The sequence below is a fragment of the Pseudoalteromonas sp. T1lg48 genome (assembly GCF_002964785.1).
Lineage (GTDB): Bacteria > Pseudomonadota > Gammaproteobacteria > Enterobacterales > Alteromonadaceae > Pseudoalteromonas.
In genome coordinates this window covers 114,673-172,343 of sequence record NZ_PQCC01000023.1, presented here as the reverse complement: position 1 = coordinate 172,343, position 57,671 = coordinate 114,673, and the positions used below count along the sequence as shown (strand labels likewise).

Below are 57,671 nucleotides of genomic sequence, written 5' to 3'. Positions count from 1 at the left end.
TTTTTATCGCCAAGCAGACCATCCGGATCCTGCAGTTTAAAGGCCAGACCCAATACGGTGGCAACCGGTGCCAAGGTGATATAACGCTTATTCCAGGTCAGGCGAATTCCTGTTACTTCTTCGCCATTAAATTCACCTTTACACACAACTCCGAAATCCGGAATGGCACTGGCATCTGAGCCGGCTTCCGGTGATGTGAGTGCAAAACAAGGGATCTCTTCACCGCGAGCCAAACGTGGCAGGTAATGATCTTTTTGTTCTTTGGTACCATAGTGCTGCAGCAATTCGCCCGGGCCTAATGAGTTAGGCACACCAACGATAGATGATAGTAAGGTCGATTTACTGGTGAGCTTTTGCAGGACACAAGACTGGGCATATGCCGAAAACTCTAGGCCACCGTATTCTTTTTTGATGATCATGGCGAAGAATTTATTGTCTTTAAGGTACTGCCACACCTCAGGGGGGAGGTCTGTCAACTCGTGGGTGGCTTCCCAGTCGTTGAACATGCCACATACTTCTTCTACCGGCCCGTCGAGGAAGGCCTGCTCTTCGGTGCTTAGCTTTGGTGCCGGATAGTGATGTAGTTTCTTCCAGTTTGGATTACCGCAGAACAGGTCCGCTTCCCACCAGGTAGTGCCAGCATCGATGGCCGACTTTTCGGTGTCGGACATGGTCGGGGTGACTTTTTTAAAGGTCTTAAATAGTGGCTTTGTTAGGTATTGCTGACGAATTGTGGTAACCGACAGGGGCACCGCAATAAGCAAGAATACTAACCAGCTTATAAAGCCAAAGGCTCCGGCAAAAGTGCCGACAAGCATGGTCGCAATGGCCAAGCCCAGGCAGGTATTGTAACTGGCTCTGTGGTAGCTGGCATAGGACAGTACCGCAATGAGCCCAAGTAAAAAAACGAGTGTCATAATCTTATTCCTTGTTAGAGGTCTGACCACTACCGGTTAGATTAGCGTTACTCTAGGGGGGTTGCAAGCCCTGTGTTTAATTATAGGGTGGTAAATCAGTTTGTTGCTTAGTATTTCACGGTTTGTTAGGAGTTTATGTGTGCGAATTGCTTGGCATGTCAGCCAACGTCCCCACGGATATTTGTTTTAGTTTCACTGGCCTGTTAGAGCGCGGCGGGAATACCGGCCCGCACACCGATGGCTGGGGTATTACCTTTTATGAGGGCAAGGGATGTCGATCTTTTAAAGACCCTTTACCGAGCGCTGAGTCGGAAATCGCCAAGCTAGTGCGCGCTTACCCCATTAAAAGTAAGTCGGTGATCAGCCATATTCGTCAAGCCAACCGTGGCCGAACCTGCTTGGAGAACACTCACCCCTTTACCCGAGAGTTATGGGGCAAGGAGATCACCTATGCGCATAATGGTCAGTTATCAAATTACAATGACTTAAGGCCAATCTTTTATCAGCCGGTGGGGAATACCGACAGCGAGCTGGCGTTCTGTTGGTTGCTGGATAAAATTCGTGAAAAGTATCCGAAACGGCCATCTAACATGGCGACCGTATTTCGTTATGCGGCTAAATTAGCGCATCAGCTGCGAGACAAGGGCGTATTTAATATGTTGCTCACCGATGGCGTCTATGTGTTGGCGTATTGCACTAATAATTTGCATTGGATCACCCGCCGCGCGCCCTTTGGCAAGGCCACGCTTATCGATACCGACCTGGTTGTGAACTTTCAAGAAGAAACGACGCCCAACGACATAGTAACCGTGATAGCGACGCGACCACTTACCAATGACGAGCGCTGGCATAAGATGGAGCCCGGGGAATTCGCTCTATTTAAGTTAGGGGAAAAGGTTTAGGGCAGACGTGGCGCTCAACAGTTGGGCGCCAACGAGTAGTGCGTTTACTCCTGCTCTGCACAGCGCTGCTGAAGGTCGCGTTTGACGATTTCCAATGCGCTTAAAGCTAAATGCGGATCTATATCATGTTGCTCCAGCAGCATGATCAGATCGACCGCCAGTTTGACCTCATCGGGGGCTTCATCTAGGGGCTTGCCTGAATTCTCCATGTGTACCTCGTTTTGCTATTAACCCGCGGGCTACTTGGATCGCAGCCTGCACCTGCAGCCGCATGTGGGCAGCTTCCTCCGAGGAAAGATAAAACAACATGTCGACATCGGAGCGGATATAGCGCGATGGCAGTTGATTTAGTACGGTGCAGCTGAGGTCGGCCAGGGTATCTTCATCATAGTGGTGTTGCAACTGCTGTTGTGCAATTTCTTCGACTACGAGCTTTTCATAATAATTATGAACATCGTCATGTAACTTCATGAATTTTATGCCCTAACCTAATTGATACCCAGTTATCATAGCGCAGCCAGAATGGCTGTCCAGCAAATACTGGTAGTATCACAGTGTCTTATTTGTAGCTATGATAGGCGCTCAGCAACAGTTGCCAATGCACGTCCACCACCTGTTCCAGATTGCGTTGGTAACCGCCGCCGAGTGCACAGCATAATGGGATGTTTTTCTGCTTCGCTATGGACATCACCAGGGTATCGCGTTGGCGAACCGCTTCAAGGGATAAGGAAAGGGTGCCCAGCTCGTCCTCGGCCACCACATCGGCACCGGCGTTATACAAGATGATATCCGGTTGGTGTAAACGCAATACCAGATTCAGCGCCGTTTCCAGGGTGTCTAGGTAAAGGGTATCGTCGCAACCCGTCGGCAGCGGAAAATCATAATCCGAGCGCTGCTTCAGGCGCGGGAAGTTTTGTTCGCCATGCAAAGAGAGGGTGATGATATCCGTATCCTCGCCAAGAATACTGGCACTGCCATCGCCTTGGTGAACATCCAAATCGAGTAACAGCACGGCCTCTACCTGCTCTTGGTGTATCAGTTCTCGTGCGGCGATGGCCAAGTCGTTAAAGATACAGTAACCGCTGCCATGGGTGGCAAAGGCATGATGGTAGCCGCCGGCCAGGTTTATCGCTAGGCCGTGTTCCAGCGCGCAATAGGCCGCACCGATGGAATTGCCAACGGACTGTAGGGTGCGTGCTACCAAAGTATCGCTATGGGGAAAGCCGATGCGTTTTTGAGCGCTGGCTGGCAGAGTGCCACCAATAAAGCCATTGATATAATCAGGGGTGTGAACCAGGGTCAGCTGTTCTTTGGAAGCGGGCTCTGCGCAGCGTAACAGTAACGTTTCGCTAAGCTGTGAGTCTGAGAGTAAGCGCTGGTGCAACAACCGATACTTATCAATGGGGAAGCGGTGGTGAGCGGGGAGGGGCAGTGCCGAATAAAGGGGATGATAAAAGACATTCATCGCTGTTGCTGTTTTTCCGCGTATTGAATGCGCTCTTCGCAGGCACCAATAGCCTTGCGACAGCGTCCCAAGCGCGCATGCAACGCCAAAATCTCTTTATTTAACAGCGTTGCCTGTTCGCCTTCTGCCCGCTGCAATTGCATCTTACGCTCGTTGATCATCTGCTCTAGGCGGCGTTCAAATTCGTGGTTTTTGGCCAGCTCCTGGTAGAGTTCATTGGTGGGTTGAATGATCTGTTGCACAGCCTTTTGATACTTTCTCGCTCGAGCGCTGGGAGTGTTTTCCTTTTCCCACACCGGTGTCGCCTTTAGCACCTTGACTATGGCTTCGATCTGCTCGCTTAACTGCGTCAGGGCAAAGGCGTATTGATGGCGCGCGCCTTGAAACTGGCTGTGGCTCAGCCGCTCTAGCTGTTGTTCAACTTCATCTACATAGTCGACTAACTGCATGCTTCTGGTGTTGAATACAGAGCGTTCAAACAAGGTATGTTGGGCCTGCATATAACGATTTTTGGCAAACCATTTAGCCTTATCGAATTGCTCGGCATCGGCACGTAGGCGCTGAACCGTGTTTTTTAATCGAGTCAGAGCATCGCCGCGAGTCATTACAGATAGGCCTCATACACAAGCTTTAGCGCAAGTATAATCACCACGGTGTTAAATACCGGGCGGATCACCTTAGAGCCAAAGCGAATGGCCGAGTGGGCACCCAGCCAGGCGCCGAACATTAAAAACATCCCCATGGTAATGCCGAGAATAAAGTTCACATGGCCCAGGGCGACAAAGGTGATAAGAGAAATAAAATTGCTGACAAAATTCATGGACCGTGCCAGTCCGCAGTTCAACAATAAATTCATCTTGTACAAAACACTGTTGCTGGCGGTCCAAAAGGTGCCGGTGCCCGGGCCGGCGATACCGTCGAAAAAGCCCAACGCGAGGCCTTGTAGCCATTGCTTAACACGCAGCAAAGGGGTGAGCACGGGTAATTGATCGCTTTGTTCGGGGCTGAGCTTGCCGAATAAGGAATAAATGGCCACCAGGATGATCACCACGGGGATGAGTTTATTTAAAAACTCAATGCTGAGACTATCGACGATCAAGGTGCCTATGGCTGCACCGATGGCGGTGGCGACAATTGAACCGGCCCAAAATGCAGGGTCGAACAGGCGCTTACGATAATAGGTGATACTGGCGGTCAGTGAGCCAAAGCTGGCGGCTAACTTATTAGTCCCCAGAGTCAGATGGGGCGGCAGTCCTGCGGTTAACAGCGCTGGAACAGTGAGCATGCCGCCACCGCCGGCAATGGCATCAATAAAACCGGCAGCCAGTGCCACGGCACACAGTATGGCCCAGGTTGAGGGGTCGATCGCTAATTCAAACATGATCAGTCAATTTGTCTTTTAAATGGCGGTAACGTATCAAGCATCGCCTTACCATAACGTTTACTGACTAAGCGTCTGTCGTAGATAGTAATGCGACCGCTATCGCGTTCTTTACGCAGCAGTCTACCACAGCTTTGCACTAATTTCTTTGCCGCATCGGGTACCGTGATGGATAAAAACGGGTTGCCGCCTTTACTCTGTACAAACTCCGCCTGAGCTTCTTCAATGGGCGAGGTAGGCACCGCAAAAGGGATCTTAGTGATCACCAAATTGGTGAGATAATCACCTGGTAAGTCAAGCCCTTCAGAGAGGCTTTGCGTGCCGAACAAAATACTGCCTTGACCATCATCGATGCGCTTTTTATGGCGGCGAACCAGGGCATCTCGGGATATTTCTCCTTGCACCAGTATGTCCCAGCCCTGTTTGCGCAGACGCTCGGCGACATGTTGCATTTGCCAGTAGGAGGCAAACAGCACCAGGTTAGCCTGCTTCTTTTCTAAACTTTGGGGTAGCGCTTTCACCAGGTAGTCACTAAAGGCTTTGTCTGTGGGCTCACACTCGGTTTTCGGGATATGCAACAGGGCTTGTTGCGGGTAGTCAAACGGTGAGGGCACCTTAATAAATTTAACGCCGGGCTCGCCACGCAGGCCGCTTTCATGGGCAAAATGTTCAAAGGAGCCCAGGGCCGTGAGTGTGGCTGAACAGAGCACCGCCCCGGCGCATTCTCGCCACAGTTTGTCTTTGAGGTAAAAACCGACCTCTATAGGGCAGTCGCTGAGCAGGTAATCATGGTGATTCTTGTATTCCATGCGCTTTATCCAGCGGGCATGGGGCACACTTTCGCTGTGCTTGCTGTAGCTCGACCACAGCTTGTACAGGGTTTCCAAACGGGCAATATATTGGCCGCTTTCTGCAAGCATGGGTTCGGCGATAAAACCCTTAACATCGCCGTCGTTGACATCGCTGCTGAGCGCTTCGTGCATTTTATTCAGGGTTCGTAGTGCGGTTTTGGCTGCCTCGCTTATGTCTTGAGCCTGCTGCGTGAGCTGCTCGGGTAAGCGGCCATGAGCAAAGCGATAGGTATGATCTTCGTTGTACTCATAGGAGGCGCTATCAAGCATGGTCAGCACCGCTTTATGGCCACGACTGATATCGTCGACGGCATCGTTAAGCTTAAATTGGCTGCCTGCCGCGCTGGCGCTGAAGATGGTTTGCGCCATTTTGCCACTGAACTTAAGTAACTTCTCAAGCCAGTCTTGTGTGCCCTTGATGGTGGCCGCGGCGGAGGAAAAGTCCCGAGTGATATGGGCGAGGTGGTGGGCCTCATCGATAACGTACATACAGTTTTCGGGCTCGGGTAAAATCACTCCGCCACCAAGCTCCAGGTCGGCCAGTAATAGACTGTGGTTGGCAACCAGCACATCCATTTGCGCAATTTTATTGCGCGCCAGATGGAAGGGGCAGGTTTGGTGTGCCTTCATCTGCCGTTGGCAGGAGTGCTTATCACCGCTGATCAACCCCCAGACTCTATCCGGTATTACATCGGCCCAGGAGTCTCTGTCGCCCTGCCACTTTTTATTTCTGTAGGCTTGATGTAATTGCTTCAGGCATTTTTGTTCCATCTCACTGAGCGGCGAGCTGAGTGTGGGCATCAATGCCATTTGCTGTTCATCGCCGTTGACGGCATTTTCCAGCTTGTGGGCACAAATATAGCGACCGCGGCCTTTTACCAGATCATAGCTAAATGTCAGGCCGCTGTGCTCGGCAAAAAATGGCAGCTCCTTAAACAGCAATTGCTCCTGCAATGCAACCGTCGCCGTGGAAATGACCAGTTTTTTATTGGCTTTTAGGGCAATGGGTAAGGCGCCAAGGCAATAGGCCAGGGATTTACCCGTACCCGTGCCCGCCTCGATGACGCAGATGCGTTGTTTTTTGTCATACTCCCCAGCCAGGGTTTTGGCTATTTCGGCGACCAGGTAATTCTGACTCGGTCTTGGCCGATAATCCTCCAGGCTGGCAGCGATCCGCTGATGAGCGGTACGTATGGTCTTTTTGAGCGGATCGGAGAGCATGATTTGACTTATGTATATATTTACAGTGCTGATATTCTAGGGGCAGTAGGGTAAAGACTCAAGAGTTAGTCACCGACTCGGCCATGGTAAAGTGGATTTTGGGTGGCTTCAATCGTCAGCGTTCTCGCTCCAAACATCACTTACCAGACTTAGTGGCTAGTTTGGCCGAGGCATGTCAACGGGCTAAAAACGAGGATGACCATCATTTGCAGCAGGCGAGCAAAATCATTATGAATACGCTCTGTGGGTGCTCGGGTCAAAGGGACGTCGCTTTTATGATCCCAGGTTTTCAAGCTCCATTACTTTGCGCGGTCACGAAATTATGCAAACCACAAAAACCTGGCTGCAAGAGTTGGGCGTGACTGTTATTTATGGTGACACGGACTCGAACCTCGTGGCACTACGGAGCGAATTGGATGAAATGCAAAGTCATCGCGTTGCATCGGACTTAGCGGAAAAAATTAACCAAAAATGGCGTAACAGGTTAAAAAACAACCTAAACTTAACCAGTTATCTTGAGTTAGAGTATGAAAGCTTGTATAGACCGTTTTTTATGCCAAAAACTCGAAATAGAAATGTTGGCGGTAAAAAGCGTTATGCAGGTTTGTGGGCACAAGATGATTACCGCCTTGTGTTTAAGGGAATGGAGCCGATACGTAGCGATTGGACGCAATCTGCCCAGGATTTCCAACAAGATTTATTTAGCGCCTTATTTCCAGGTGCAGACGTTCAGCAGGTGGTCGATGACTATATCGAAAATTGCATAATTGCTCAGATGCGGCACTGCTTACCTACAGCAAGCGCTCAGGCAAAGACACTGATCATTATACAAAAGCTATCTCTCCTCATGTGCCCCCGGCGCGGGAATACGATAAGGGCTTGAGTCAGGGCGACTAGGTTCATTATGTGTCAACCTAGGTGGGACCCAAGGTGCTACCTACTACTCACGCGTTGGATTTGGGGCACTATCAGGAAAAGCAGTTGAAGCCTATTATCGATGTTCTGCAGAGCATAGGTATGACCATTGATTATGGCCAACTAGGTAAGCAATTCCTGCTTTTGTAACAAATTATTTTATAGCCATTCTAATTACTGTGTTGCCTTTTTAGCATGTTGTTTATTAAGGGAAAAATAATAATAAAAAACACCATTTTGTTTCTTTGGTGTTTTTTTTTGCGGTTATGTTGTTAATTTGCTGTTGACCAGTATTTCTTAAATTGTTTAGTATCTCTCTAGTGAGTGTAAATTGTTACATTTCATAATAAGTTGTTCACAACGAAAAATAATTAGTCACATCGCAATGTGACCCAGGGAGAATCCAATGTTAAACGGCAAAATTGCAAAATCAGTGCGCTTAGCACTAGTTTTTGGCGCTGCTTCAACAGCTGTGCTTTCAGCTAACGCTATGGCTGCAGAAGAAGGCGCTGAAGAAGTAGAACGTATCGAAGTAACTGGTTCACGCATCAAGCGTACTGACCTAGAAGGCGCAGCACCGGTTATGTCTATCACCGCAGCTGACATCAAAATGGAAGGTGACTTCACTGTCGCTGATGCTCTTCGTTCAAGCTCTTTGAACTCATTCGGTTCATTCTCTGAGCGTTCAGGTAGTTCAGCACAATCTCAAGCAACTATTAACCTTCGTGGTGCAGGTTCTCGTCGTACTCTAGTATTGTTAAATGGTCGTCGTTTCCCAGGCTCACCAACACTAGGTGGTGCAGCAGCTAACTTGAATGCTATCCCTATGGCAGCGGTTGAGCGTATCGACATCATGACTGAAGGTGCATCTTCAATCTATGGTTCAGATGCGATGGCGGTGTTGTTAACGTTATTCTAAAAGAAAACTACGAAGGCCTTACATTCAATATCGGCGCAGGCCAGCGTGATCAAGATGAAGGCACAACATCAGCAGAATTCTCTGTTGTTGGTGGTGTTTCAAGCGATAAAGGTAACATCACTTTCGCTTATGATTACCAACGTCGTGAAGGCATCAGTGATGCAGCACGTGATTACACCAAAGCTCAAATCGGCGATTTAGATGGCGATGGTGATATCGAAGCATACACAGCTGACACTGTTGGTTGGTCTTTCTACGGTGCTACCGTTTTATCTCCTGATTTCTCACAAGCACAAGCATCACTTCTATGTGATGACTTAATTGCAGAATACGGCGAAGACACATTCCGTCGTGTTGACGCTAATGAGGACTGGGGTCCTGGTTCATCATACTGTATGTATGCCTACGGTAACGTATCTTACAACACAGCGTCAATCGATCGTAACACTGTATACACAAGCGCTAACTTTGAACTTGCTGAAGACCTAGAGTGGTTTGCGCAAACTATGTTTGTTCAAAACTCATCATTCGGTCGTTATGCTCCACCTGCAGCGCCTTGGACAAATATGTCTGCAGACAATCCGCACAACCCATATGGTGAAGACGGTGCATACGGTTTATTCCGTTGGGTAGGCATCGGTACGCGTGACGGTAACGTTGACGATTACAACATCGATTTAACTACTGGTCTTCGTGGTGCTCTTGACTGGAATAACGCGACTTGGGAAGTTTACTTCCACCGCAACAAAGCGGATAACAAATCAGTAGGTCAATACTACCTATCATACTCAGGTCTAGCTTATAACGAGCAAAACGACATTGATCTAGGTTCTGATGCTGGTATCGCGAATATGAAAGCGACCACACTTCAAGAGTCTTCATCAACGTTTGACCAATACTTCGGTGGTATCGGTTTCGACCTATTCGAACTACCAGGTGGTGCGGCATCTCACTACTTCGGTATGGAATACTTCGAGCAAACTTATGCAGATATCTACGATGGTCAATCTGAAGCTGGTCTAATCGGTGGTTCAGCAGGTAACTCTTCAGAGGGTGAACGTGATGTAACTGCATTCTTCTTTGAATCAGTACTTCCTGTAACTGAAACTTTAGAGTTGAACCTTAAAGCTCGTTACGATGATTACTCTGACTTCGGTGATAACGTTGCTCCTGCAGTATCTGCGCGCTGGCAAGTAGCTGAAAACGTAGTAGTTCGTGGTTCATACTCAGAGTCGTTCCGTGCGCCAGGTCTTGACCTGCTAAATGCTGCTCGTACCTTCTCTGCTGAAAGAGCAATTGACTTCGCTGGTGGTTCAACTACTTCACGTCAATATGACACTTACTACACGCAAAACTCAGAGCTAGAAGCAGAAGAGTCAGATTACACTAACCTAGGTGTTGTTTGGGATGTTAACGATAACCTAACGTTCAAAGTTGACTACTTCCAGTTATCTATCGACAACGTAATTCAGGCTAAGTCACTGCAATCGTTACTTTCAGATGAGGCGGCTGGTCTAATCTCTGCGGTATCTATTGATACAGATACATCAAACGAAACCTTCTACTTGAAGCGTTCTGCCTCTGGTACACTGGTTGAAGCAGGTACTTCTTACTACAATGGTGCAGGTTTCGAAATTGAAGGTATTGACTTCACAATCGCTGCTAACATGGAAACTGCTTTTGGTGATTTCCGCTTCAACAACGTAAACAGCTTCGTTCTTGCATATGACACAGAAGTAGGTGGCATTGTTCAGGATACTGCTGGTTGGTCAGGTCAACCTGAACTTAAGTCTGTTGCAACGCTTTCGTGGTCATATGAAGATCATTCACTAGCGTGGAACTCAACATACACAGACAGCACAAGCGAGTTCCAATCAGCACCACGTAATGCAGATGGTGATGTTATCGAAGGTCCATATGTAATCGACGGTAAGCTAGACAGCTGGTTGGTTCATAACTTAACCTACACTTACAATGCTGGTACTTATGGTGCAGTTACATTCACCATCAACAACCTTACAGATGAAGACCCAGTGTTGTCATCTGCAGGCACATGGACTAACCAAGACCTATATAACAACTTTGGTCGTGATTATCGTGTGAACTACTCAATTAGTTTCTAATTAATTGATATTAAATATAAAAAGGCTGAATTTATTTCAGCCTTTTTTGTTTTAAAGGGGTAAAAATGAGCGATCATTGGACAAATTATTGGGAGCAGGGCCATCTAACTTCATTTGGAGGCGGATTTAAAAATAATTATGAAGGTGAATTGAAAGAGTTTTGGAGCACTTTTGCGAGTCAACTAGTGCCAAATTCAAAGGTGCTTGATATTGGCACGGGTAACGGAGCACTCATTGAGCTAATACAAAAAAATAATAATTTCAAATGCGTAGGAATTGATCAGGCAACTATAAACAATGAGATCTCCCGTACGATTAATGGTGAGTTCTATTCAAAAGTCTCTGCTGAAAAGCTTATTTTCAGTGATAACGAATTTGATTCTGTGATAGCTCAATTCGCTTTGGAATACACAAATATAGACCAAAGCCTAGATGAAGTACTCAGGGTGTTAACGGCCAAGGGTCGGTTTGCATTTGTATGTCACCATCCTGAGTCGATCGTTGTAAAACCAAATGAATTAATTTTAGAGGCGGCAAAATTAGTAAAAAGTCATTTCTCAATTCCCTTGTCTAACTTGATTGAGGCCATCCTTGATAAGGATACTGTAGCTACTCGTCAATTCATTAAAGAAATAGAAGTACAAATAACCACTCAGTTTGGCAGCAACTCTGAGCCATTATTAGGTACTAATTTACCTGCGTTTATAGGGTTTTTGAGTCAAAATTCGCAAAAGAACTTAGACTTTAGAAAAGCGCTATCACTATTTATGAGTGAATTAGAACTTTTAATTTTAAGGTTAACGGAGTTAGTAGAAGCGGCAAAAAACTCTAAGATACTTATTGATAGAGTGAAATCCCTGGCTGAGAGTTATGAAGAGGCAAACCTTTATGAAAATACAACGGAGAATCTAATTGCTACATGTATAGTAGGTCAGCTAAGTTGCCAATAAAATATTTTTAACGTCTGCAGCCTAACGGCGGCAGTTAAAGAAACTATACTCTCCAAATTGATAATTCGAACTGGTCCTCAGATTTAAAGCTATCACGAATATGAGATATCCGATTATACAAGTAATTAAGGAGATCTAATCATGATGAAAAATGCTTACTCAGGAGCAATTTTCTGTGCGTAAATCAAGTTGTGGACCGAAGACATGCTGGATAACGCCTTGCAAACAGATGTCATTTCAAAAAGGAAGTGGCATCAGTGAAAAGAAAGGCTGTCGTTAGTCTCAATACAAACTTGAATGATCGAGCAATAGGCCTTTCTGCTATTTTGTATAAGTAGCACAGCAGTTAGCTAAAACATTCCTCTAAAGAATGAAGCGGTCAAAGCTTGTTTACGGGAATACGTAACCTTTTAACCTTGCTGAGGCTGCTTGCTCTATGTCTTTCTCAAAGCAAAAGGTCTGGTAAAAAAGCGTACCTACTGGCGGTATACTGACCTGTATATTTAAGTTCGAACTGAACGGTGTAATAGGCTGATATTGCCTCAAGTCTCTTTCTTGCTTCCTGGTTATACGCATAAGGACTAACCAAAGAGCTAAAGCTTAAAGCTGAATTTTCCCCGTCTAGAAGCCCACACAAAACATCTTTGAGGCGAGATTTGACGAACAGTTTCGAGATGCCTTTATTAATCCAAATTGATTTCTTAATTCAGCCAACGCAGGTTATGAGCGATAGGCTGTGATCCCGTTATAACGATGTGCGCCCAAACAACTCAGTGAGTCAGCTGCCACAAAGTGAATACGCAAGCACTTAGTGTAGTGATGAAAATCTCACTGAAAGTGAATATTATTGATGGGGGTTATTTCACTACACTATATATGTCAGCAAGTTGCGCTTAGTAATTCCACTATCTATAAAGATTACCCCTATGTTATGCGAGCTTAACTCTCTTCATTTTCCGCCACTGCTAAGACGTCAAGTCACATATATCTGAGGCTATAAACTTGTACATTAATACCGAGGAATAATTAACACTTATCTATCGGCACTCTTTTTATACATGAACTACAATCTTATTGCTGTGAGGTGGATTTTTATTCGTTTCTAAATCACACCTAGAAGTGGAGGGCAGATGAAAATTGTGGAGAGATAGGGTTGGTGCAGTGCTGGGCATTGGTAAACTTAAGTAGTTATTTTGCCTTATTATGGCCAATTCAAATTTGAAATTTCATTCAATTTTAATGCTATAAAAATTAACTTTTTATTTCCAAAATCCAGAGGGGGCTAGGCATTTTGGGGCATATAGATGGGTTGTGTGTTAATTTTATGTTTCATATAGGAAAATAAGACGAACGCAAGGAAAATTGCGATAAACATCAAGTTGACAGCACCGGAACCTTTTAGCATTATTGGCAAGTTGGTATCACTAGAAAGATACCTAGGTTGGCTCATTTAGAGTGGGCCGATAAAAATTCAAAAAGTAACATTACTTAATTGGTTGGGAACTATGTCTGTTAAAATCAGAAAGAGTCTTGTAGCTTCTGCGTTGGTTGGCGCAGCTGCACTTGCAAGCAACAATGTGATGGCAGATCCGTTGAATGACTTGCACAAAGCTGGTGCAACAATTCAAACGGCTGCTAAAAAGTCTCAAACTAAAATCGACAACATCTACGGTCAAACTCAAGAGCTAATCGCCGATTACCGCTCTACTGTAGATGAAACAGAAATCATGAAGGTCTATAACGACCACGTTCAGCGCCTTGTTGATGACCAAAACTCTCAAATCGAGTCTTTGGAGCGTCAGATCGCTGGTATCGACAAAACGAAACAAAACGTTGTGCCTTTGATGTATCGCATGATCGATACGCTTGAGCAATTCATCAAAGCGGACGTTCCGTTTGATACTGAAGAGCGTATGGAGCGTATTGAAAAACTACGCGACATCATGACTAGCGCTTCTGTAACAACTTCTGAGAAGTTCCGTCAGGTTCTTGAAGCTTACATGGTAGAGAAAGACTACAGCACGACTATGGTTGCTAACCAAGGCAGTCTGAACATCGACGGTCGTGATATCTCTGTAGACTTCGCGCGTCTTGGTCGTATTGCTTATGTAGCGCAATCTTTCGACCAGAAGAGTGCTTGGGTGTGGAACAACACTACTAAGCAGTGGGAAGCGTTAGGCGATGAATTCCTGAAGCCTATCAAAGAGACAATCCGTATGGCCCGTAAGCAAGCGGCTCCGGATCTTGTTAAACTACCAATCTTCGGCGCGGAGTAATCGATAATGAAGAAACTATTCAAAGGTTTTGCTGTTGCAGCAGTACTATCTGTTTCTGCCGGTGCTGCGCTTAACGCCCATGCAAACACGCAAGTACTTGACCAAATCCTTGAGCAAGTAAAGAAAGAGCGTATCTCTGAAGGCAAGCTAAACAAGCAACGTGAGCAAGAGTTCCTAGCTGCTCGTGCTGACCAGCAAGCGCTTCTTAACACTGCAAAGCGTGAACTAGCTGCTGAAAAAGCACGCGGTGAGCGTCTGCAAAAAGAATACGCACAAAACGAAATCACCCTAGCGGAAAAAGAAACTGCACTTGAAAATGCAAAAGGTACCCTAGGTGAGATGTTCGGTGTTGTACGTCGTGCGGCACAAGAAACAATTGGTTCAATCGAAGCATCACTAGTAAGCGCTGAAAAGCCTGGACGTGCTGAAATTCTTCGTTCACTAGCGGCAGCAAAAGAGCTTCCTACTACTCGTGAACTAGAAGAGCTTTGGATTGCCCTACAAACTGAAATGACCGAGTCTGCGAAAGTATCTTCTTTCGAAGCTGAAGTTTCTGAGCTTGACGGTTCAACGTCTACTAAGCAAGTAACTCGTATCGGTAACTTCAACCTTATCACAGACGATGGTTACCTGATTTACTCTGGTGACACTCAATCGATTCAACCACTAGGTCGTCAACCAGACGGTTACGTGCTAGACACTGCTAAGTCACTTATCAATACTTCAGCAGACGCGTACACTGGCTTCTACGTTGACCCAACTCGTGGTTCAATCTTGCGTCTAAACACGCAGAAAGCGACTCCTGAAGAGCGTTTCCACCAAGGTGGTGAAGTAGGTTACATCATCGCTGTTTTACTAGTGATTGGTTTCCTAATCGCGATTGTACGTCTAGTAGACCTAACAATCACTTCAGGTAAGATCAAGAGTCAACTTAAGAACACCAGCGCACCTTCAGAAGGTAACCCGCTTGGTCGTATCCTTAAAGTTTACCAAGACAACAAAAACCAAGACGTTGAAAACCTTGAGCTTAAGCTTGATGAAGCGATTCTACGTGAAACGCCTCGCATCGAAATGGGTATCAACATCATCAAGATCTTGGCTGCTATCGCACCGCTACTAGGTCTACTTGGTACCGTTGTTGGTATGATCAACACCTTCCAGCAGATCACATTATTCGGTACCGGTGATCCGAAGATCATGGCTGGTTCAATCTCAATGGCTCTAGTAACTACAGCCCTAGGTCTAATCGCGGCACTTCCGCTAATCCTAGTACACGCTGTTGTTGCCGGTCGTAGTAAATCAATCATCCACATTCTTGATGAGCAAAGCGCTGGTATTATCGCTGCTCACGCGGAGAAGGAGAAAGCCTAATGCTAGTCCTGATGGAGATTTGGGAATCTATCAGGGATTTTGTTGGCACAGGCGGCCAGGTTTTATACGTGGTCGCGATAGCACTCTTCCTCATGTGGGTTTTAATGATTGAGCGCTATTGGTTCCTACTTGCTGAGTTTCCGAAAATGAAAAAAGGAATCGTAGCTAAGTGGGACGCCCGCCAAGACACTACGTCTTGGTACGCACACAGAATCCGCGATGCATGGATTTCTGAAGCGTCTGAAAAATTAGATGAGCGCATGTTGTTGATTAAGACATTGGTAGCCGTATGTCCGTTAATCGGTCTATTGGGTACAGTAACGGGTATGATCGCGGTTTTCGAAACCATGGCAACTCAAGGTACTGGTAACCCTCGACTAATGGCATCGGGTATTTCAATGGCAACAATCCCAACAATGGCTGGAATGGTTGCGGCACTATCAGGTGTATTCTTTAGTACACGTCTAGAAGCACGTGCAAAAATGGCTAAAGAAAAGCTGATTGATAGCTTGCCTCATCACTAGAGAGAGATTTGAATATGGCACGTAAACAACGTTTTCGTGAAGAAGAAGAAGCAGCCGTCGATATGACGCCGATGCTAGACATCGTATTCATCATGCTGATCTTCTTTATCGTAACTACATCGTTCGTTAAAGAAGCTGGTATTGATGTAAATAAACCTGAAGCAGCGCAAGCGACTAAGAAGAAAAATGCAAATATCTTCATCGCTATTCGCTCTAACGGTGAAATTTGGATGGATAAGCGTCAGGTAGATGTTGAGCGTGTAGCTGCGAATATCGAGCGTCTATTAGCAGAGCAACCAACCGAAATCGTAATTATCCAGGCGGATAAAGAAGCGAAACACGGTGTTGTTGTGAAGGTAATGGACCAAATTAAAGCCGCAGGTATCGATAAGATATCCATCGCTGGAGAAAAGTAATGATTCGTTTTCTGTTTTCACTGATTGCAGGTGGGGCAGTTACTTTCGGCTTATTCTTTTTCATGGCGTATCTAATCTCCGGAGGAGATGGACGCGCCGCTAACGAGAAAGAGAAGATCGTTGTCGAAATTATGACGAATCCGCCTGAATCCAAGGTGCAGGAGCGTAAGCGTGTACCGCCGCCGCCGCCTCCACCGCCAAAGCAGCCGCCTAAGCCGCAGCCGCCACAGCCAGACAACAGCAACCCTGATGCTGGCGCACTAGGCTTCAATATGCCAAGTGTTAACGTGGGTGGTTCTGCCGGTGGATTAAGTGGCCCAGGTGCATTTGGTCGAGATGGTGATGCTACACCTCTTGTGCGAATTGAACCTAAATACCCAGTGCAAGCCGCACGTGATGGTAAAGAAGGTTGGGTACAACTTTCATTCACCATCAACGAAGTGGGCGGGGTAGAAGACGTTGAGGTTATCGACGCCGAGCCTAAGCGTATCTTCGACCGTGAAGCCAAGCGTGCACTGCGTAAATGGAAGTACAAGCCTAAAGTTGTTGATGGCAAGCCGGTAAAACAGCCTGGCATCACAGTACAGCTTGACTTTAAACTGAACCAAGACCAGTAAGGAGAGTGTAGAGATGAAAAATCTATCGAAAGTTACTGCACTCGCTCTGCTAATCTCCGTATCGGGCGGCGTAGTCAGCACCTCAGCGGTGGCTGCGCCAAACTACGCGGAGATCGAAAAGCGCAAAAATGCCAAGACTAAGGTCATGGGCGAGCGCGTCGGTAAAAAAGTGGTTAAGGCTTTCGAGCTTTATGAAGCTGAAGATATCGACGGTGCCATTGCTATTTTGAAAGAGTTGGATCCTTCTGATAAGTTTGATAAGGCTACGGTAGATCGTTATTTAGGTCAGCTGTATGCACAGAAAGATAACTATCAGTTAGCGATCAAGCATATTCGCGATGCGGTTAAGCCTGATGTGCTTAACTTCAACGATCAAGAACAAGCAATGAAGCTGATTGGTGACTTGTTGGCTAACACCAAGAAGTACAAAGAAGCGAAACAAGCCTACATCGACTGGATGGACTTCACCGGTGAAGAAGACGCCACGGTGTACACGCGTATTGCGCAGGCTAACTATGAGCTTGGTCAGTTTAAAGACGTTATTCAACCAGCCGAGCGCGCCATTGAGCTAAATGCGAAGTCGGAGCCTAAAAAGGCCCCATTCTCGCTGCTTATGGGTGCTTACTACGAGACGAAAGATTTTCCTAACGTAGTAAAAGTAGGCGAACGTATGGTGAAAAGTTGGCCCGAAGACAAAAAGTCTTGGACTAACCTAGGTCGTTTCTATATGCAGGTAGAGGACTATTCAAAAGGTCTGAATATCATGGATATCGCTTACGACAACGGCTACCTTGAGTCTGAAACAGACTATAAGGTACTTGCCCAGCTATATTCGTTCGTTGGCGTGCCTTATAAAGCCGGTTTCCATATGGAAAAAGCGGTTAATGAAGGTAAGGTTGAGCGCACTAAGCAAAATGTAACGGCAATTGCCAGCTACTATCATAATGCGAAAAACATTAAGACGGCGGCTAAGTATTACGAAGAAGCAGCAAAGTTTGATAACGATGCAGAACTTTTCCGTAAAGCAGGTTCATTGCGTTTACAAGAGCAACAGTTTGATAAGGCCGTGTCCTTATTAAACAAAGCGCTTGATTTAGGTTCGGATAAAGAAGGTCAAATTTATTCAGACCTGGCCGAAGCCTACTTACAGCAAGAGAAATACAAGCAAGCGTATGCTGCGATCTCCAAAGCAGCGGAAGATCCAAGCACACGTAAGTTTGCTCGCAGCTGGAAGACTTTCATTAAAGATAAGGCGCAGCGTAACGGCGTAAGTCTTTAATCACAGCATGTGACCATAAAAAGCCCCATTAGGGGCTTTTTTTATATTTATAAGAATAAGTAATAGCGTTGAGCAGATTATGATCAAGCGAATGTTATCGATAGGTTTATTGTTATTGGTAGGGTGTTCGGATGCGCCCAGTTTAGACTCTGCGCAGGCCATTGAGGCCTTGCGGCAGCTAAATGCTAGGCTAAGTGGCGAAAGAGTCGATGCCGGGCAGCCTTGGCCCTTCACTCAGGAGTACCTTAAGCAACGCCACGATATTTATAATGCCATAGCGCGCTCGCAACTTACTCCTAATCAGGCGCAAACTCTGGATTATTTGGTTACCGAAGAGCGCTTTGTACGGCGCTATCAACCTTGGCCCTTAGCGGCGAAAATCACTGACCATTCGGCCTTTTTCCAAGACTCTCAGGCACAACAGGGGCTTGCAAAATGGCTGTCATTTGTAGAGCAGACCTTAGAGCAAGCACAGGACAGTAAGATTTATCTTAATGTCGTTGAAGTAGCGCATATACAGGCTCAGCTGGGGCAATTTAAAAAGCAAAGCAGCGAGCCACAACTTAACACTGCTATCGCTCGTTTGGAGGCTTATTTAAGTCGTTATATTCCCCGTAATCAACTGGGGTTGGCGCAGTTGCCCAATGGTGCACAGTGGTATCAGGCGAAAATTAATTATTATAGCGGTCAGGTACGCTCTCCCATCCAGTGGTATACCGATATACAAGGTAAACAAAGGGACGTTCAGGGTTTCGGTGTACAGCCATTACCAGAAATGGATCGCTCTGAGCTAATGCCAGACCTTGATTGGCGGCAAAATTATGGTGACTTAAGGGGGTGGGCTAAAGGGTTGCAATTGAACCCGTCACAGCGCTATATGGCGTTAATATGGATGGAGGTTGACCTTGGCGTACATGCGCAAATGTGGAGTGAGCAGTTTGTGTATACGGCTTTGGCCAATAAGGGAATCGACGCCGGGGTGGCAACACGCATCTTGATGCGGGTATTAACCCACCCGGGGCAGAGCTTTATCTATGCGGACCTAGTTAGCGAGCCTTAAGGTGCGCCTCGCACTGCCGGCAGCGTTGGGCGGTTACGTCTTCGGCGAGACGAGCCGCCTCAATGGGCTCTTCGCAATCGCTGCAAAAGCCGAATAACCCCAAATCAAATTGGCACTGGGTTGCCTCAAGGCGCTCCAGTTTATCCACCAAATCTTTATAAGTTGGTCCGGATTTATCGCGAAGATGTGCCACCCAATCCCATTCTGGATGAGCTGCCAAAGTCTGATAAAGCTCGTTCTCATGGCTGAGGGTGGAATAGCGCAGGCGGTTTAAAAGCTCTTCACGCACTTGCGAAAGTAACACCTCTACTTTCGCTTCAAAGTCGAGCGTCTCGATAGTCATGACACAATCCACTGTTAACTTAGGTAGCTTTTATTGTGGCCAGTAAATGCCTCAATCGATATGACCGTGATCAACTAAAGGTGAAAAAGTATCGGCTAATGTTCTGCTTGTTCGCTATGGCGCTTCAGCACTGCTAGAACTTCATCCTTATTATGCAGGCGACGGATATCCTCGAATAAGGCATCGGCCTGGCCATAGGTGCGCTTTAAATAACCCAGCCACTGCTTGGTGCGATTGGCGAAGTAGCGCTTCGACATCTGCTCGTCATCATGCATTGACGAATGCACGATATGATAGAGTACGTCATGCCAGCTAAGGCGACGGTGTGATTGCCCCGCATCCTCTGCTTTAATCCAAGCCGCCAGGTCGGGCATGGCCAGGGCGCCGCGGCCAAGCATCAGGTGTTGGCATTGGCTTTGGGCTCGAGCATTACGGGCGTCGTTGAGATCCCAAATCTCGCCGTTGGCCACCACTTCCATATTGGTATTTCTCGCTAGCAGAGGGGCAATTTTGTCCCAGTACGCAGGCGGGCGGTAGCCGTCGCGTTTGGTGCGCGCATGAATGGCGATGCCATCGGCCTTTGCCTGGGCTACGGCATCAAAAATCTCCCTGCTCAGGGAGTCGTCGTCAAATCCAAGTCTGACCTTGGCAGTCACAATATGCTTATTATCAACCGCATCACGTACCGCTTTGACTATCTGATAGACCTGCTCAGGCTCCTTCAGCAGTACGGCGCCGCCTTTACTTTTATTAACTGTTTTTGCCGGACAGCCAAAGTTCAAATCAATGCCATGTGAACCAAGCGCGACCGCTTTAACCGCATTTTCTGCTAGGTATTGTGGGTGTTGTCCAAGTAGTTGAATGCGTACCGGTGTTCCTGCGCGAGTATAGCCATCGTTATGTAATTCTGGGCAATAGCGCATAAACACGCGCCGTGGCAAACGTTGATTAACGACACGAACAAACTCGGTCACACATAGATCGAAGCCACCAATGTCGGTCAGTAGCTGGCGCATTTTAAAATCTACAACGCCTTCCATGGGAGCGAGGATTAGTTTCATGTTCGGCCTTATGGGAAATTTGGCCGCGTATTCTAACCTGAACTAGGCTATTGATAAAATAGCATTATCAGTTCATATTTAAGTCTGTGATCTGATTACAAAAATAATCTAACCTTAGTGAAAGCATCTGTCACAAGGTCGGGTCTACTTATTTTGACAGCTACTAACACAGAGAGAGCAAGAGCATGAACACATTAAAGAAAAATTCAATTGCATTAACTTTAGGCGCAGTTGTTGCCGGTGGCGCAGCTATGACAGCCACCGATGCCCAGGCAAATCCATTTGAAATGCAAGAAATGGTAGCCGGTTACCAGCTAGACGCTGGTGAAGGCAAGTGCGGTGAAGGTAAGACCGAAAAAGAAGGTCGTTGCGGTGAAGCTAAGAAAGCCGAAAAAGAAGGCAAGTGTGGCGAAGGCAAATGCGGCGAAGGTAAAAAAGCCGAAAAAGAAGGTAAGTGCGGCGAAGGCAAATGCGGTGAAGGCAAGGCCAAAAAAGAAGGCAAGTGCGGCGAAGGCAAATGCGGTGAAGGCAAAGCCAAAAAAGAAGGTAAGTGTGGCGAAGGCAAATGCGGTGAGGGTAAAGCCAAAAAAGAAGGTAAGTGTGGCGAAGGAAAATGCGGTGAAGGCAAAGCCAAGAAGGGCGAAAAAGAAGGTAAATGCGGTGAAGGCAAAGCCGAAAAAGAAGGCAAATGCGGTGGCCACAGCGCGTAAGCACTGAGGTTAAGGCAAAACTTATACAAGCCGCCGTTACACGCGGCTTGTGTGTTTATAAGTACCCTAGGAGTATGAGATGAAGACCTGTGCCACAGACATCGGTAATGTTGGCCTTGGGCTGCGCCGTGAGATGGTCGACGATATGCTTACCCATATTCCCGAGCAAATTGGTTTTATGGAAGTAGCGCCTGAAAATTGGTTACCCTTTGGCGGCAAGCTGGGTAAGCAGTTTAAAGCCTTGACCGAGCGTCATCCCTTTATCTGTCATGGGCTCTCTTTATCTATAGGGTCGCCCGATCCCTTGGATATTGATTTCCTTAAGGCCCTTAAGGGCTTCTTTGACGAGCATAATATTCGTATGTACAGCGAGCACTTGAGTTATTGCTCCGCCGGTGGTCATATGTATGACCTGATGCCCATTCCCTTTACCTCTGAGTCGATCGATTATGTTGCGGCGCGTATTCGCCAGGTACAAGATATTTTAGAGCGCCCCCTTATTATGGAAAATGTCTCCTATTATGGCGCCCCGGGGCAAGAAATGACGGAGTTGGAGTTTACCAATGAGGTGCTGGCGGCCGCTGACTGCCAGCTTTTACTCGACGTTAATAATATCTACGTCAATTCGGTTAACCATGGATATGATGCCAGTGCGTTTCTTCAAGGTTTGCCCAGTGAGCGCATAGCTTATATTCATGTTGCTGGTCACTATAATGAGGCAGAGGATCTGATCGTCGATACGCATGGTGCGGATGTGATTGACCCGGTATGGCAGCTTTTACAGCAAGCCTATGAATGCCATGGGGTGTATCCGACCTTGCTTGAGCGTGACTTTAATATCCCGCCGTTACCGCAATTGATGCGCGAGCTCGAGATGATAGCCGAGTTGCAAAAGCCCTTTTTAGTTAATCAGCAGCGAGCCTAAGTATGCAGTTTCAACAGGTGCAAAAGCAATTTAGTGACTATATTCGCGATCCAGAGACCCATGCCAAACCTGGGGATATCGAAGAGCGGCGCATGAAGATTTATCGTGAGCTGTTTTTTAATAATGTTAATGGCTTTTTGGAGAGTGCATTTCCGGTATTGCATAGCCTCTATGAGTCGCAGAAATGGCAGCAGCTGGTGCGTACTTTTTTTGCTTGTCATCAGGCACACTCACCATACTTTATTGATATTTCAAAAGAGTTTTTACACTTTTTAGCCGAAGAATATACACCCCTGGACAGCGACCCTAAGTTTTTGCTTGAGCTAGCGCATTATGAGTGGATCGAGTTGGCGGTAGCCACGGCCAAGGTACAGGGTGATTATCGCGCTATCACAGCCGTTAGCGATGAGCCCATGTATTTTAGTGAATCTGCTCAGGTGGTGTGTTACCACTATCCGGTGCAAACCATTTCTATTACAAATCAACCGCACGAGCCGGATGAAGTGCCCAGTTATATTTGCGTCTATCGCGATGGGGATGATGAGGTGCAATTTTTGGCGCTCAATGCCATGACCGCGCTGCTACTCGATATATTGAATAAACATCCGGGTATCACCTTGAAGACCCTGTGTGCCTTGCTTCAGCAGCAGGCTCCCAGCTTCAGTGAAGCGCAACTGCACGCCGGGGCGCAGCAAATCCTGGCCGACTTAGCACAAAGAAGCATAGTGTTAACGCTGGATTGCTAGCCAATATTAGATTACTATATGCGCCGTTTTTTGTCGTGTTTAAGAGGTAATTACAATGGCGCATAAAGGTGATTTTAAAGACCCTTTCAACTTCAAATATTTCGTTGCATTTATCGCGGTATTCGCTGGCATCGGTTGCCTTAATGCAATTCTAGGTTGGGCCACCGCCATTTCAGCCTAATCGAATATTTTCACAAGGCCCCGTTAGGGGCTTTTTTGTGTCTAAGCAAAGACCGACTCGTTAAGGGTAATGGAGCCAGCATCGGCATCGAGCGTGACTTGTGCGCCAACGGGTAAAATAAACTGCTGCTTTACATGGCCTATCATGGCGCCGCGATATGCAGGAATGCCCAGGGGTTTAATATAATCAGCCAAGATCTCATCCAGGCTCAGTGAGCCGTAGCCGCTGTTTGGCGTGCATTGGCTGCAATCGCCAAACACAAAGCCGGCTACTTTATCCAGTGCTCCCATCAACTTTAAGGTGCTCATCATCCTGTCGATACGATAGGGGGCTTCTTCGGTGTCTTCTAAAAATAAAATCGCGCCGTCAAAGTCTGGTAAATAGGGAGAGCCTGCCAAGGCCGTTAAAACGGTTAAATTACCTCCTATCAACCGCCCGCTAATGCGTCCCGATGTAATGGTTTGGGTCAGGTAGTGAGTATTTATCAGCTCGTCTTCGGCCTTGGGCAGATTCATATAATGCATGCGTTGTCGCTGCTCAAACAAGCGCTGAAACTGCTGCACGTTAAACGGATTCCAGTCGCTTGTGGCATTGGGACCATGGAAGCTGATCAGGCCTACTTGTGAAAGCAGCGCGTTATGCAGGGCGGTAATGTCGGAATACCCTAATAGCGGCTTGGGATTAGCGGCGATACTGGGGTAATCGAGCAGGGGCAGGAGACGAGCCGCGCCAGATCCGCCGCGCAGGCAAAATAGCCCATCGACCTCGGGATCAGCGAATTGGGCATTGATATCGGCGGCCCGTTGCGCATCGGTTCCGGCCAAGTGGCCGCGGCGAGCGAGCACATGCTCGGCCAGTTTTACCTTATAACCCAAAGCCTTTACTAGTTGCTGCGCCAGGGCCAGATCTTTGTGCTCGGCGGTGGCCGCAGCGGGGCTGACAATGGCAAGGGTGCCGCCTTTTTTAAGCGCCTTGGGTTTGATAACGCTCTGAGCGCCAAGTTTAGGAATTCCGATTGCCTGCGCCTGGGTGCTGGTCAACAGGCCGATACCGAGGAGGGAGCAGGTTTTTAAAAAGGCGCGTTTGTTCATTTATCTACCTCAGAAGCGGTTTACTTTAGCAAAGATCCTTAAATCCTATGACTACCGCAATGAAGTAAATATTTCAAACTTAATAGGTGGGTGGAATAAAAAATTAAAGAAGAGCCCTGGCACAAAGCCAAGGCTCACAGCAGAGGTTTATTCAACGCCACGTAGTAGGGCATTAACGCCTACTTTTTCGCGGGTCTGTTGGTCGACCTTCTTCACGATAATGGCTGCATACAGGCTGTGGCTGCCGTCTTTGCTAGGAATTGAACCAGGTACCACGACGGCACCGGCAGGCACGCGGCCATAGTGGATCTGACCAGTTTCCCTGTCATAAATTCGGGTGCTCTGTGAGATATATACGCCCATGGAGATCACCGCGCCTTCCTCGACTATTACGCCTTCAACGATTTCTGAGCGCGCGCCGATAAAGCAGTTGTCTTCGATAATGGTCGGATTAGCCTGCAGCGGCTCAAGCACGCCGCCGATACCAACGCCGCCAGAAAGGTGAACGTTTTTACCTATCTGAGCACAAGAACCCACTGTCGCCCAGGTGTCGACCATGGTGCCGTCATCGACATAGGCGCCAATATTGGTATACGAGGGCATTAAGACCACGTTTTTGCCTATGTAGCTGCCTTTACGAGCCACCGCATTAGGCACCACACGCATGCCTTCTTGTTGGAATTGCTCTGGTGTGTAATCGGCAAATTTCAATGGTACCTTGTCGTAATACTGGTTGGCACCGTCGGCGATAACCTGGTTGTCGCGAATACGAAACGATAGCAGCACTGCTTTTTTCAGCCACTGATGTACGACCCATTCACCGGAAATTTTCTCGGCAACACGGGCTTCGCCCTTATCCAGGCGTTCAAGCACGGCGATAATGGCGTTTTTGACTTCACTTGATACGGTATTTGGGCTAATGGCATCGCGGTTGTCCCACGCCTGCTCAATGATGGTTTTTAAATCTGCCATGTTATCCTCTTTGTTTCGTTAACTAAGCCGTTGTGGCTTCGTTATCGGCGTTTAGTTTCTTCCTCAGCGCTTGATGAATTTTAACCTGTTCTTCATCCGTCAAGGCCTTGTAGTCGTTGTTAGACACGACGAAAAAGTCTTCTGCGCGCTCGCCCACCGTGGTGATGCGCGCGGCATGAATATGCAGTTGGTGACGTTGGAATACCTGGGCTATTTTGGTCAATAAGCCGGGAATATCCACCGCCTGAATTTCAATTAAGCTGCGATCCGCATGGGCATGCGGGCGTAATATCACCTTGGGCTTAATATTAAAGTCTTTAAAGCGTTGTGAGCGATTCTTTTTAATGCGGATCTTCTTCTTGGGATCGAGCATAAACAGCTCCAGAGCGCGTTTAATGCCGTTGCCTCGGCCTTTGGTTAATGGTTCGCCATTGACCTCTAAAATCACAAAACTAAAAATCACATAACCGTCTTTGGTGGTCATCACCTGGGCATGTTGGATTTGCGCTTTTTTAGAGCCGATGACACTGACCAGACGCGCAAAGAGACTGGCGCTATAGGGGCTATAAGCAAAGACCTGAGTACCGCCGTGCATGGGCTCTGGCGACACGGTAACGCTTGGTTGAGACAAGTCCTCGGCGCTTAGCAAGTGCTCACAATGCCAGGAAATTTGTTGTTCGCTAAAGGCGGTAAAATAATTCGCTTTAAAGCGACTCCACAGCAGGTCGATCTGTCCCTCATCATAACCAAGATTGATTAACCTTTGCTTAGCCTGATGTTTTTTATCGCGAATTTGGTCGCGCATATCCATTGGGTTTTCCAGTCCTAAACGCAGAGCTCGCTGGGTATGCAGATAGAGCTCGCGCAGCAGGGTGTTTTTCCAGTCGTTCCACAGGTTGTCGTTGGTGGCGCGAATATCCGCCACGGTTAAACAATAGAGGTAGTCGAGCTGGCGCTCATTTTTAACCTTGCCGGCAAATTCGTTAATCACATCCGGATCATTAATGTCTTTACGCTGCGCCGTGACCGACATCAACAGGTGGTTTTCGACCAGCCAGGCGATCAGCTTGCCATCGGAAGTGGGCAACTGATGCAAGCGCGCAAAGGCGAGGGCGTCCACGGCACCAAGCTCTGAGTGGTCGCCACCGCGGCCCTTGGCGATATCATGGAAAATGGCCGCTAAATATAAGAGCTCGGGCTTGTCCATGCGGGTAACGATTTCACTGCAGATGGGGAAGTCGCTGACCCGGGTTTTATCACCATACTGGTAGATGTTGTTGATTAATCTATGAGTGTGCTCATCCACGGTATAGGCGTGGAATAGATCAAACTGCATCTGCCCGAAAATATTGCGCCACTGCGGCAAGTAGGCCGCCAAAATGCCGTGCTTATGCATCAGGGTAAAGGCGCGGCCCATGCCGTTAGGGTGCTTCACCAAGCGCATAAAGGCGTCGCGACAACCGGCGTAGTCTTGCAAATCGCCCAGCAAACGACGGCGCACCTGGCGCATGGTGCGTATGGTGCTGGGATAGATATGGGTGATCTCCGGGTGATCGGCAATATGCTCGAACAAGGCCAGCAATTGGTCTCGACGGAAAAACACCGAGGGGTTCTTTACCCGAATTTGATGACCGATGCGCTCAAAGTTGCGATCGATTTCGACGACAGGCAGTTGGCGCTGGTCCGGCAAAATACTTTGCTCAAAATAGGCCAGCAGCATTTGGTTGAGTTCGCGTACTCGGCTCATAATGCGAAACAAGCGCTTCATCATGCGCTCGACCGAAGCCTTACCATCACTACCAAAACCTAAAATTGCTGCGGCATGGGGCTGATGGTCGAACAGCAGGCGGTTTTCGTTACGCCCGGCAGCTAAATGCAGGGCAAAGCGAATATTCCAGAGGTTCTCCAAACACTCCAACAGCTCCTGATATTCTTCGTGGGTGAGGTAACCGTGGTTGATCAGTTCCTCAAGGGCTTCGGCCTGGAAGTGTTTTTTCGCTACCCAGATAATGGTTTGCAGGTCTCGCAGACCGCCTGGGTTTTCCTTGATATTGGGTTCCAGGTTGTAGGCCGTGCCATGACACTTGCGGTGACGCAGGTCTTGCTCTTGGCGTTTGGCGATAAAAAAGTCGTCGGAGCCCCACACCGGCGTTTGCAAAATATGCTCTTTGAGTTTTTCAAACTCGATGTGGTTACCAAAGATTAAGCGGCTTTCCAGCAAACTGGTGGCGAAGCTGACGTCCTCGCGCTTTTGCTCTATGACCTGCTCACGGGTACGCACGCTGTGACCAATTTCGAGATTGAGATCCCATAACAGGGTGACGAATTGGCCAATTTTTTCACACAGCTCTGGGGCCGGCTCGCTGCTGACTAACAGTAAAAAGTCGATATCGGAATAGGGGTGTAACTCGCCGCGTCCGTAACCGCCTACGGCGACCAAGGCCAGCTCGGTTTCATGCGCCAGATTGCAGCTGTGAAATAGCTTGATCAGCAGGCGGTCTATGTATTCGGCGCGGGCGCGGATAAGCGAGCCTACCGGTTGTTTATCAAATTGGTTGCCCAGCCATTTGTAAAAGTATTGGCTACAGGCCTTGTATTCATCCAATTTGCTCGCCTGCTCTAGCAGGTCTTTTAGTTTATTCGGTAGGGCCACTTAGTTATCCTTGCTAATTAACTATGCTCAATCACTCGCGGCAGGTCTTCGTCGCTACGCAGCGTCAAGACTTCAACACCGTTGTCGGTCACTAGCAGGGTGTGTTCCCACTGCGCCGACAGGCTACGGTCTTTGGTGATCACTGTCCATTCGTCTTTCAGCAATTTACATTGACGCTTACCGGCGTTCACCATGGGCTCAATCGTTAAGCACATGCCCGCCTTTAATGTTTCGCCTGTACCCGGGCGGCCATAGTGCATGACTTGTGGCTCTTCGTGGAATTCCTTGCCGATGCCGTGGCCACAGTACTCGCGTACAATCGAATAACTAAAGCCTTCGGCAAACTTTTGGATAGCGGCGCCGATATCCCCCAAACGCACGCCCGGTTTGACCATTTTAATGGCCAGGTAAAGGCTTTCTTGAGTCACTTCACACAGACGCTTGCCTTGAATTGTCGGTTGACCAACATGGAACATCTTTGAGGTGTCGCCGTGGTAACCGTCTTTGATCACGGTGACATCGATATTGATGATATCACCTTCTTTTAACGGTTTGTCGTTTGGAATACCGTGACAAATAACATGGTTAACCGAGGTACAAATGGACTTAGGGAAGCCGTGGTAGTTCAGCGGCGCCGGGATCGCATCCTGTTCATTAACTATGTAGTCGTGACAAATGGTGTTGAGTTCATCAGTGGTCACCCCAGGTTTTACATAAGGGCCGATCATTTCCAGCACCTCGGCGGCCAAACGGCCTGCAACGCGCATTTTTTCGATTTCTTCCGGGGTTTTGATCACTGCAGTCATTGATGCTCCAATTCGGTTTTTTAAGATGTTTGCTGCGCACAAATAGTGCACAAAAATTTGAGTCTTGGTCGCTAATATGGTATAAAGCGCGCCGTCTTTTTACAAATAAAATCACCGCCGGTAAAAATCATCTTACTGCGAGTGGCTTGTCTGTAACGAAGACATAACCATTTAATATTAACACACACACATATCGACACATACACTTGGGTGCACTTAGGAATAATTCCACGGTGTTGGTGCTATGGGATATGTGGAGGCTTAACCCTAAATTATATAGAGGAAAATACAATGGCAAACGTTTCAATGCGCGACATGCTTAAGGCGGGTGTACACTTCGGTCACCAAGCTCGTTACTGGAACCCTAAGATGAAGCCGTTCATCTTCGGTGCGCGTAACAAGGTTCATATCATCAACCTTGAGCAAACTGTACCTATGTTCAACGATGCACTTAACTTCTTACAGAATGCTGCATCTAACAAAGGTAAAGTACTTTTCGTTGGTACTAAGCGCGCTGCAAGCGAAGCAGTAAAAGAAGCGGCAGTTAAATGTGACCAGTTCTACGTAAATCACCGCTGGTTAGGTGGTATGCTTACTAACTGGAAAACTGTTCGCCAGTCAATCAAGCGTCTTAAAGATCTTGAAACTCAAAGCCAAGACGGTACGTTTGAGAAGCTAACTAAGAAAGAAGCGCTAATGCTTACTCGTGAAATGGCTAAGCTTGAAAAGAGCCTTGGCGGTATCAAAGATATGGGCGGTCTTCCTGACGCACTTTTCGTTATCGATGCCGATCACGAGCACATTGCTATCAAAGAAGCGAACAACCTGGGCATTCCAGTAGTATCTATCGTTGATACTAACTCTAACCCAGACGGCGTTGACTACATCGTTCCTGGTAACGACGACGCGATCCGTGCTATCCAGCTTTACACTGACGCAGTTGCTACTGCTGTTATTGAAGGCCGTGAAAGCAACATCGCCGTTCAAGCTGAAAAAGACGATTTCGTCGCAGCTGAGTAATCGCGACTCGCTTGTCATCAAGTCTTCATCCTAAAGTGGTGAAGACTTGATATTCTTAATTCAAAGTGACGTTTGGTCACTTGCTCTAAACATTGATTTGAGGAAACTCCCATGGCTGTAACTGCTGCCCTAGTTAAAGAATTACGCGAGCGCACTGGCGCTGGCATGATGGATTGTAAAAAAGCACTAACTGAAACTAACGGTGACATCGATCTAGCGATCGAGAACATGCGTAAGAGTGGTGCTGCAAAGGCTGCTAAAAAAGCTGGTAACATCGCTGCCGAAGGTACAATCCTTATCAAAGAAGGTAACGGTTTCGCTGCGCTTCTTGAAGTTAACTGTCAGACTGACTTCGTTGCTAAAGATGCAAACTTCCTAGGTTTTGCTAACCAAGTACTTGACGCTGCTGTTGAGTCAAAAGCAGACATCGAAGCGCTTCAAGCACAGTTCGAAGAAACGCGTGTTGCCCTAGTTGCTAAAATCGGTGAAAACATCAACGTACGTCGCGTTGAGTACATCGAAGGTGACAAGCTAGCTTCATACCGTCACGGCGACCGTATCGGTGTTGTAGTAGTTGGCGAAGCTGACGAAGAAACACTTAAGCACGTTGCCATGCACGTTGCTGCGTCTAAGCCTGAGTTCGTAAACCCAGAAGACGTACCTGCTGATGTTGTTGAAAAAGAAAAAGCAGTTCAAGTAGAAATCGCTATGAACGAAGGCAAGCCAGCTGAAATCGCAGAAAAGATGGTTGTTGGCCGCATGAAGAAGTTCACTGGTGAAATCTCACTTACTGGTCAAGCTTTCATCATGGAACCTAAGCAAACTGTTGGCGAAATGCTTAAAGAGCGTGGCGCGTCAGTGTCAGCTTTCGTTCGCCTAGAAGTAGGTGAAGGTATCGAGAAGAAAGAAGAAGACTTCGCTGCTGAAGTAGCTGCTCAGGTAGCCGCTGCTAAAGGCGAATAAGCCTTTAAGCTTTTATTAAAGCATGCTGTGGCAATCCTCTTATCAGCCTCGTGTGTCTTTGCATTTAGCAAGGAAAACAGTGCTCATAAGTGAGCAAAAGCGATGATTTGCTTTTGCGTCGTCCAGCAAAATTAATTAGAATAACCGCGCTCTTATGTACCCACATAGGCGCGGTTATTTTTTATCTACAATTCGTTATTGGCCGGGAAAATATGAATATTAGTCGCAAACCTATTTTTAGACGTGTTCTACTTAAATTAAGTGGTGAAGCTTTAATGGGAGACGAGGGCTTCGGCATCGATCCTAAAGTACTCGATCGCATGGCTCAGGAAATTAAAGAGCTCGTAGAACTCGACGTAGAAGTGGGTTTAGTTATCGGTGGCGGTAACTTCTTACGTGGTGGTTCACTTGCAGAAGCAGGGATGAACCGCGTAGTAGGCGACCACATGGGCATGCTGGCAACGGTAATGAATGGCCTGGCTATGCGTGATGCTTTGCACCGTGCATTTGTTAATGCTCGTTTGATGTCGGCCATTCCACTAAATGGTGTATGTGATGCGTACAACTGGGCAGAGGCTATCAGCTTGTTGAAGTCGGGCCGTGTGGTGATCTTCTCAGCTGGTACGGGTAACCCTTTCTTTACGACCGACTCGGCGGCATGTCTACGTGGTATCGAGATCGAAGCCGATACGGTTATTAAAGCTACAAAAGTAGACGGTGTATTCAGTGACGATCCAGTGAAGAACCCTGAAGCAACCCTTTATCGTCATCTTGCCTATAATGAAGTAATTGAAAAAGAACTGAAAGTAATGGATTTGGCCGCCTTTACCTTGGCGCGCGACCATAAAATGCCAATCAGTGTCTTTAACATGAATAAACCTGGTGCGCTTAAGCGCGTCATCATGGGTGAAGAAGAGGGAACTCTCATTTCTTCAGAACCCTCGAGTGAGACAAAATAAGTAGGATACTAGCGTGATAAACGACATTCAAAAAAGTGCGCAAGAGCGCATGCAAAAAAGTGTAGCCGCACTTGGCAGCCAACTATCTAAAATCCGTACTGGCCGTGCTCACCCAGCACTGCTAGACGGCATCACCGTTTCTTATTACGGTGCCGATACACCGCTGAACCAAGTTGCTAACGTCACCATCGAAGACTCGCGTACGCTGGCGATCAGCGTATTCGATAAGTCTTTAGCGCAAGCGGTTGAAAAGGCTATTATGACTTCGGATCTGGGTCTAAATCCAGCGTCAGCGGGCACCGTTATCCGTGTTCCTCTTCCTCCACTTACCGAAGAGCGTCGTAAGGACCTTATCAAGATCGTACGTGGTGAAGTGGAAAGCGGCCGTGTAGCGGTACGTAATATTCGTCGTGATGCTAACAGCGATATCAAAGCACTATTAAAAGATAAAGATATCTCTGAAGATGAAGCGCGCCAAGGCGAAGACGAAATCCAAAAGCTAACAGACAAGTACATCAAAGAAATGGACGCGCAACTAAGCGCTAAAGAAGAAGAGTTGATGGAAATCTAAATGCTTATTTTATGAGCGTATTGCTCATAAATTGCCATTAGGTTTGTAACGCCGTCTAGGGTATACTAGGCGGCGTTTTTTTGTGGATAATTTGAGTTACATGGCTTTAGACGCAGAACAAATTTCGCAGCAATTATTGCCCAAACATGTGGCAATTATCATGGACGGTAATGGTCGTTGGGCGCAGGCTCAGGGACACCCGCGGGTGTACGGCCATAAAAAAGGGGTTGATGCGGTTCGAGAAGCAGTGAAGTTTTGCTCGAAGCTGGGCATCGAGTCGTTAACCTTATTTGCCTTTAGCAGTGAGAACTGGCGACGCCCGGAAGATGAGGTCACCACGCTGATGGAACTGTTTTTAATGGTTCTTGGTCGTGAGGTGAAAAAGCTGCATAAAAATAACGTTAAATTATCCATCATTGGCGACCTAGGTCGCTTTTCCGAAAAGCTACAAGAGAAGATAGCTGCAGCACAAGCGCTTACAGCCCAAAATACCGGGCTGCGGCTGAATATCGCCGCAAACTATGGTGGTCGTTGGGATATCGCCCAAGCCGCAAAACAGTTGGCGCTTAAGGTATCGGCAGGTGAATTAACAGCGGATGACATTGACGAGCACTCGCTGGCAAAGCATATTAGTCTAAATGAACAAAGTGAACTGGATTTATTGATCCGCACCGGTGGTGACCTGCGCATCAGTAATTTCCTGCTTTGGCAGGCGGCATATGCTGAGCTTTATTTCACGCCTACGTTATGGCCCGACTTTAATGAGTCGGTCTTTGCAGAGGCCATTGCCTGCTATGTATCGAGAGAACGTCGGTTCGGATGTACCGGTGAACAAATAAAACAATTACTCTCACACGCTCAGCCCTAAGTTGAAGGTATAAGACTTGCTTAAACAACGAATTATCACGTCACTGGTGCTGGCGCCACTGGCCCTTGCATTAGTATTTTTAGCCCCCCTGGATTGGTTTAGTTACTGTGCCGGCGGCATAGTGTTATTGGGCGCCTACGAATGGTCGGCGTTAATGGGCATTTGTAATCGCGCTAAGCGACTCGTTTATGTGGCTTTGGTCGCGGTTTTGGTGGCGGTAATGCAATGGCACTGGCCGATCACCGCGCTTTGGCAGCAGGGACAAATGCTACCGGATATCAACTATGTGTTCACCCTGGCGCTGGCCTGGTGGATAGTGGCCACGATTCTCGTGGTGCGGTACCCCAAATTCAGCGATGCCTGGTCGCAGGGATATTTAATGCGCGCGATTTCCGGGGTATTGACCCTGGCGCCACTGTGGCTGGCCTTGTGTGTATTGCGCAGCGCCAACTATGGCGAGTCTAGCCAGTTTGGCTCCTATTTGATTTTGGCGGTGTTAGGCATCGTCTGGTGTGCCGATATCGGCGCTTATTTCTGTGGTAAAAACTTTGGTAAGCATAAACTCATGCCCAAGGTAAGCCCGAATAAGACCATCGAAGGCTTTGTTGGTGGCTTGCTAAGCGCCGCCATATTTGTCTTGGCGTTTTGTTATTTTAAAGGGATAGAGCCGGGCATGTGGGCGCCTTATGCTCTGATGGCGGTCATTGTTGCGGCGTTTTCTGCGGTCGGCGATCTGTTAGAGAGCATGTTTAAACGTCAGGCGGGCATGAAGGACAGTGGCAAGTGTTTACCGGGCCACGGTGGTATTCTTGACCGAATCGACAGCCTTACCGCAGCCGCGCCTATTTTTGTGGTCTTCTACGCCTGGACTATGACCCTATGAGTAACAAAAGAGTCACCATTTTAGGCTCTACCGGTTCTATCGGCCAAAGTACCCTGGATGTGATTGCTCGCAACCAAGAGCACTATTCGGTCTTTGCCTTGGTTGCTGGACGTAACCTTGAGCAGATGGTTGGTGATTGTGTTAAGCACAAGCCGCAATTTGCGACCTTGTCCTGCGCTGATGCAAATAGGCAACTGGCCGAGCGTCTTAGCGCGTTGGGCCTATCTACCCAGGTAGTGGACTATGAGCAGGATATGGCCATGCTCTGTCAGCATATCGATGTCGATATGGTGATGTCTGCCATCGTTGGTGCCGCCGGACTTATTCCTACCTTCTACGCCATTGAAGCGGCTAAGGTGGTGATGCTGGCAAACAAAGAATCCTTGGTGATGTCCGGACAATTGTTTATGGACAAGGTACGTCAACACGGCGCTACTTTGTTGCCCATCGACAGCGAACATAATGCCATTTTCCAATGTATGCCCGAAGCCATCCAGGGTCATCATGATGCCACCTTGGCCACACATGGAGTCAGTAAAATTTTATTGACCGGCTCAGGCGGTCCGTTTCGCGAGCGCGCTCTTGAAACCTTTGCCGATATTACCGTCGCCGAAGCGGTGGCACATCCCAATTGGTCCATGGGTCAAAAAATCTCTGTTGACTCGGCGACCATGATGAATAAGGGCCTTGAATTTATCGAAGCCAAATGGCTGTTTAATGCCAGCGCCGATGATATTGAGGTGGTGATCCACCCGCAGAGTATGATTCACTCCATGGTGCAATACTGTGATGGTTCAGTGCTGGCACAAATGGGGCAGCCGGATATGCGCACCCCCATCGCCCATGCCTTGGCCTATCCACAGCGCATTGATGCTGGTGTAGCGCCGTTGGACTTCAGCGCCATGAAGGATTTTAGCTTCCATGCCCCCGACTTTAATCGCTACCCGAACCTACGTCTTGCTATGGAAGCGTGCAAAGCGGGGCAGAGTGCGACCACCATTATTAACGCCGCAAACGAAGAAGCGGTGGCGGCATTTTTAGCCGGGCAGATTCGCTTTACCGACATTTATGCGGTAAATGCCGACACCTTGGCGACTATGTCGACCCAATACGATGAATGTTTACAGGGAATTTTACAGTGCGACAGCGATGCAAGGCGCGTGGCACAGCGGCAAATTAAGAGTAGGGTAAAATAATGTTCGAATTTCTGTGGCACCTAGGCTCCTTTATTGTTGCTTTGGGCATCTTAGTTACCGTGCACGAATACGGCCACTTTTGGGTGGCCCGCAAGGCTGGCGTAAAGGTGCTGCGTTTTTCGATCGGCTTTGGCAAACCATTAATTCGTTGGCATGATAAGCTCGGCACCGAGTATGTGGTGGCGATGATCCCCCTGGGCGGCTACGTAAAAATGCTCGACGAGCGGGTCGATAAGGTCGCCGAGCATGAGCGTCACCTGTCTTTTAATGCCAAGTCCGTGTATGCCCGCATTGCCATTGTCAGTGCCGGCCCCATCGCTAACTTTTTATTCGCTATTGTTGCCTTAAGTTTGATGTATGTCATCGGCGTGCAATCCGTGAAGCCTATTATTGGTGATGTCGGTGCACAAAGCCGTGCTCAGGTCGCGGGCTTAAAAGAGGGCGATCAGCTTCTCGAGGTGGGTAGCCAGCGCACGCAGGACTGGCAGGAAGTGACCCTGGCACTGATGCAGCATCTGGGTGATGACAGCGTCAATGTTAAAATACAAGCGCCATCGGGGACGCAGAGTGTCAAGGTGTTGGATCTTGAAGGCTGGAGCTTACAACAGCGCGACCAATCGCCATTGGCGTCTATTGGTATTGTGCCGTTTCGTCCCGATGCCACCCTTACTTTGGCCATGGTTGCACCGGACTCGCCGGCGGAACGAGCCGGGTTACAAGAGGGTGATGTGCTGATCAGTGTCGAGGGTAAGCTGATTAAATCCTGGCCTGCCCTGGTCCAGAAAATAGAAGGCTCTGCGGAGCAGCCGCTGCAATTTCATGTTATGCGTGGCAAAAGCGGTATGGACGTAATCGTAACCCCGGCCGATAAACCCAACGAGGATGGCTTTAGCCGGGGCTACCTTGGCGTGGTGCCGGTGGTGGAGCCCTGGCCCGAAGATGCGATTGTGACTCGCAGTTACAACCCAGTGACGGCCATTGGTCTTGGGGTTGCTAAAACCTGGCAGATGATCAGTCTGAGTTTTGAAATGATTGCCAATTTGGTTACAGGCCAGGTATCGATTAAGAATATCAGTGGCCCCGTAGGCATTGCGGTTGGGGCAGGAACTAGCGTAAGCTACGGTTTCGTCGCGTTTTTAAGCTTTTTAGCACTTATCAGCGTGAGTCTTGGGGTGTTTAATTTGTTGCCTCTACCGGTACTCGACGGTGGCCACTTAATGTATTACATAATTGAACTTATTCGCAAAAAGCCAGTCTCTGAAAAGACACAAGAAATTGGTTTTCGCATCGGTGCAACGTTATTATTGGCGCTTACTGCGTTCGCGCTGTTAAATGACATTGCGCGATTGTAACCTGAGGTTACCGCCGGCTTGGCTATTTTATAGGTAAAAACTGAGCCGGGTGGATAAAGAAACTGCTGTGTAAGCCAAACAGCAATGATAAGATGGCTGTATGAGACGCAGCCGATGGCCCAAACCAAAACAGCCGTGCGTAAAACGAACTCTAAGATAGTGCGTTTGGGTGAAGACACTGTAGTAAAGGACAAAGATAATAAAATGGCTATAAAAAAACATTTGGCAGTAACGAGTTTATTAGGGGCCAGTTTCGCCGCCCTGGGCCAAGAATCCTTTATCGTAGAAGATTTGAAAGTTGAAGGTCTGCAACGAGTTGCTTTAGGCGCCGCGCTGACCCATATCCCGATTAACGTGGGTGACCAAATTGATACCTATACGGTGTCAAAAACCATTAAAGCACTCTATAAATCTGGCCATTTCGATGATATCGAAGTTTACCGAGATGGTGATAAAATCGTCTTTAAGGTCACCGAACGACCCACCATCAGCGCCATTGAGTTTGAGGGCAATAAAGACATTAAAGACGAGCAGTTGAATGAGAGTCTGAACCAGCAGAATATTCGTACCGGTGAGCCTCTCGATCGAACGGTCTTGGATAATGTGCAAAAAGGCTTGGTCGAATTCTTTCACAGTATCGGTAAATACAACGCCAAGCTCGATCTTGAGATAATTCGCTTACCGCGTAACCGTGTGCGCCTTAAACTTAATTTTGATGAAGGTGATGCCGCCTCAATTCGCCAAATTAATATCGTTGGTAACGAATTATTCCCAGATGAGGAGCTTCTGGGCCTGGTGGAGTCGCAACAAGATTTGCCGTGGTGGAAGTTTATGTCCTCGGATCGTTATCAAAAGCAGACCATCGAGGGCGACTTAGAAAAAATTCGCAGTTATTACCTCGACCGTGGTTATTTACGCTTTAATATCGACTCGACCCAGGTATCGGTTAGTCCCGAGCGTGAGTCCGTGTATGTGACTGCGAACGTCACCGAAGGCGAGAAGTACAGGGTCAAGGGTTTTGACTTCATTGGTGACCTACTTGGTCGAGAAGAGTTGATCCGCAGCGTTGTCCCGCTCAAGGCTGGTGAGCTTTACAATGGCTCAGTGGTGACCGCATCGGAAGAATTTATTAAGAGTTATCTGGCCCGTTTTGGATATGCCAATGCCGTGGTACGCACCATTCCTGAAATCGATGATGAGACTAAAGAAGTGCAATTGGTGCTGTCTGTCGATCCGGGCAAGCGTGTTTATGTGCGTCGTATTGATATCTCCGGTAACCAAAGTACTGCCGATGAAGTCATTCGTCGTGAAATGACTCAGCTTGAAGGTGCCTGGTTATCAAACCAAAACCTTGAGCGCTCAAAATTACAGATTCAACGTTTGCCCTACATGGAAAATGTCGAATTTGAGGTGAATCCCGTGCCCGGTGTGGATGATGAGGTCGATGTAGGCTTTACCGTTAAAGAGCAGTCTGCCGGTAGCTTTACCGCAGGTTTGGCGTACGGTTCTTACTATGGTCTGCAGTTTAACATAGGTATCAGCGAGTCAAACTTCCTCGGTAGCGGTAACCAGGTGGCGTTTAATATCAACACCTCGCGTGGTTCTGAAAGCATCAGTCTGTCTTATACCGACCCTTACTTCACCCCTGACGGTGTGTCACAAGGTTCGAGTATTTTCTATCGTAACTATGATGCCAGTGCGTTCAGCCTGATCGACTATAAATCGAAAAGCTATGGTATCGGCACTAATATCGGCTTTCCTGTCAATGCGGTAAACCGTTTGAACTTTGGGGTGCGTTGGATAGAAGAAGAGCTATCCGATTTGGCCGAATACGAGCAAACGCGAGTGCTGCGTGAAACCTTCCTCGATCCGGAAAACCCGGATGCGGGCTTTGAGTTTACCAAGTATGAGCTCAGCGCCGGTTGGTCTCGTGTGACCGTTAACCGTGGTATGTTCCCAACGGCAGGTTCGCGTCAGTCGCTAAACCTATCGGCGACTACACCAAACTCGGATCTGACCTACTTTAAGATTAACTATGATTCGCGTTATTACTGGCCGGTGAGCGATGATCATCGTTGGGTATTCTCGGCGCGAGCTGCGTTGGGATATGGTAATGGTTATGGTGAAACCAATGGCTATGACCAGGTCTTGCCGGTACAGGAGTTTTTCCGTATTACCGAGCAGGAATTACGCGGCTTTGACCGTAACACCATCTTGCCACGTGCGGTGGTACGTTCACCGCAGAATATCCCAGGTACAACCTTGCCCGATGGTACGCCTACCGGCAATATCGGTGGTGCCGAGGAGTTCGATACCCTGCAACTTGCCGGTCGTATAGGTGGTAATGCCAAAGCGGTGGCGGGTTTAGAAATGATAGTTCCAACACCGTTTTTAGATGAAGAGAACAGCAGTTCTGTTCGTACCAGTTTCTTTGTCGATGCGGCCAACGTATGGGATACAGAGTTTAACGTTGACCGTTATCAAAGCCTTCAGCCCAATGAGCGTGCGCGCTTGGATGATTATTCCGATCCAGGTCGCTTCAGGGTTTCAACTGGTCTTTCAATCCAGTGGATCTCGCCCATGGGGCCAATGCTAATTAGTTTTGCTTATCCGTTGCAAGAAGAAGAAGATGATGATACCAAGACTATTAGCTTCAACATTAGTAACACTTTCTAAGGAGTTTTCTGTGAAAAAACTATTTAAAAACACAGCACTAGTAGTATTAGGCGCGCTAACCATGGGTACTTCGGTACAGGCTTTGGCGCACAAAGTTGGCATCGTTGATATGCAAACTATTTACTCTCAGGTGCCACAAACTGCGGCGATCGAAAACACATTAAAAAGCGAATTTTCTGAACGTCGCCAAGAGATCGAAAAGCTTCAGGGTGATATCCGCTTTGAAATGGAAAAGTTTCAGCGTGAAGCGCCGACTATGAGCGAAGACCAGAAAAAGGCGCTAGGCGAAAAGATCAATGGCATGCAAAAGCAGCTTGCTGAAAAAGGTCGTCCGCTAGAGCAGGAGATCAAACAGCGTCAAAATCAAGAGCTGGCCAAGCTACAAAAAACCATTATCACAGCCATTGAAGAAATCGCTAAAGACGGTGACTTCGATGAAGTTAAGGTTAAAGACGGTACTATCTACTTCAACCCTAAAGAAGTAACTGACCTTTCAGAGAAAGTGGTTGAGCGCGTAAGTAAGAAGTAATGATGGCAAAAAGCTTAGCTGACATCGCCGAACATTTAGGTGCCGAGCTCATAGGCGAAGGCACCCTTGAAATCGTTGGCATCCAGACGCTTGAAAAAGCAACTGCGGCACATATTAGTTTTTTAGCAAATAAAAAATACCGCAGCCAGCTGGCCGATACCCAAGCCGGTGCGGTGATCCTAAGTGCTGCTGATGCCGAGCATTTCGCTGGCAACAAACTGATCTGCCAGGACCCTTATGTGGCTTATGCCAAGCTAGCGCAGCTGCTCGACAGCACGCCGGCGTCGGCTCAGGGCATTCATCCAAGTGCGGTGATCAGCCCTGATGCCAAGGTAAGTGCCAGTGCCAATATTGGCCCACTTGTGGTGATCGAAGCAGGAGCCGTCATTGGCGATCATGCACAGATCGGCTCACATTGCTTTATTGGCAAAGAAGCGCATATTGGTGCCCACACTAAGTTGTGGAATAACGTTACCCTTTACCATCAGGTGCAGCTGGGCGAGCACTGTTTAGTACAGGCCAATACCGTGATAGGTGCCGATGGCTTTGGTTATGCCAATGAACGCGGCCAATGGGTGAAGATCCCGCAAATCGGCTCTGTTATAATCGGCAACCGCGTAGAGATTGGTGCCAGTACCACCATAGACCGTGGTGCTATCGACGATACCATTATCCACGATAATGTGATCATCGATAATCAGTGTCAGATTGCCCACAATGTGGAAATTTGCGAGGGCACCGCCATTGCCGGATGTACCGTGGTGGCAGGTAGTACCAAAATAGGCCGTTATTGTCAGATTGGTGGCCTCAGTGCTATTACAGGTCATGTGGAGATCTGCGATAAGGTGGTATTAACCGGCATGAATATGGTCACCAGTGGTATCAGTGAACCGGGTATTTACTCCTCTGGGTTACCGCACAGTAAGAATAAAGAGTGGCGTCGTACCATAGCGCACCTGCGCAATATTGGTGACATGAACAAGCGTATCAAGGCCATTGAGGCCGAGCTTAAGTCACAAGAATAACTTTGTTTTAAGGAAAAGAAGTTGGCTAATCAGTTAAATAGCTTAGATATTCAAGAGATAATGAGTTTACTACCGCACCGTTATCCGATGCTGTTGGTGGATAAAGTACTGGATTACACACCGGGTGAAAGCCTGCATGCAGTAAAAAATGTGACCGTAAATGAGCCGATTTTTACTGGGCACTTTCCTGGCCAGCCAATCTTCCCTGGCGTGATGATCCTTGAAGCCATGGCCCAGGCAACGGGCCTATTGGGTTTTAAAACCACAGAAAATCGTGGTGAGAACGAGCTATACTTGTTTGCAGCCATCGACAATGCGCGCTTTAAGCAGCCGGTGTTACCTGGTGACACCATGCATTTGCATGTGAAGTTCTTAAAAGAGCGTCGCAATATGTGGAAATTCTACGGTGAAGCACGTGTCGACGATAAGGTCGTGTGCAGCGCCGAGCTAATGTGTGCAAGAAGAGAGTTTTAATCGTGATCCATCCGACCGCAATTATCGAACCCGGTGCAAAGCTTGCTGACGATGTTCAAGTTGGTCCTTATAGCTATATAGGCAATGACGTTGAAATCGGTGCAGGTACTATTATTAATCTCATGTGGTAGTGAAAGGGCCGTCGAAAATCGGCAAAAATAACCACATCTTTCAATTCGCATCGGTAGGCGAGGCGTGCCAGGATAAAAAATACAAGGATGAACCGACGCAGCTGATCATCGGTGATAACAATATTATTCGCGAATGCGCCACCATTCACCGTGGCACCATTCAGGACGAAGGTATCACTAAAATTGGTAGCAATAACCTATTTATGGCTTATACCCATGTTGCGCATGATGCTGTGATTGGCGACAACGTTATTTTCGCGAACAACGCGAGTGTAGCGGGCCATGTGCACATCGGCGACTGGGTGATCCTAGCCGGTAACTCTGGCGTGCATCAATTTTGTAAAGTGGGTGCCCATGCCTTTATCGGCATGTACTCCGGGGTGAATCAGGACGTGCCTCCTTATGTCACTACCATTGGCACACCAGCGCGCCCCGTAGCGATTAACACCGAAGGGTTGAAGCGTCGCGGTTTTGAGCCCGACGAAATCATGGCCCTGCGCCGTGCTTATAAGACCTTGTTCCGTAAGGGGCTTAAGGCCGATGAGGCGCTGGCACAGTTGCAAGAAGAAGTAGCTAACTTCCCGGCTATTCAGCCGATGATCGACCTGGTTACCAACTCTACTCGCGGTATTATCCGTTAATAGAGCTGCTAGCAGGGCAGAAATAGTAGAAAAAGCGCTAACGCGATTGGTAAATTCGGTTAGCGCTTTTTTATGTCTGATTTATTTCTGTATAGCAAACAGGAGCATCCAACCGGGTTATCCGAGCCGGTGCGTCAGGGTTCGATACTCGGGGTATTGGCGACGAAGCTCATCGTGACTGGCTATGGCCTTGATCTGACCTTCTTCCATCCACACCACCTTTTCCATATGCGCCAGTAACGAGTTCTCATGGGTGCTCACCACGAGCGTTCTACCTTTCGCAAGGGCTAAAATTGTTTCAAATACGCCTCTTTGATTGTCACCGTCCAGGCCGCGGGTAGGCTCATCTAGCAGCAGTACCTGAGGGTCTCGCAAAAACAGTTGGGCAAGGTGTAAACGCCTGGCTTCACCGGCGGATAGCTGGCGTCCTGCGGCCCCGACCAAGGTGTCCAAGCATTTATCCATTTGTTTCACGGTTGCAGCTAATTGTGCGTGATTGAGGGCCGTCCATAGTTCGTCGTCGCTGGCATCCTCCCTGGCAAGGCGCAGGTTTTCGCCAATGGTGGCGCTAAAGGTATGCGTGTGTTGATTGAGCACGCCCAGTTGCCGATTTAGCCAATGAGAGTCGAGCGTCTCTACCCTGGTGGCAAATGCCAAGGTCTGGCCTTGCTGTGCCCGCAATTGCGCTGTTAGTAGGCCAAGCAGAGTGGATTTTCCGGCACCACTTCTACCTACTATGGCCACTTTCTCACCGCGCTTGATGTCCAGGGACAAGGAGTGAAAAACCGGTTTTTGCGCCTGATAGGCAAAGTGGATCTGCTTCAGGGAAAAGATCTGCTGCGCGTGCACCTTTCCATGTTGAGTCGGTGTCGGCGTATCCTTGACCTCTGCTAACAAGGTACGAATGCGCCCAGCGCTGGCCAGACTAAGTTCTAGTTTTAGCATGGCATCGGGCAGCATTACTACGGACTCAAACGCACCTAACACCAAGAGCACCAGCATGGCTAATTCGACATTTGCCAACTGGCCGTTATTTACCAAGGGGATCAGCGTAAACAACGCCAGGACGATCGTCAGTTGGCTTACAAGCAACGACAGCCCTTGGTGGGTGGCATACCAGCGATGGCCCTGTTGCTGCTCCCTGGCCAGGGCGTGTTGTGCTTTGTCTAGGCGTCGCCAATATTGCTCGGTGGCACCAGCGAGATACAGCTCCTTAAAGCCGCGTGTCCCTTCAACCAGACACTCGCTCAAGTCGCTTTGGGCGTCCTGGGAACGCTGACCCACGCCTTTTAGGTTGCGACTCAGCCAGGCTGGCAGGAATAACCCAGTGGTTAGCAGGGCGGTGATCGTCACCAGCATAAGCACCTGGCTGTAAACGCCCAGCGCCCAGGCTATCAGTGGCAAGGCCGTTAGCGCTAAAAGCAGGGGCACAAGTACGCCGATATAGAATTCATCGAGTTGTTCAACGTCTTCCTGTAACTGTGATAAGCGACGTCCGACACTGATAAAGCGTTGCTGCGGAATCTGGGTAAGGGCTGCGAAAATGCGCACCCGCAGTGTTTTTAGGATTAAAAAAGTGGTGTTGTGATTGACCAGGCGTTGCGCATAGCCACTGGCGGTGCGGACAATGGCAAGAAAGCGAATAATGCCCGCCGGGGTGAAGTAGTTCATGGTCACCCCTTGTAAGCCAGCGGCGGCCATGGCTGCTAAAAACCAGGCGGATACGGCTAACAGGGTAATATTGGCGGCCAGGGCAAGAAATGCCAAGAGCATGCCTAAGAGCGCCCAACCAAGGTGGGGGCGAATTAGGGAAATAAGGAAGCACCAATTAGCCATGGACGACCTCCGGTGCGCTAAGCATCTTTGCCAGGTAGGAGTCGGGTGCGTTGACGAGATCCGTGTAACTGCCTTGTTCAACGAGCTCGCCATGGTTAAGAACCAAAACGTGCTCGGCCTGGGTGAGGGTGTTGAGCCGGTGGGCAATGATCACCACCAGGGTATGCTCGCTGATGCGCTCCAGGCAAGTTTGCACCTTGTGCTCGCTTTGTTTATCTAGCGCCGCAGTGGGCTCATCCAAAAAGAGGATGTCCGGTTCACGCAACAGAGCCCTGGCCAAAGCCAGGCGCTGAATTTGCCCCCCGGATAGGCCATGGCCTAACTCCCCTAATTGGGTGTCATATTGGTGCGGAAGACCCAGGATAAAGGCATCCAGGTCGAGCTCTTTGCACAGCTCGCGAATGGCTGCAAGGTCGATTGACTCGCTTCCCAGGGCGATATTCTCCGCTATGGTTCCACTGAATAAGGTCGGCGTTTGCGCGACCCAGGCAATGCGCTTTTGATAGCTGCCAATATCGATATCCGCTAACGCTCTGCCATTGATGCGTATAGCCTTATTTACTTGTGGATAAAGACCCATCAGGCAATCCATCAAGGTGGACTTACCGGCGCCGCTGTGTCCCACCAGTGCCAGTATGCCGTTTGCGTCGGTGCGAAACGCGATATTTTTTAATACCGCTTTAGTGCTTTGCTCAAAATGCAGACTTAAGCCTTGCACCTGGAGTTCGGTGATTGATTTAATCTCCATTTTATTCTGGTTAACTTGCTGCCGTGGTCCTTGCTCAGTGAGAATGGCCATCATGGAATCGGCACTGGCTAATCCCTTGAGCTTGGCGTGATAGTGCTGCCCCAATTGGCGCAGCGGCAAATAAAATTCCGGGGCGAGTAAAAGCACCACAAAACCGGTGGCAAAGTCCAGGCTACCAAAATACAGGCGAAAACCGATGATCACCGCTACCAAGGCAATACTGATGGTAGCCAAAAACTCCAGTGCCAGGGTGGAAATAAAGGCAATACGTAATACAGAGAGGGTAGAGAGGCGAAATTGGTCCGCCATTTGCTCAACGCGATGAACTTGACCCTGGGCGCTGTTAAAAAGTTTTAACTGAGCCAGGCCATTTAGACGGTCAAAAAAGAACTGCCCCATATACTGTAAACGTTGCCAATTGCGTTCATTCAGCGCTTGCGCCTTGTAACCAATGAGGATCATAAAAAATGGGATCAGCGGTGCGGTAATAAGAAAAATGAGCCCCGACTGCCAGTCGATGGGAAACACCACGGCGATAATGGCAAAGGGGATAAGCCCGGCATAGGCCACCGCCGGCAGGTATTTGGCAAAGTAATCGTGCAGGGCTTCGACCCCTTGATTGAGGGTGAGTACCCACTCCGATGCAAGGCGTGTTTGTGAGCCGGTTTCTTGCTGTTTGACCAGTGCTTTCCACAGCGCTTCACGCATCGCCAGCTTAATCTTTAATGCACTGCGCTCGGCCACGTAGCGACTGGCGCCTATCAGCAGTGCGCGTAGCAGGCTTAGCCCCGCCAACAGATACAGTGCGTGTGCTTGCTGGGCTAAACCTTGTCTCGCGAACATCACCTGATGACACAGCTGTGCCAACACATAGCAGCTGATGATCATTAACACGCCATTGCCCAAGCCCAACAATATACTGAGCAGCAAGGGGCGGTTATGGCGGCGGGTAAATTCCTTTAAAAAGGCGCGCAGCTGGAGTTGCTGCGCGCGATTTGGTTGGGGATTCATGAGCTTAAAAGTGCTCCTGCTCGTCGTCGGCGATGCTGTCTGTGTGCTGTTGCATTTCATACCACATCACGTTAATCACGCCGAAAGCAACGGCAAAGAGTACCCCTAATATCCATGCGAAATACCACATAATGCCTCCTTAATAGCTGCCGTGAGAGTTGTTTTCAATTTCTTCATGACTGACTCGACGCCACATCTTCACATAACACCAGGTGGTGTAGCTCAGGACTATGGGCAGCAGCAGTGCCACCACGATAAACATGATGTTGAGTGTCATATGGCTTGATACCGCGTCCCAAATAGTCAGGCTCATATTGGCATCGTGGCTTGACGGCATGATGAAGGGGAACAAACTGGCGCCAAAGGTCATTATGATACCCACGAGCATCAAGCTCGTTAGCACAAAACCCACCCCGGCTTTGTTACGCCAGGAGCACACTAAGGCTAAGCCTCCGGCAACAAAGGCCAATATCGGAAAAGCCATGCTCCACGGGCGCTGCTGGTAGCCATCGAGCCACAAGCCGGAGCCTGTAGTAACGGTTTTAGCCAGTGGGTCGGCATGGCCATTGGTATCGGCCATGGTGACAATTTGCATGCCCTCGATTTGCGTTAACCAGACTCCGGCGATGGCAAAGCCTACCAGGGCGAGGATTAAGGCCAAGCGACCAAAATGGGCGGATCGGGTGGCCACCGGGTCCACGGTGCGCAGCTGTAACCACAAACCGCCATGGGCGACCAGCATGGCGACGCTGATCAAGCCACAGAGCAGCGCAAAGGGGTTAAGCAGAGCGAAGAAAGAACCCAAATAGCTGACCCGCATAAGATTATCGATATGCAAGGGCACCCCTTGGAGCAGGTTGCCAAAGGCGACGCCAAAAATCAGCGCGGGAATAAAGCTGCCGGTAAAGAGTGCCCAGTCCCAGCGATTACGCCAAGTCGGGTTATCCAGCTTGGAGCGATAATCAAAGGCCAAGGGGCGGAAAAACAGCGCAAACAGCACCAGCATCATGGCGAAGTAAAAGCCGGAAAAAGCCGCCGCATAGACCATGGGCCAGGCCGCAAACAGGGCGCCACCGGCGGTAATCAGCCAGACTTGGTTGCCGTCCCAGTGTGCGCCGACGGTGTTAATTACCACACGGCGCTCGACATCTTTTTTGGCGACAAAGGGCAGTAAGACGGCGGCGCCCATGTCCATGCCATCGGTGATGGCAAAGCCGATCAGCAACGCACCAATTAACAGCCACCAGATCAGTTTTAGGGTTTCGTAATCGAAAATCATACCTGAGCCTCCTTAAGCGCGGCCTGGCGCTCAAAGTGATACTTGCCGGTGTGCAGCGAGCTGGGACCCTGTTTAATAAAGTGCAGCATCAACCACACCTCGATAATGGCGAGTATGGTGTAGAAGATAATAAAGCCGGTCAGGGAGATCAGCACATCATTAAAGGTCAGGCTGGAGGTGGCCATAAAGGTGGGCAGCACTTCTGAAATCGCCCAGGGTTGGCGACCGAACTCGGCCACAAACCAACCTGTTTCTATGGCTATCCAGGGTAGGGGAATGGCAAATAAGGCGGCCTTAAGCAGCCAGCGTTTTTTCTCAATCACCCGCTTGGCGTTGTAATAGAAAGAAGCGGCGAAGATAAACAGCATGATCATCCCACAGGCCACCATGACGCGGAAGGTCCAGAACAGCGGGCCGACAGCAGGGATCGAGTCCTTCACCGCCTTAGCGATTTCTTCTTCGCTGGCGTTGTAGACATCATCCCGATAGCGCTTTAGCAGTAAACCATAGCCGAGGTCGGACTTGTACTTCTCAAATTCGGCGACGATCTCGGGGCGGGTGTCACCCTCTCGCAACTTTTCCAGATACCGATAGGCAATCATGCCGCTGCGGATCCGTGTTTCGTGTTGTTGCTGCAGCTCCTTGATGCCGGTGACCTCTTCATCGAGGGAGCGGGTGGCAATAATGCCCATCACATAGGGGATTTTAACCGCGGCGTGGGTTTCCTGCGCTTCTGAGTCGGGAATGCCGAACAGGGTGAAGGCGGCGGGAGCCGGCTCGGTTTCCCACTCCGCTTCGATGGCGGCGAGTTTGACTTTTTGCACCTCGCCGACCTCATAACCGGATTCATCGCCGAGCAGGATCACGCAAAGCACCGAAGCTAAACCGAAACTACAGGCCACCGAAAACGAGCGTTTGGCAAAGGCCACGTCGCGCCCTTTAAGCAGATAATAGGCGCTGATCCCAAGGACAAACATAGAGGCGGCCACATAACCGGCAGATACTGTGTGAATAAACTTCACCTGAGCCACCGGGTTAAAGACCAGCTCGGCAAAGCTTTGCATTTCCATGCGCATGGTTTGGTAATTGAACTCGGAGCCCACCGGGTTCTGCATCCAGCCGTTGGCGATGAGGATCCAAAGCGCGGAGAGGTTGGTGCCTATGGCCATTAAGAAGGTGACGCCGAGATGCTGTACCCTGGTCAGACGGTCCCAGCCCAAAAAGAACATGCCGACGAAGGTGGACTCAAGGAAAAAGGCCATCAGGCCTTCGATGGCCAGCGGCGCGCCGAAGATATCGCCAACATAATGAGAATAGTAGGACCAGTTGGTCCCGAATTCGAACTCCATGGTCAGCCCGGTGGCGACCCCAAGCGCGAAGTTGATACCGAATAACTTGCCCCAAAACTTGGTCATATCACGATATATTTCTCGCCCGGTCATCACGTAGACCGATTCCATTATCACCAAAATCCATGTCATCCCTAACGTCAGTGGCACGAATAAAAAGTGATAGAAGGCCGTTATTGCAAATTGCAGACGGGATATGTCTACAAAGGATTCATCTATCATGGTTTACCCCTAATGCAAGCTGTTTGAACTTTCAGTAATTATTGAAAGTTAGCCTAGTATCTAAGCTTATCGGTCAACAGTCAACCACATACTAGCAATCACCGACCGATAAAAAAGCGCGTCACGATGAAAAATTAGACTCCTTGATTGCTTACCAACCTGGTTAGTGAATCGGCTATTTTTCAGCACCCTAGATTTGTATGCCGCTGAGGTTTTAAGCGCACCCTAAACAGGGTAGACTAGGCTGTTAATAATAACAGTGGTATACGGGAAGCCCCCTTTAGATGAGCGCAGCAGCTAAACCTCTACGTATCGGTATTGTTGCCGGAGAAATGTCAGGCGACATTCTCGGCGAAGGCCTGATGAAAGCGATATTAAAATCACACCCGGATGCAGAGTTTGTTGGCATCGGTGGTCCGCGCATGCAGGCGCTTGGCTGTCAGAGCTTGTTTGATATGGAAGAGCTATCGGTGATGGGCTTGGTTGAGGTGCTCTCTCGTTTGCCACGCCTGCTGCGTATTCGCAAGCAACTGGTGCAGCATTTTATCGCTAACCCGCCGGATGTGTTTGTCGGTATCGATGCGCCGGATTTTAATCTGCGTGTTGAACTGCCGCTTAAAGAAGCGGGCATTACGACTGTGCATTATGTCAGCCCTTCGGTGTGGGCATGGCGACAAAAACGTATTCATAAAATCGCCAAAGCCACCAATTTGGTGCTTTCCCTGTTACCCTTTGAAAAAGCATTTTACGATGAGCATCAGGTGCCCTGCACCTTTGTAGGTCACACCCTGGCCGATGATATTGCCGTTGAACAGGATAATACCCAGGCGCGGGAGCAGTTGGGCTTATCCCCCGAGGATAAGGTGCTTGCTTTGCTACCTGGCAGCCGTGGCTCCGAGGTTGGCTTGCTAACCCCTACCTATGCGCAAACCGCTGAGCGTTTGCAACAGCAGAATCCGGATTTAAAGGTGGTGGTGCCCCTGGTTAATGCGGCGCGTAAGGAGCAGTTTTTAACCCTGCAACAGGAGCATGCGCCCAATCTTAAGGCCATTTTACTAGACGGTCAGTCGAGCTTAGCGATGCAGGCCAGCGACGCCATTTTATTGGCCTCTGGAACCGCCTCGCTCGAAGGCATGTTGTATAAAAAGCCCATGGTGGTGGGATACAAGCTCAAACCCATGACCTATTGGATGGTGCAAAACGTCTTTACCTTTACCATCAAGTATTTCTCGCTGCCCAATCTGTTGGCCGATGAAGAATTAGTGCCCGAGTATTTGCAACATGAATGCAATGTCGACGCCCTGTGTGCGGCGCTGGAACCGCGTCTGTACGGTGACAACAGTGTGTTAATCAGCCGTTTTACCGAAATACATAAGAATATTCGTTGTGATGCCAGCCGTCAGGCGGCCAAAGCCGTATTGGAGCTTATCGATGCAAATTAATCGCCCAGACGTTCAATATATTGCCGGTGTCGACGAGGTCGGGCGCGGGCCATTAGTGGGAGATGTTGTCACCGCCGCGGTGATTCTTGACCCCAATAAGCCCATTGCCGGCCTGACCGACTCGAAAAAGCTGAGCGATAAAAAGCGCCTGGCGCTGAGCGAAGAAATCAAAGAAAAAGCTCTGAGTTATTGCATTGCCCGCGCAACCGTGGCGGAAATTGATGAGCTTAATATTCTTCATGCCACCATGCTGGCCATGAGTCGCGCGGTTGCCGGTTTGGATATTACCCCGGACTTTGTGTTTATTGATGGCAATCGCTTGCCCGCGCTCGATATGGCGGCGCAGGCCGTGGTGAAAGGCGATGCGCTGGTGGCGGAGATCAGTGCCGCCTCCATTTTGGCCAAGGTAGCACGGGATCAGGAAATGATCGATCTCGATGCCCAGTATCCCCAGTATGGCTTTGCGGGGCACAAGGGCTATCCGACCAAGGCGCACTTTGAAGCCTTGGCGGAGCATGGTGCTACCGAGCACCACCGCAAGAGTTTTAAGCCCGTCCAACGGGTACTCGCCGAGAGAGGGCAGTAATCTATGGCAGCCCCTCAGTTCGTTCATTTACGGGTTCACAGTGACTTTTCCATGGTTGATGGTTTGGCCAAGACCAAACCCATAGTCGCCAAGGCGCAGGAGTTGCACCTCAGCGCCCTGGCCATTACCGACCAAATGAACCTCTGTGGCCTGGTGCGCTTTTATGGCGCCGCCCATGGCGCCGGTATTAAGCCTATCGTCGGTGCCGATATTTGGCTTAATACCCCGGAATTTCCCGATGAGCCTTGCCGGTTGGTGCTGCTGGCGAAAAACAACCAGGGTTATAAAAACCTTACCCTGCTTATTTCAAAAGCCTATTTACGCGGTCATGTGATGCATCGCGCCATGGTCGACAGAGACTGGCTGGCAGAGCATGGCGAAGGTCTGATTATTCTCAGCGGCGGTAAAGACGGTGATCTCGGCAAGGCTCTGCTTAAGGGCAATGCCGGGGTGATCGAAGAGATCAGTCAATTTTATCGAACCCATTTTCCCGGCGATTATTATCTAGAGCTGATCCGCACCTCGCGCGCCGACGAAGAAAACTATTTACATCTGGCCGTTGAGCATGCCTATGCACATCAACTGCCGGTGGTGGCCACCAATGAAGTAGTGTTTTTAAAACCGGACGACTTCGAGCCCCATGAAATTCGTGTGGCCATCCATGATGGCTATACCCTGGAAGATAAGCGCAGGCCCAAGCGTTTCTCACAAGAGCAATATTTAAACACCCCCGAGCAGATGGCCGAGCTGTTTAGCGATATTCCCGAGGCACTGCAAAACACGGTGGAAATCGCCAAACGCTGTAACGTCACCGTGCAACTGGGCACCTATTTCTTGCCGGATTACCCCACGGGTTCGCTGAAAATCGAGGACTTCCTGGTTAAGGTATCCCGCGACGGCCTCGAAGAGCGTTTACAATTCTTATTCCCAGACGAGCAGGTGCGTGCAGAGCGCCGTGGCGAGTATGACGAGCGTTTGCAAATCGAGCTCGACGTAATCAACCAGATGGGGTTCCCAGGTTACTTCTTGATCGTAATGGAGTTCATTCAGTGGTCGAAGGATAACAATATTCCCGTAGGTCCGGGGCGAGGCTCCGGTGCCGGCTCCTTGGTGGCCTACGCGTTGAAGATCACCGATCTCGACCCGTTGCAATTCGACCTGCTGTTCGAGCGATTCCTAAACCCGGAGCGGGTCTCTATGCCCGACTTCGACGTCGATTTCTGTATGGACCGCCGCGATGAGGTAATCGACCACGTGGCCAAATTGTATGGTCGCGATGCGGTATCCCAGATCATCACCTTCGGTACCATGGCTGCAAAAGCGGTTATTCGCGACGTGGGCCGGGTGCTGGGTCACCCTTATGGCTTCGTTGATCGTATTTCTAAGTTGGTGCCCGGCGACCCGGGTATGACCTTGGCCAAAGCCTTTGAAGTGGAGCCTCGCCTCCCCGAGGCCTATGACGGCGACGAGGAAGTGCGCGACCTCATTGACATGTGTCGCATTCTCGAGGGCTGTACCCGTAACGCCGGTAAACACGCCGGTGGTGTTGTAATCTCACCGACCACCATCACCGACTTTGCCGCCCTGTATTGCGATGAAGAGGGAAAGTTCCCGGTTACCCAGTTCGATAAGAACGACGTAGAAACCGCCGGTCTGGTTAAATTCGACTTCCTAGGTCTGCGTACACTGACTATTTTGCAGTGGGCCCTGGATATGACCAATGAGCGCCTCGCCCGCGAGGGCAAAGCGCCGGTGGATATCAATGCCATTCCGCTGGATGACAGACCCAGTATCGAGCTGCTGCTGCGCGCCGAAACCACGGCGGTGTTCCAGCTCGAATCCCGCGGTATGAAAGACCTTATTCGCCGCCTTAAACCGGACTGCTTCGAAGATATGATAGCCCTGGTGGCCTTGTTCCGTCCGGGGCCACTGCAATCGGGCATGGTAGATAACTTTATCGACCGTAAGCATGGTAACGAGGAAATCTCTTACCCGGATGCTCAGTATCAGCACGACAGCTTGAAACCCATTTTGGAGCCGACCTATGGCGTAATCCTGTATCAGGAGCAGGTTATGCAAATCGCCCAGGTTCTGGCGGGTTACTCGCTCGGTGGCGCCGACTTATTACGTCGCGCCATGGGTAAGAAAAAGCCGGAAGAAATGGCCAAGCAGCGCTCGACCTTCGAAGAAGGGGCGATACAAAACGGCGTTGACGGCGAACTGGCGATGAAAATCTTCGACCTGGTAGAGAAGTTCGCCGGTTATGGCTTTAACAAATCACACTCCGCCGCGTATGCCTTGGTGTCGTATCAGACGCTGTGGATGAAAACCCATTATCCGGCCGAATTTATGGCCGCGGTAATGTCGGCGGATATGGATAACACGGATAAAATCGTCACCCTGGTGGACGAATGTGAAAACATGAAGCTCACCTTGTTGCCACCGGATGTGAACGCTGGCCTGTATAAGTTCACCGTGAACGAGCAGGGCGAGATAGTCTACGGCATTGGTGCTATTAAAGGCGTGGGTGAAGGCCCGGTAGAAGCGATTTTGAGCGCCAGAGAGCAGGATGGGCCGTTTAAGGATCTGTTCGACTTCTGTGCCCGAGTTGATTTGAAACGCCTGAACAAGCGGGTTATTGAAAAACTCATTATGGCCGGCGCCATGGATAACCTGGGTCCGGATCCGGTGCAGGGCGGTCGCGCCATCCTAATGGCCTCGTTGCCCGAGGCGATTAAATCCGCCGAACAGCATAATAAGGCCGAGCAGCTTGGCCAAGGTGACTTATTTGGCTTGCTGGCAACCGAGCCGGAAGAGGTTGAGCAAGCCTTTAAACGAGTGCCATACTTTACCGACAATCAATGGCTTGACGGTGAACGGGAAACTTTGGGCTTATTCTTGACCGGGCACCCTATAAATCAGTATCGTGGTGAACTTAAGCACTATACTAGCGGTAAACTCGTCGATCTGACGCCGACTGAGCGAGATGTGCAAACCACCGCGGCAGGTTTGGTGATCAGTGCCCGAACTTTGATAAATAAGAAGAATAAACGCTGGGGATTAATCACCTTAGATGACAAGAGTGCCCGAATTGATGTACGCTTATTCCCAGAACAGTTTGAAATGTTCCAAGAATTGCTGCAAATCAACAATATCTTGGTGATAACTGGACAGGTCAGCTTTGATAACTTCTCTGGCGGCATTACAATGACCGCCCGAGACGTCTGTACCCTCGCTGAGGCCCGTGAAAAGCGCATTAAAGCGATGAAAATGACGGTGGACATGGCGCAAATTGACGACAACTTCTTCGAAAAGTTGGAAAAAGTGCTGGAACCGTACAAATTTGGCACCTGTCCGGTAAAAATACTGTACCGGCGGCCAGATGCCTTGGCTGAGTTGGAACTAGGAACACAATGGTGTGTGACGCCTGCCGATGACTTAATTCATAAGTTATCGCTGATGGCGGCACAAAATATAGAATTAGAATTTAATTAAATGGGTTAATGAGCACATGAGTCTCAATTATTTGGATTTCGAACTGCCAATTGCCGAATTGGAAGCGAAGATTGAAGAGCTACGTCACGTCAGTCGAGCGGGCGAACTGGATTTAGGGCTAGAAGAAGAAGTCGGTCGCCTAAAAGAGAAAAGTGTTGAACTAACTAATAAAATCTTTTCTGAACTAGGTGCATGGCAGGTTTCGCAACTAGCTCGTCATCCACTGCGTCCATACACACGTGATTACATCGAGCGTATTTTTACCGAGTTCGACGAACTCGCGGGCGATCGTGCGTTTGCAAACGATCCGGCCATTCTTGGTGGTGTAGCACGTTTAGACGGTGAGCCAGTGATGGTTATCGGTCAGCAAAAAGGCCGTGATACCGCGGAAAAGATCAAACGTAACTTTGGTATGCCAAAGCCGGAAGGTTACCGTAAGGCCTTGCGTCTGATGGAAATGGCCGAGCGTTTTAAAATGCCTATTTTCACCTTTATCGACACTCCGGGTGCCTACCCAGGTGTGGGTGCGGAAGAGCGTGGCCAAAGTGAAGCCATTGCCCGTAACCTTAAGGTTATGGCGGCGCTGAAAGTGCCAACTATCTGTACCGTGATCGGTGAAGGTGGTTCAGGTGGTGCCCTTGCCATTGGTGTCGGTGACCGCGTTAACATGCTGCAATACAGCACCTACTCGGTTATTTCTCCTGAAGGTTGTGCGTCAATCCTTTGGAAGAGTGCTGAGAAAGCACCATTGGCTGCTGAAGCCATGGGTGTAACCGCACAGCGCGTGAAAGAGTTGGATCTGATCAACAACATTATCGAAGAGCCGCTAGGCGGCGCGCACCGCAACTACGATGCCATGGCCAAGAGCCTCAAGGCACAGTTGAAGCGTGACCTGGCCGAGCTGCGTCAAAACAGCGTTGAGGAAATGCTGGACTTGCGCTACAAACGCTTAATGAGCTTCGGTTACTGTTAAGCAAAAAAAGGCCGCTCAGTCGGCCTTTTTTAATGCCAGCCTAATACCGTCTAATGACCAGTCCTATGTACACACGCTTTGCCGCACAATTAGCACACCTCCTTAACGAGTTGCCCGAGTGTCAAGGCTTGGCGGTTGCCCTCAGTGGCGGCCTGGATTCCATGGTGTTGCTCGATCTGGCGCAGCGCTATGCCCAGGAGAAGGGCATGCCCTTGTGTGCCATTCATATCCATCATGGCTTAAGCGCCAATGCCGACCATTGGCAGGCCTTTTGTGTCGAGCAATGTCGTAGGCGTGGCATTGCCTTTTACAGCGAGCAGGTTGTGTTGTCGGAGCAAACCAGGCTGGGTATCGAAGCCAAGGCCCGTCAGGCCCGTTATCAGGCGATGGATAAGGCCTTGCCTGCAGGCTATGCGCTGCTTTTGGGTCAGCATAGCGACGACCAGGTAGAAACCTTCTTTTTGCGCTTGAAGCGCGGCGCCGGGCTCAAAGGGCTCGGCGGCATGCAGGCATTGAGCTACTGGCAACAGCGCCCTTTGCTTCGTCCTTTGCTCGGGATCAGCCGCAAGCAGTTACAGCACTTCGTCGAGCGTCATGATCTTAAGCATATTCACGACGAGTCCAATGACGACAGCCGTTTTGATCGTAACTTTTTACGCAATCAAATTTTGCCCCAACTGAACAAACGCTTCCCTGGCTTTAGTGCCAAGGTGGCGCAAACCACGGAGCTACTGCAACAGCAGCAGCGCTTGCTGGACGATATCGCCGCCCAAGACCTAACACAGCTGAGCGTTAACTCCGAGCAACTGACCCTGGCGCCGTTAATGGCATTAGGCGAGGCCCGAGCCAATAATGCCCTGCGTTACTGGCTGCAGAGCCATGATGTAGCCATGCCCTCACAATTACAGCTGCAAAGCCTGTGTGCGCAGCTGTTAAGCGCTCGGGCAGATAGTCAGCCTAGTTTAACCTTGCGCACTCATTGTGGCGATGAGGTGAGCGTGCGCCGCTTCAACGAGCAGCTGTATTTGGTTCAACACCAAGTAGAGCCTGTAGCCGAGCGCCTTGCTAACCCGGGTATACATGCTCTAAACGATGGGCGCACCTTGATGTGTAAGCCCGGAACCGGGGTGAGGGCACCAAATGCCGATGAGCAGGTGTGGGTGCGTTTTGGGGTGCTTAACGCTCGCATTCGCCCGCAGCACAAACCCTATGGCAATAAACTGAGTCACTGGCTAAAAGAGCTCAAGGTGCCGCCCTGGGAGCGACAACGCATCCCGCTCATTTTTTACGATGACACCCTAGTGGCGGTGGTAGGTTACTTTTATAATTACGATTTTCTGGCACAACAAGGATTACAATGGCAACTGACAACCACTCTTCCGTAAAGAAGCCTCATGTAGGCCTGTCTTTAGTGCAAAAGGCGCCCTGGGCTGTGTTGGTGATCTTAGTGTTGTTGGCCGTGGTTGTCGGTGTATACGGGCCGTTATGGCCGGTGCTGGCAATAGCGTTGATCGCCGGGCTCTGTTGCGGGGCGCTGTTACTGGCCTATTGGCTGGGTAAAGGCGGCACTTATTTCATTGTCGGCTTACTGGTGCCCTTGTTGGCCGTGATGTTTGCCGAGCTGCCAAGCTTTACGTCCCTGTATCAGCTTATTTTGGCGTTCTTTTGTGGTTTTTGGTTATCGTTGTGGGCATTTAAGCTGGTAAAAGGCACGGCGGACAATTCAGAGGCACCCTGATAGGTGTTACGACCGCTGAATTTGGCCTGATACAGGGCCTTGTCGGCGCGCTCGAACAGGCTAATATTCACGTCCTTGGCCTGCGCAAGGGCAAAACCGATACTGCAACTGACGCCATAGCGGTTCATTAACTCGCTGTTACCCACCGCCGCTTGAATACGCTCGGCGATCACCGTATTGGTGGTGTAATGGTCATCGTCGATCAGGATGGCAAATTCATCGCCGCCGAAGCGAAAAATAGAATCCGTGGCACGCACGCTCTGGCGCAACAGGGTGGCAAATTCCTGTAGGGTTTGGTCGCCCACCTGGTGTCCATAATTATCATTGACCTGTTTAAAGTAATCTAAATCTAACAGCATCAAGCTAAAAGGACGGTGCTGGCGTCGGCAGGCTTCCAGTTTTTTCTCGACACTGATATTAAAGTCACTGCGGTTATTGAGCCCGGTCAAAGGATCGCGTGTGGCCAGACGTAGCACGCGATTATAGGTCAGGGCGTTACGCAGCGGGTAAGCGAGGACTTGTTGCCATTTTTTTAGCTGCTCTTGCAGGGCCGCACTAAAAGTAGCGTCACTTAAATACACCAAGCGGCCTAAGTGCTCACCCTCGACCTCAATATCGAAACGATTAGCCACCGCATTGTCTTGGCTGTTCGTCATTTCATTGACACCCAGACAGGAATGCAGTTGCAGGCCGGTAAAATAGGCATGGGGGCGCACATGCTCGGCAAAAATATCAAGCAGGGTCGACAGCTCAAGGCTGCGCTGGAGCTCGTGTGTCAAAGCGGTGACGTTGACCACCGACGCAGGGCGGTAAAAATGTGCCGCCGTGTTCGCATCTTGGGTCATGGCGGTGTGACCGTATGTCAAAATATGGACGTTATCCAAGCGTTACGCTCCAAGACTAAATTCGTATATGTTTTTATGCTAAAACCGTGCCATCAATTCAAACTAGCCATAAAACAAGCCCTTGCTATAGTTAATTAAGGGTGATTAGTCGGTCAGGGTGTTGACGCTACAGGAGCACCATGCA

General features: G+C 49.1%; 55 protein-coding genes and 1 pseudogene (2 of these 56 only partly in view). 37 read left to right on the top strand and 19 right to left on the bottom strand.

From position 1 onward, the window contains the following. Positions 1 to 917 carry the start of an acyl-CoA dehydrogenase FadE gene (fadE, locus tag C2M29_RS16520; protein ID WP_105190832.1) on the bottom strand. The gene continues 1,540 nt to the left of window position 1, outside the view, so 917 of the gene's 2,457 nt are visible here — the first part of the coding sequence; it begins with the start codon at positions 915 to 917; its stop codon lies off the left edge, out of view. Between the two features lie 137 nt (positions 918 to 1,054). On the opposite strand from fadE, the gene C2M29_RS16515 reads away from it, so the two are divergent. Next, a complete protein-coding gene (locus C2M29_RS16515) occupies positions 1,055 to 1,819 on the top strand; it encodes a class II glutamine amidotransferase (RefSeq protein WP_105190831.1) in 765 nt (254 codons plus the stop codon). Between the two features lie 44 nt (positions 1,820 to 1,863). Here C2M29_RS16515 and rsmS read toward each other — a convergent pair whose 3' ends face one another. From rsmS to dinG, 6 genes are all read right to left on the bottom strand, one after another. Continuing rightward, the gene (gene rsmS / locus C2M29_RS16510; protein ID WP_105190830.1) at positions 1,864 to 2,028 is read right to left on the bottom strand and encodes a pleiotropic regulatory protein RsmS; all 165 of its coding nucleotides are present in this window, start codon (positions 2,026 to 2,028) and stop codon (positions 1,864 to 1,866) included. Further along, on the bottom strand, positions 2,000 to 2,290 hold the full coding sequence (locus tag C2M29_RS16505) for a late competence development ComFB family protein (RefSeq protein ID WP_105190829.1): 291 nt from the start codon (positions 2,288 to 2,290) through the stop codon (positions 2,000 to 2,002). The genes rsmS and C2M29_RS16505 overlap by 29 nt, the downstream gene beginning before the upstream one ends. An 88-nt stretch (positions 2,291 to 2,378) precedes the next feature. Then, the gene (locus C2M29_RS16500) at positions 2,379 to 3,284 is read right to left on the bottom strand and encodes a histone deacetylase family protein (protein WP_105190828.1); all 906 of its coding nucleotides are present in this window, start codon (positions 3,282 to 3,284) and stop codon (positions 2,379 to 2,381) included. Beyond that, entirely contained in the window at positions 3,281 to 3,889 is a 609-nt protein-coding gene (locus C2M29_RS16495; RefSeq protein ID WP_105190827.1) for a primosomal replication protein, read from the bottom strand. Before C2M29_RS16495 ends, C2M29_RS16500 begins: the two co-directional genes overlap by 4 nt. Then, positions 3,889 to 4,665, bottom strand: a complete 777-nt coding sequence (locus C2M29_RS16490) for a TSUP family transporter (protein ID WP_105190826.1) — start codon at positions 4,663 to 4,665, stop codon at positions 3,889 to 3,891. The genes C2M29_RS16495 and C2M29_RS16490 overlap by 1 nt, the downstream gene beginning before the upstream one ends. A gap of 2 nt (positions 4,666 to 4,667) precedes the next feature. Continuing rightward, complete coding sequence (dinG, locus tag C2M29_RS16485) at positions 4,668 to 6,737, bottom strand: ATP-dependent DNA helicase DinG (RefSeq protein WP_105190825.1); 2,070 nt, start codon at positions 6,735 to 6,737, stop codon at positions 4,668 to 4,670. A 247-nt stretch (positions 6,738 to 6,984) separates the two neighbouring features. On the opposite strand from dinG, the gene C2M29_RS16480 reads away from it, so the two are divergent. The 12 genes from C2M29_RS16480 (at position 6,985) to C2M29_RS16435 (ending at position 19,187) form a co-directional block, all read left to right on the top strand. Further along, positions 6,985 to 7,620: a DNA polymerase domain-containing protein gene (locus C2M29_RS16480; protein ID WP_158684754.1), complete on the top strand. Its 636-nt coding sequence runs from the start codon at positions 6,985 to 6,987 to the stop codon at positions 7,618 to 7,620. A 47-nt stretch (positions 7,621 to 7,667) separates the two neighbouring features. Continuing rightward, the gene (locus C2M29_RS16815) at positions 7,668 to 7,802 is read left to right on the top strand and encodes a hypothetical protein (RefSeq protein WP_267894162.1); all 135 of its coding nucleotides are present in this window, start codon (positions 7,668 to 7,670) and stop codon (positions 7,800 to 7,802) included. A gap of 256 nt (positions 7,803 to 8,058) precedes the next feature. Further along, positions 8,059 to 8,571, top strand: coding sequence for a TonB-dependent receptor plug domain-containing protein (locus C2M29_RS16870; RefSeq protein ID WP_325050616.1), 513 nt, complete (start codon positions 8,059 to 8,061; stop codon positions 8,569 to 8,571). Positions 8,572 to 8,966: 395 nt separating this feature from the next. Beyond that, on the top strand, positions 8,967 to 10,694 hold the full coding sequence (locus C2M29_RS16475) for a TonB-dependent receptor domain-containing protein (RefSeq protein ID WP_325050615.1): 1,728 nt from the start codon (positions 8,967 to 8,969) through the stop codon (positions 10,692 to 10,694). A gap of 65 nt (positions 10,695 to 10,759) precedes the next feature. Next, entirely contained in the window at positions 10,760 to 11,644 is an 885-nt protein-coding gene (locus tag C2M29_RS16470; RefSeq protein WP_105190823.1) for a class I SAM-dependent methyltransferase, read from the top strand. 1,505 nt (positions 11,645 to 13,149) lie between these two features. Then, a complete protein-coding gene (locus C2M29_RS16465; protein WP_105190822.1) occupies positions 13,150 to 13,920 on the top strand; it encodes a DUF3450 domain-containing protein in 771 nt (256 codons plus the stop codon). Between the two features lie 6 nt (positions 13,921 to 13,926). Further along, positions 13,927 to 15,291, top strand: coding sequence for a MotA/TolQ/ExbB proton channel family protein (locus tag C2M29_RS16460; RefSeq protein ID WP_105190821.1), 1,365 nt, complete (start codon positions 13,927 to 13,929; stop codon positions 15,289 to 15,291). Beyond that, on the top strand, positions 15,291 to 15,815 hold the full coding sequence (locus tag C2M29_RS16455) for a MotA/TolQ/ExbB proton channel family protein (protein ID WP_105190820.1): 525 nt from the start codon (positions 15,291 to 15,293) through the stop codon (positions 15,813 to 15,815). Before C2M29_RS16460 ends, C2M29_RS16455 begins: the two co-directional genes overlap by 1 nt. A gap of 14 nt (positions 15,816 to 15,829) precedes the next feature. Then, positions 15,830 to 16,231, top strand: coding sequence for an ExbD/TolR family protein (locus tag C2M29_RS16450; protein ID WP_105190819.1), 402 nt, complete (start codon positions 15,830 to 15,832; stop codon positions 16,229 to 16,231). Next, a complete protein-coding gene (locus tag C2M29_RS16445; RefSeq protein WP_105190818.1) occupies positions 16,231 to 16,848 on the top strand; it encodes an energy transducer TonB in 618 nt (205 codons plus the stop codon). The genes C2M29_RS16450 and C2M29_RS16445 overlap by 1 nt, the downstream gene beginning before the upstream one ends. Positions 16,849 to 16,861: 13 nt before the next feature. Continuing rightward, on the top strand, positions 16,862 to 18,127 hold the full coding sequence (locus tag C2M29_RS16440; protein WP_105190817.1) for a tetratricopeptide repeat protein: 1,266 nt from the start codon (positions 16,862 to 16,864) through the stop codon (positions 18,125 to 18,127). Between the two features lie 79 nt (positions 18,128 to 18,206). Continuing rightward, positions 18,207 to 19,187: a hypothetical protein gene (locus C2M29_RS16435; RefSeq protein ID WP_158684753.1), complete on the top strand. Its 981-nt coding sequence runs from the start codon at positions 18,207 to 18,209 to the stop codon at positions 19,185 to 19,187. Here the strand turns inward: C2M29_RS16435 and C2M29_RS16430 are convergent. Then, positions 19,174 to 19,530 (bottom strand): TraR/DksA C4-type zinc finger protein, encoded by a 357-nt coding sequence (locus C2M29_RS16430; RefSeq protein ID WP_105190815.1) that lies wholly within the window; start codon positions 19,528 to 19,530, stop codon positions 19,174 to 19,176. The two genes, C2M29_RS16435 and C2M29_RS16430, sit on opposite strands and share 14 nt — an antisense overlap. Positions 19,531 to 19,625: 95 nt before the next feature. Then, positions 19,626 to 20,591 (bottom strand): tRNA-dihydrouridine synthase, encoded by a 966-nt coding sequence (locus tag C2M29_RS16425; protein ID WP_105190814.1) that lies wholly within the window; start codon positions 20,589 to 20,591, stop codon positions 19,626 to 19,628. A 185-nt stretch (positions 20,592 to 20,776) separates the two neighbouring features. On the opposite strand from C2M29_RS16425, the gene C2M29_RS16420 reads away from it, so the two are divergent. From C2M29_RS16420 to C2M29_RS16810, 4 genes are all read left to right on the top strand, one after another. Next, complete coding sequence (locus C2M29_RS16420) at positions 20,777 to 21,301, top strand: HvfA family oxazolone/thioamide-modified RiPP metallophore (RefSeq protein ID WP_105190813.1); 525 nt, start codon at positions 20,777 to 20,779, stop codon at positions 21,299 to 21,301. A 79-nt stretch (positions 21,302 to 21,380) separates the two neighbouring features. Beyond that, positions 21,381 to 22,226: an HvfB family MNIO-type RiPP peptide maturase gene (locus C2M29_RS16415; protein WP_105190812.1), complete on the top strand. Its 846-nt coding sequence runs from the start codon at positions 21,381 to 21,383 to the stop codon at positions 22,224 to 22,226. Between the two features lie 2 nt (positions 22,227 to 22,228). Continuing rightward, complete coding sequence (locus tag C2M29_RS16410) at positions 22,229 to 22,972, top strand: HvfC family RiPP maturation protein (protein ID WP_105190811.1); 744 nt, start codon at positions 22,229 to 22,231, stop codon at positions 22,970 to 22,972. A 55-nt stretch (positions 22,973 to 23,027) separates the two neighbouring features. Further along, positions 23,028 to 23,153: a hypothetical protein gene (locus C2M29_RS16810; protein WP_267894161.1), complete on the top strand. Its 126-nt coding sequence runs from the start codon at positions 23,028 to 23,030 to the stop codon at positions 23,151 to 23,153. Positions 23,154 to 23,194: 41 nt separating this feature from the next. Here the strand turns inward: C2M29_RS16810 and C2M29_RS16405 are convergent, their stop codons facing one another. From C2M29_RS16405 to map, 4 genes are all read right to left on the bottom strand, one after another. Continuing rightward, the gene (locus C2M29_RS16405) at positions 23,195 to 24,244 is read right to left on the bottom strand and encodes a S66 peptidase family protein (RefSeq protein WP_105190810.1); all 1,050 of its coding nucleotides are present in this window, start codon (positions 24,242 to 24,244) and stop codon (positions 23,195 to 23,197) included. A 147-nt stretch (positions 24,245 to 24,391) separates the two neighbouring features. Continuing rightward, positions 24,392 to 25,216 (bottom strand): 2,3,4,5-tetrahydropyridine-2,6-dicarboxylate N-succinyltransferase, encoded by an 825-nt coding sequence (gene dapD / locus C2M29_RS16400; protein WP_105190809.1) that lies wholly within the window; start codon positions 25,214 to 25,216, stop codon positions 24,392 to 24,394. Positions 25,217 to 25,238: 22 nt separating this feature from the next. After that, positions 25,239 to 27,869, bottom strand: coding sequence for a [protein-PII] uridylyltransferase (gene glnD / locus C2M29_RS16395; protein ID WP_105190808.1), 2,631 nt, complete (start codon positions 27,867 to 27,869; stop codon positions 25,239 to 25,241). 17 nt (positions 27,870 to 27,886) lie between these two features. Next, positions 27,887 to 28,687, bottom strand: a complete 801-nt coding sequence (gene map, locus C2M29_RS16390; RefSeq protein WP_267894164.1) for a type I methionyl aminopeptidase — start codon at positions 28,685 to 28,687, stop codon at positions 27,887 to 27,889. 279 nt (positions 28,688 to 28,966) lie between these two features. Here map and rpsB point away from each other — a divergent pair, with 279 nt between their 5' ends. The 13 genes and pseudogenes from rpsB to lpxA all read left to right on the top strand — a co-directional run bounded on the left by rpsB (position 28,967) and on the right by lpxA (position 41,963). After that, on the top strand, positions 28,967 to 29,695 hold the full coding sequence (rpsB, locus tag C2M29_RS16385; protein ID WP_105190806.1) for a 30S ribosomal protein S2: 729 nt from the start codon (positions 28,967 to 28,969) through the stop codon (positions 29,693 to 29,695). Positions 29,696 to 29,806: 111 nt separating this feature from the next. Beyond that, positions 29,807 to 30,658: a translation elongation factor Ts gene (tsf, locus tag C2M29_RS16380; protein ID WP_105190805.1), complete on the top strand. Its 852-nt coding sequence runs from the start codon at positions 29,807 to 29,809 to the stop codon at positions 30,656 to 30,658. A 212-nt stretch (positions 30,659 to 30,870) separates the two neighbouring features. Continuing rightward, complete coding sequence (gene pyrH / locus C2M29_RS16375; RefSeq protein WP_105190804.1) at positions 30,871 to 31,617, top strand: UMP kinase; 747 nt, start codon at positions 30,871 to 30,873, stop codon at positions 31,615 to 31,617. A 13-nt stretch (positions 31,618 to 31,630) separates the two neighbouring features. Beyond that, positions 31,631 to 32,188 carry a ribosome recycling factor gene (frr, locus tag C2M29_RS16370; RefSeq protein ID WP_105190803.1) on the top strand — a complete coding sequence of 186 codons (558 nt, stop codon included), beginning with the start codon at positions 31,631 to 31,633 and terminating at the stop codon, positions 32,186 to 32,188. Positions 32,189 to 32,288: 100 nt separating this feature from the next. Beyond that, positions 32,289 to 33,056 (top strand): polyprenyl diphosphate synthase, encoded by a 768-nt coding sequence (gene uppS / locus C2M29_RS16365; protein ID WP_442792577.1) that lies wholly within the window; start codon positions 32,289 to 32,291, stop codon positions 33,054 to 33,056. Between the two features lie 16 nt (positions 33,057 to 33,072). Beyond that, complete coding sequence (locus C2M29_RS16360) at positions 33,073 to 33,939, top strand: phosphatidate cytidylyltransferase (protein WP_105190801.1); 867 nt, start codon at positions 33,073 to 33,075, stop codon at positions 33,937 to 33,939. Beyond that, complete coding sequence (gene ispC, locus C2M29_RS16355) at positions 33,936 to 35,135, top strand: 1-deoxy-D-xylulose-5-phosphate reductoisomerase (protein ID WP_105190800.1); 1,200 nt, start codon at positions 33,936 to 33,938, stop codon at positions 35,133 to 35,135. Before C2M29_RS16360 ends, ispC begins: the two co-directional genes overlap by 4 nt. Further along, positions 35,135 to 36,487 (top strand): sigma E protease regulator RseP, encoded by a 1,353-nt coding sequence (rseP, locus tag C2M29_RS16350; protein WP_105190799.1) that lies wholly within the window; start codon positions 35,135 to 35,137, stop codon positions 36,485 to 36,487. Before ispC ends, rseP begins: the two co-directional genes overlap by 1 nt. A gap of 204 nt (positions 36,488 to 36,691) precedes the next feature. Further along, positions 36,692 to 39,163, top strand: coding sequence for an outer membrane protein assembly factor BamA (bamA, locus tag C2M29_RS16345; RefSeq protein ID WP_105190840.1), 2,472 nt, complete (start codon positions 36,692 to 36,694; stop codon positions 39,161 to 39,163). Positions 39,164 to 39,173: 10 nt separating this feature from the next. Beyond that, entirely contained in the window at positions 39,174 to 39,692 is a 519-nt protein-coding gene (locus tag C2M29_RS16340; RefSeq protein WP_105190798.1) for an OmpH family outer membrane protein, read from the top strand. After that, complete coding sequence (lpxD, locus tag C2M29_RS16335; protein WP_105190797.1) at positions 39,692 to 40,717, top strand: UDP-3-O-(3-hydroxymyristoyl)glucosamine N-acyltransferase; 1,026 nt, start codon at positions 39,692 to 39,694, stop codon at positions 40,715 to 40,717. The genes C2M29_RS16340 and lpxD overlap by 1 nt, the downstream gene beginning before the upstream one ends. Positions 40,718 to 40,738: 21 nt before the next feature. Further along, on the top strand, positions 40,739 to 41,191 hold the full coding sequence (fabZ, locus tag C2M29_RS16330) for a 3-hydroxyacyl-ACP dehydratase FabZ (protein WP_105190796.1): 453 nt from the start codon (positions 40,739 to 40,741) through the stop codon (positions 41,189 to 41,191). A gap of 2 nt (positions 41,192 to 41,193) precedes the next feature. Continuing rightward, positions 41,194 to 41,963 (top strand): annotated as a pseudogene (gene lpxA / locus C2M29_RS16325) (acyl-ACP--UDP-N-acetylglucosamine O-acyltransferase). A 117-nt stretch (positions 41,964 to 42,080) separates the two neighbouring features. On the opposite strand, the gene cydC reads toward lpxA, so the two are convergent. Genes cydC through C2M29_RS16300 form a run of 5 tightly spaced genes read right to left on the bottom strand, consistent with a single transcriptional unit; the run spans position 42,081 to position 48,408 of the window. Next, positions 42,081 to 43,799, bottom strand: a complete 1,719-nt coding sequence (cydC, locus tag C2M29_RS16320; RefSeq protein ID WP_158684752.1) for a thiol reductant ABC exporter subunit CydC — start codon at positions 43,797 to 43,799, stop codon at positions 42,081 to 42,083. Next, positions 43,792 to 45,558, bottom strand: coding sequence for a thiol reductant ABC exporter subunit CydD (cydD, locus tag C2M29_RS16315; RefSeq protein WP_105190794.1), 1,767 nt, complete (start codon positions 45,556 to 45,558; stop codon positions 43,792 to 43,794). The genes cydC and cydD overlap by 8 nt, the downstream gene beginning before the upstream one ends. Before the next feature lie 4 nt (positions 45,559 to 45,562). Beyond that, positions 45,563 to 45,688 carry a cytochrome bd-I oxidase subunit CydX gene (gene cydX / locus C2M29_RS16310; RefSeq protein ID WP_105190793.1) on the bottom strand — a complete coding sequence of 42 codons (126 nt, stop codon included), beginning with the start codon at positions 45,686 to 45,688 and terminating at the stop codon, positions 45,563 to 45,565. Positions 45,689 to 45,697: 9 nt separating this feature from the next. Then, positions 45,698 to 46,837: a cytochrome d ubiquinol oxidase subunit II gene (gene cydB, locus C2M29_RS16305; protein ID WP_105190792.1), complete on the bottom strand. Its 1,140-nt coding sequence runs from the start codon at positions 46,835 to 46,837 to the stop codon at positions 45,698 to 45,700. After that, positions 46,834 to 48,408 (bottom strand): cytochrome ubiquinol oxidase subunit I, encoded by a 1,575-nt coding sequence (locus C2M29_RS16300; RefSeq protein ID WP_105190791.1) that lies wholly within the window; start codon positions 48,406 to 48,408, stop codon positions 46,834 to 46,836. Before C2M29_RS16300 ends, cydB begins: the two co-directional genes overlap by 4 nt. Before the next feature lie 284 nt (positions 48,409 to 48,692). Between C2M29_RS16300 and lpxB the strand changes: the two genes are divergently transcribed. The 6 genes from lpxB (at position 48,693) to C2M29_RS16270 (ending at position 56,642) form a co-directional block, all read left to right on the top strand. After that, entirely contained in the window at positions 48,693 to 49,850 is a 1,158-nt protein-coding gene (lpxB, locus tag C2M29_RS16295; RefSeq protein ID WP_105190790.1) for a lipid-A-disaccharide synthase, read from the top strand. After that, positions 49,840 to 50,436 (top strand): ribonuclease HII, encoded by a 597-nt coding sequence (rnhB, locus tag C2M29_RS16290; protein WP_105190789.1) that lies wholly within the window; start codon positions 49,840 to 49,842, stop codon positions 50,434 to 50,436. The genes lpxB and rnhB overlap by 11 nt, the downstream gene beginning before the upstream one ends. A gap of 3 nt (positions 50,437 to 50,439) precedes the next feature. Continuing rightward, positions 50,440 to 53,931: a DNA polymerase III subunit alpha gene (gene dnaE / locus C2M29_RS16285; protein WP_105190788.1), complete on the top strand. Its 3,492-nt coding sequence runs from the start codon at positions 50,440 to 50,442 to the stop codon at positions 53,929 to 53,931. A 16-nt stretch (positions 53,932 to 53,947) separates the two neighbouring features. After that, on the top strand, positions 53,948 to 54,904 hold the full coding sequence (accA, locus tag C2M29_RS16280; RefSeq protein ID WP_105190787.1) for an acetyl-CoA carboxylase carboxyl transferase subunit alpha: 957 nt from the start codon (positions 53,948 to 53,950) through the stop codon (positions 54,902 to 54,904). 65 nt (positions 54,905 to 54,969) lie between these two features. Then, positions 54,970 to 56,289: a tRNA lysidine(34) synthetase TilS gene (gene tilS / locus C2M29_RS16275; protein WP_158684751.1), complete on the top strand. Its 1,320-nt coding sequence runs from the start codon at positions 54,970 to 54,972 to the stop codon at positions 56,287 to 56,289. Then, a complete protein-coding gene (locus C2M29_RS16270) occupies positions 56,262 to 56,642 on the top strand; it encodes a hypothetical protein (RefSeq protein ID WP_105190785.1) in 381 nt (126 codons plus the stop codon). Before tilS ends, C2M29_RS16270 begins: the two co-directional genes overlap by 28 nt. Here the strand turns inward: C2M29_RS16270 and C2M29_RS16265 are convergent. Beyond that, a complete protein-coding gene (locus tag C2M29_RS16265) occupies positions 56,549 to 57,526 on the bottom strand; it encodes a GGDEF domain-containing protein (protein WP_105190784.1) in 978 nt (325 codons plus the stop codon). The genes C2M29_RS16270 and C2M29_RS16265 overlap by 94 nt on opposite strands. Before the next feature lie 140 nt (positions 57,527 to 57,666). Between C2M29_RS16265 and C2M29_RS16260 the strand changes: the two genes are divergently transcribed. Then, a protein-coding gene (locus C2M29_RS16260; RefSeq protein WP_105190783.1) for a cation:proton antiporter domain-containing protein crosses the window boundary here: on the top strand, positions 57,667 to 57,671 show its start. It continues 1,963 nt past the right edge of the window; the window shows 5 of its 1,968 coding nt (coding positions 1–5); its start codon is at positions 57,667 to 57,669; its stop codon lies off the right edge, out of view.

Excerpts from the sequence above, each read along its gene's own strand:
- pyrH (WP_105190804.1), top strand. The coding sequence starts at position 30,871 with ATGAATATTAGTCGCAAACCTATTTTTAGACGTGTTCTACTTAAATTA.
- C2M29_RS16450 (WP_105190819.1), top strand. The coding sequence starts at position 15,830 with ATGGCACGTAAACAACGTTTTCGTGAAGAAGAAGAAGCAGCCGTCGAT.
- C2M29_RS16300 (WP_105190791.1), bottom strand. The coding sequence starts at position 48,408 with ATGATAGATGAATCCTTTGTAGACATATCCCGTCTGCAATTTGCAATA.
- C2M29_RS16475 (WP_325050615.1), top strand. The coding sequence starts at position 8,967 with ATGTATGCCTACGGTAACGTATCTTACAACACAGCGTCAATCGATCGT.
- rsmS (WP_105190830.1), bottom strand. The coding sequence starts at position 2,028 with ATGGAGAATTCAGGCAAGCCCCTAGATGAAGCCCCCGATGAGGTCAAA.
- rseP (WP_105190799.1), top strand. The coding sequence starts at position 35,135 with ATGTTCGAATTTCTGTGGCACCTAGGCTCCTTTATTGTTGCTTTGGGC.
- tsf (WP_105190805.1), top strand. The coding sequence starts at position 29,807 with ATGGCTGTAACTGCTGCCCTAGTTAAAGAATTACGCGAGCGCACTGGC.
- lpxD (WP_105190797.1), top strand. The coding sequence starts at position 39,692 with ATGATGGCAAAAAGCTTAGCTGACATCGCCGAACATTTAGGTGCCGAG.
- C2M29_RS16445 (WP_105190818.1), top strand. The coding sequence starts at position 16,231 with ATGATTCGTTTTCTGTTTTCACTGATTGCAGGTGGGGCAGTTACTTTC.
- C2M29_RS16495 (WP_105190827.1), bottom strand. The coding sequence starts at position 3,889 with ATGACTCGCGGCGATGCTCTGACTCGATTAAAAAACACGGTTCAGCGC.
- C2M29_RS16460 (WP_105190821.1), top strand. The coding sequence starts at position 13,927 with ATGAAGAAACTATTCAAAGGTTTTGCTGTTGCAGCAGTACTATCTGTT.
- C2M29_RS16810 (WP_267894161.1), top strand. The coding sequence starts at position 23,028 with ATGGCGCATAAAGGTGATTTTAAAGACCCTTTCAACTTCAAATATTTC.
- bamA (WP_105190840.1), top strand. The coding sequence starts at position 36,692 with ATGGCTATAAAAAAACATTTGGCAGTAACGAGTTTATTAGGGGCCAGT.
- dinG (WP_105190825.1), bottom strand. The coding sequence starts at position 6,737 with ATGCTCTCCGATCCGCTCAAAAAGACCATACGTACCGCTCATCAGCGG.
- C2M29_RS16420 (WP_105190813.1), top strand. The coding sequence starts at position 20,777 with ATGAACACATTAAAGAAAAATTCAATTGCATTAACTTTAGGCGCAGTT.
- uppS (WP_442792577.1), top strand. The coding sequence starts at position 32,289 with ATGGCTTTAGACGCAGAACAAATTTCGCAGCAATTATTGCCCAAACAT.
- C2M29_RS16490 (WP_105190826.1), bottom strand. The coding sequence starts at position 4,665 with ATGTTTGAATTAGCGATCGACCCCTCAACCTGGGCCATACTGTGTGCC.
- rnhB (WP_105190789.1), top strand. The coding sequence starts at position 49,840 with ATGCAAATTAATCGCCCAGACGTTCAATATATTGCCGGTGTCGACGAG.
- C2M29_RS16470 (WP_105190823.1), top strand. The coding sequence starts at position 10,760 with ATGAGCGATCATTGGACAAATTATTGGGAGCAGGGCCATCTAACTTCA.
- C2M29_RS16430 (WP_105190815.1), bottom strand. The coding sequence starts at position 19,530 with ATGACTATCGAGACGCTCGACTTTGAAGCGAAAGTAGAGGTGTTACTT.
- cydX (WP_105190793.1), bottom strand. The coding sequence starts at position 45,688 with ATGTGGTATTTCGCATGGATATTAGGGGTACTCTTTGCCGTTGCTTTC.
- ispC (WP_105190800.1), top strand. The coding sequence starts at position 33,936 with ATGAGTAACAAAAGAGTCACCATTTTAGGCTCTACCGGTTCTATCGGC.
- C2M29_RS16435 (WP_158684753.1), top strand. The coding sequence starts at position 18,207 with ATGATCAAGCGAATGTTATCGATAGGTTTATTGTTATTGGTAGGGTGT.
- tilS (WP_158684751.1), top strand. The coding sequence starts at position 54,970 with ATGTACACACGCTTTGCCGCACAATTAGCACACCTCCTTAACGAGTTG.
- C2M29_RS16505 (WP_105190829.1), bottom strand. The coding sequence starts at position 2,290 with ATGAAGTTACATGACGATGTTCATAATTATTATGAAAAGCTCGTAGTC.
- cydC (WP_158684752.1), bottom strand. The coding sequence starts at position 43,799 with ATGGCTAATTGGTGCTTCCTTATTTCCCTAATTCGCCCCCACCTTGGT.
- C2M29_RS16405 (WP_105190810.1), bottom strand. The coding sequence starts at position 24,244 with ATGAACAAACGCGCCTTTTTAAAAACCTGCTCCCTCCTCGGTATCGGC.
- C2M29_RS16270 (WP_105190785.1), top strand. The coding sequence starts at position 56,262 with ATGGCAACTGACAACCACTCTTCCGTAAAGAAGCCTCATGTAGGCCTG.
- C2M29_RS16440 (WP_105190817.1), top strand. The coding sequence starts at position 16,862 with ATGAAAAATCTATCGAAAGTTACTGCACTCGCTCTGCTAATCTCCGTA.
- lpxB (WP_105190790.1), top strand. The coding sequence starts at position 48,693 with ATGAGCGCAGCAGCTAAACCTCTACGTATCGGTATTGTTGCCGGAGAA.
- C2M29_RS16410 (WP_105190811.1), top strand. The coding sequence starts at position 22,229 with ATGCAGTTTCAACAGGTGCAAAAGCAATTTAGTGACTATATTCGCGAT.
- dapD (WP_105190809.1), bottom strand. The coding sequence starts at position 25,216 with ATGGCAGATTTAAAAACCATCATTGAGCAGGCGTGGGACAACCGCGAT.
- rpsB (WP_105190806.1), top strand. The coding sequence starts at position 28,967 with ATGGCAAACGTTTCAATGCGCGACATGCTTAAGGCGGGTGTACACTTC.
- C2M29_RS16465 (WP_105190822.1), top strand. The coding sequence starts at position 13,150 with ATGTCTGTTAAAATCAGAAAGAGTCTTGTAGCTTCTGCGTTGGTTGGC.
- cydD (WP_105190794.1), bottom strand. The coding sequence starts at position 45,558 with ATGAATCCCCAACCAAATCGCGCGCAGCAACTCCAGCTGCGCGCCTTT.
- C2M29_RS16870 (WP_325050616.1), top strand. The coding sequence starts at position 8,059 with ATGTTAAACGGCAAAATTGCAAAATCAGTGCGCTTAGCACTAGTTTTT.
- cydB (WP_105190792.1), bottom strand. The coding sequence starts at position 46,837 with ATGATTTTCGATTACGAAACCCTAAAACTGATCTGGTGGCTGTTAATT.
- C2M29_RS16500 (WP_105190828.1), bottom strand. The coding sequence starts at position 3,284 with ATGAATGTCTTTTATCATCCCCTTTATTCGGCACTGCCCCTCCCCGCT.
- C2M29_RS16415 (WP_105190812.1), top strand. The coding sequence starts at position 21,381 with ATGAAGACCTGTGCCACAGACATCGGTAATGTTGGCCTTGGGCTGCGC.
- C2M29_RS16455 (WP_105190820.1), top strand. The coding sequence starts at position 15,291 with ATGCTAGTCCTGATGGAGATTTGGGAATCTATCAGGGATTTTGTTGGC.
- dnaE (WP_105190788.1), top strand. The coding sequence starts at position 50,440 with ATGGCAGCCCCTCAGTTCGTTCATTTACGGGTTCACAGTGACTTTTCC.
- accA (WP_105190787.1), top strand. The coding sequence starts at position 53,948 with ATGAGTCTCAATTATTTGGATTTCGAACTGCCAATTGCCGAATTGGAA.
- C2M29_RS16425 (WP_105190814.1), bottom strand. The coding sequence starts at position 20,591 with ATGAAACTAATCCTCGCTCCCATGGAAGGCGTTGTAGATTTTAAAATG.